This is a genomic window from Marinitoga piezophila KA3, from assembly GCF_000255135.1.
Taxonomy (GTDB): Bacteria; Thermotogota; Thermotogae; order Petrotogales; family Petrotogaceae; genus Marinitoga; species Marinitoga piezophila.
The window spans coordinates 922,744-980,414 of record NC_016751.1 but is presented as its reverse complement, the minus strand read 5'-3'; the positions used below and the strand labels follow the sequence as shown (position 1 = coordinate 980,414).

Annotated in this window: 55 protein-coding genes, 1 tRNA gene and 1 riboswitch (2 of these 57 only partly in view); of the genes, 32 read left to right on the top strand and 24 right to left on the bottom strand. The window is 28.6% G+C overall.

All coding sequences use genetic code 11. From position 1 onward, the window contains the following. The 5 genes in view from MARPI_RS04790 to MARPI_RS04770 are tightly spaced (at most 21 nt apart) and all read left to right on the top strand, a layout consistent with a single transcriptional unit that may run on beyond the window. A protein-coding gene (locus MARPI_RS04790) for an ATP-binding protein (protein ID WP_014296462.1) crosses the window boundary here: on the top strand, positions 1-493 show its 3' portion. Its footprint begins 380 nt before the window's first position; 493 of the gene's 873 nt are visible here — the last part of the coding sequence; the start codon falls outside the window, past its left edge; its stop codon occupies positions 491-493. Positions 494-508: 15 nt separating this feature from the next. Continuing rightward, positions 509-853 carry a NifB/NifX family molybdenum-iron cluster-binding protein gene (locus MARPI_RS04785; RefSeq protein ID WP_014296461.1) on the top strand — a complete coding sequence of 115 codons (345 nt, stop codon included), beginning with the start codon at positions 509-511 and terminating at the stop codon, positions 851-853. A 14-nt stretch (positions 854-867) separates the two neighbouring features. Beyond that, positions 868-1,203: a NifB/NifX family molybdenum-iron cluster-binding protein gene (locus tag MARPI_RS04780; protein WP_050899158.1), complete on the top strand. Its 336-nt coding sequence runs from the start codon at positions 868-870 to the stop codon at positions 1,201-1,203. 15 nt (positions 1,204-1,218) lie between these two features. Next, positions 1,219-1,509, top strand: coding sequence for a 4Fe-4S binding protein (locus MARPI_RS04775; protein WP_014296459.1), 291 nt, complete (start codon positions 1,219-1,221; stop codon positions 1,507-1,509). A gap of 21 nt (positions 1,510-1,530) precedes the next feature. Continuing rightward, on the top strand, positions 1,531-3,399 hold the full coding sequence (locus MARPI_RS04770) for an NAD(P)/FAD-dependent oxidoreductase (protein ID WP_014296458.1): 1,869 nt from the start codon (positions 1,531-1,533) through the stop codon (positions 3,397-3,399). Between the two features lie 24 nt (positions 3,400-3,423). Here the strand turns inward: MARPI_RS04770 and MARPI_RS04765 are convergent, their stop codons facing one another. Further along, positions 3,424-5,010: an Rqc2 family fibronectin-binding protein gene (locus tag MARPI_RS04765; RefSeq protein WP_014296457.1), complete on the bottom strand. Its 1,587-nt coding sequence runs from the start codon at positions 5,008-5,010 to the stop codon at positions 3,424-3,426. Positions 5,011-5,139: 129 nt separating this feature from the next. On the opposite strand from MARPI_RS04765, the gene MARPI_RS04760 reads away from it, so the two are divergent. The 5 genes from MARPI_RS04760 (at position 5,140) to MARPI_RS04740 (ending at position 10,644) form a co-directional block, all read left to right on the top strand. After that, positions 5,140-6,171, top strand: a complete 1,032-nt coding sequence (locus MARPI_RS04760; RefSeq protein ID WP_041638508.1) for an Rpn family recombination-promoting nuclease/putative transposase — start codon at positions 5,140-5,142, stop codon at positions 6,169-6,171. A 19-nt stretch (positions 6,172-6,190) separates the two neighbouring features. Beyond that, on the top strand, positions 6,191-8,491 hold the full coding sequence (gene dnaE / locus MARPI_RS04755) for a DNA polymerase III subunit alpha (RefSeq protein WP_014296455.1): 2,301 nt from the start codon (positions 6,191-6,193) through the stop codon (positions 8,489-8,491). Positions 8,492-8,605: 114 nt separating this feature from the next. Further along, positions 8,606-9,070, top strand: coding sequence for a ribosome maturation factor RimP (locus MARPI_RS04750; protein WP_014296454.1), 465 nt, complete (start codon positions 8,606-8,608; stop codon positions 9,068-9,070). A 15-nt stretch (positions 9,071-9,085) separates the two neighbouring features. Beyond that, positions 9,086-10,111, top strand: coding sequence for a transcription termination factor NusA (gene nusA / locus MARPI_RS04745; RefSeq protein WP_014296453.1), 1,026 nt, complete (start codon positions 9,086-9,088; stop codon positions 10,109-10,111). Between the two features lie 104 nt (positions 10,112-10,215). Beyond that, the gene (locus MARPI_RS04740; protein WP_014296452.1) at positions 10,216-10,644 is read left to right on the top strand and encodes a Fur family transcriptional regulator; all 429 of its coding nucleotides are present in this window, start codon (positions 10,216-10,218) and stop codon (positions 10,642-10,644) included. A 45-nt stretch (positions 10,645-10,689) separates the two neighbouring features. Here the strand turns inward: MARPI_RS04740 and MARPI_RS04735 are convergent, their stop codons facing one another. From MARPI_RS04735 to MARPI_RS04720, 4 genes are all read right to left on the bottom strand, one after another. After that, a complete protein-coding gene (locus MARPI_RS04735) occupies positions 10,690-11,385 on the bottom strand; it encodes a permease (RefSeq protein WP_014296451.1) in 696 nt (231 codons plus the stop codon). After that, positions 11,382-11,858 (bottom strand): permease, encoded by a 477-nt coding sequence (locus MARPI_RS04730; protein WP_014296450.1) that lies wholly within the window; start codon positions 11,856-11,858, stop codon positions 11,382-11,384. The genes MARPI_RS04735 and MARPI_RS04730 overlap by 4 nt, the downstream gene beginning before the upstream one ends. 86 nt (positions 11,859-11,944) lie before the next feature. Then, on the bottom strand, positions 11,945-12,577 hold the full coding sequence (locus MARPI_RS04725) for a Crp/Fnr family transcriptional regulator (RefSeq protein ID WP_014296449.1): 633 nt from the start codon (positions 12,575-12,577) through the stop codon (positions 11,945-11,947). A 23-nt stretch (positions 12,578-12,600) separates the two neighbouring features. Next, on the bottom strand, positions 12,601-13,182 hold the full coding sequence (locus MARPI_RS04720; RefSeq protein WP_014296448.1) for a hypothetical protein: 582 nt from the start codon (positions 13,180-13,182) through the stop codon (positions 12,601-12,603). A gap of 159 nt (positions 13,183-13,341) precedes the next feature. Here MARPI_RS04720 and MARPI_RS04715 point away from each other — a divergent pair, with 159 nt between their 5' ends. Continuing rightward, entirely contained in the window at positions 13,342-14,727 is a 1,386-nt protein-coding gene (locus MARPI_RS04715; RefSeq protein WP_014296447.1) for a pyruvate carboxylase subunit B, read from the top strand. A 38-nt stretch (positions 14,728-14,765) separates the two neighbouring features. Here MARPI_RS04715 and MARPI_RS04710 read toward each other — a convergent pair whose 3' ends face one another. Next, positions 14,766-15,611 (bottom strand): GNAT family N-acetyltransferase, encoded by an 846-nt coding sequence (locus MARPI_RS04710; protein WP_014296446.1) that lies wholly within the window; start codon positions 15,609-15,611, stop codon positions 14,766-14,768. A 146-nt stretch (positions 15,612-15,757) separates the two neighbouring features. On the opposite strand from MARPI_RS04710, the gene MARPI_RS04705 reads away from it, so the two are divergent. The 4 genes from MARPI_RS04705 (at position 15,758) to MARPI_RS04690 (ending at position 22,800) form a co-directional block, all read left to right on the top strand. Further along, the gene (locus MARPI_RS04705) at positions 15,758-17,482 is read left to right on the top strand and encodes a CehA/McbA family metallohydrolase (protein WP_014296445.1); all 1,725 of its coding nucleotides are present in this window, start codon (positions 15,758-15,760) and stop codon (positions 17,480-17,482) included. Positions 17,483-17,757: 275 nt separating this feature from the next. Further along, positions 17,758-20,013 carry a xanthine dehydrogenase family protein molybdopterin-binding subunit gene (locus MARPI_RS04700; RefSeq protein ID WP_014296444.1) on the top strand — a complete coding sequence of 752 codons (2,256 nt, stop codon included), beginning with the start codon at positions 17,758-17,760 and terminating at the stop codon, positions 20,011-20,013. 19 nt (positions 20,014-20,032) lie between these two features. Further along, positions 20,033-21,448 carry a pyridoxal-phosphate dependent enzyme gene (locus MARPI_RS04695; protein ID WP_014296443.1) on the top strand — a complete coding sequence of 472 codons (1,416 nt, stop codon included), beginning with the start codon at positions 20,033-20,035 and terminating at the stop codon, positions 21,446-21,448. After that, positions 21,445-22,800: an 8-oxoguanine deaminase gene (locus MARPI_RS04690; RefSeq protein WP_014296442.1), complete on the top strand. Its 1,356-nt coding sequence runs from the start codon at positions 21,445-21,447 to the stop codon at positions 22,798-22,800. Before MARPI_RS04695 ends, MARPI_RS04690 begins: the two co-directional genes overlap by 4 nt. A gap of 30 nt (positions 22,801-22,830) precedes the next feature. On the opposite strand, the gene MARPI_RS04685 is transcribed toward MARPI_RS04690, so the two are convergent. After that, positions 22,831-24,282, bottom strand: coding sequence for an aminoacyl-histidine dipeptidase (locus tag MARPI_RS04685; RefSeq protein WP_014296441.1), 1,452 nt, complete (start codon positions 24,280-24,282; stop codon positions 22,831-22,833). A gap of 16 nt (positions 24,283-24,298) precedes the next feature. Further along, positions 24,299-25,522 (bottom strand): M20 family metallo-hydrolase, encoded by a 1,224-nt coding sequence (locus MARPI_RS04680; RefSeq protein WP_014296440.1) that lies wholly within the window; start codon positions 25,520-25,522, stop codon positions 24,299-24,301. 382 nt (positions 25,523-25,904) lie between these two features. Here MARPI_RS04680 and MARPI_RS10710 point away from each other — a divergent pair, with 382 nt between their 5' ends. Continuing rightward, positions 25,905-27,191: a sensor domain-containing diguanylate cyclase gene (locus MARPI_RS10710; RefSeq protein ID WP_014296439.1), complete on the top strand. Its 1,287-nt coding sequence runs from the start codon at positions 25,905-25,907 to the stop codon at positions 27,189-27,191. Here MARPI_RS10710 and ispG read toward each other — a convergent pair. Both ispG and MARPI_RS04665 read right to left on the bottom strand, forming a co-directional pair. Continuing rightward, positions 27,188-28,234, bottom strand: coding sequence for a flavodoxin-dependent (E)-4-hydroxy-3-methylbut-2-enyl-diphosphate synthase (gene ispG / locus MARPI_RS04670; RefSeq protein ID WP_014296438.1), 1,047 nt, complete (start codon positions 28,232-28,234; stop codon positions 27,188-27,190). The two genes, MARPI_RS10710 and ispG, sit on opposite strands and share 4 nt — an antisense overlap. A 71-nt stretch (positions 28,235-28,305) precedes the next feature. Beyond that, positions 28,306-29,823: a site-2 protease family protein gene (locus MARPI_RS04665; RefSeq protein ID WP_050899156.1), complete on the bottom strand. Its 1,518-nt coding sequence runs from the start codon at positions 29,821-29,823 to the stop codon at positions 28,306-28,308. Positions 29,824-30,005: 182 nt separating this feature from the next. On the opposite strand from MARPI_RS04665, the gene ruvB reads away from it, so the two are divergent. The 8 genes from ruvB to MARPI_RS04625 are packed head-to-tail and all read left to right on the top strand — an operon-like array spanning position 30,006 to position 39,260. After that, the gene (ruvB, locus tag MARPI_RS04660; RefSeq protein WP_014296436.1) at positions 30,006-31,028 is read left to right on the top strand and encodes a Holliday junction branch migration DNA helicase RuvB; all 1,023 of its coding nucleotides are present in this window, start codon (positions 30,006-30,008) and stop codon (positions 31,026-31,028) included. A 1-nt stretch (position 31,029) separates the two neighbouring features. Then, the gene (locus tag MARPI_RS04655; protein WP_014296435.1) at positions 31,030-31,728 is read left to right on the top strand and encodes a YggS family pyridoxal phosphate-dependent enzyme; all 699 of its coding nucleotides are present in this window, start codon (positions 31,030-31,032) and stop codon (positions 31,726-31,728) included. A gap of 4 nt (positions 31,729-31,732) precedes the next feature. Further along, positions 31,733-32,038: a YggT family protein gene (locus tag MARPI_RS04650; RefSeq protein ID WP_014296434.1), complete on the top strand. Its 306-nt coding sequence runs from the start codon at positions 31,733-31,735 to the stop codon at positions 32,036-32,038. A 5-nt stretch (positions 32,039-32,043) separates the two neighbouring features. Beyond that, positions 32,044-32,871 carry an NAD(+)/NADH kinase gene (locus MARPI_RS04645; RefSeq protein WP_014296433.1) on the top strand — a complete coding sequence of 276 codons (828 nt, stop codon included), beginning with the start codon at positions 32,044-32,046 and terminating at the stop codon, positions 32,869-32,871. Next, the gene (locus MARPI_RS04640; protein WP_014296432.1) at positions 32,868-33,587 is read left to right on the top strand and encodes a phosphate signaling complex PhoU family protein; all 720 of its coding nucleotides are present in this window, start codon (positions 32,868-32,870) and stop codon (positions 33,585-33,587) included. The genes MARPI_RS04645 and MARPI_RS04640 overlap by 4 nt, the downstream gene beginning before the upstream one ends. A 4-nt stretch (positions 33,588-33,591) precedes the next feature. After that, positions 33,592-37,056: an LptF/LptG family permease gene (locus MARPI_RS04635; RefSeq protein ID WP_014296431.1), complete on the top strand. Its 3,465-nt coding sequence runs from the start codon at positions 33,592-33,594 to the stop codon at positions 37,054-37,056. Positions 37,057-37,072: 16 nt separating this feature from the next. Further along, positions 37,073-37,741: a uracil-DNA glycosylase gene (locus MARPI_RS04630; protein ID WP_014296430.1), complete on the top strand. Its 669-nt coding sequence runs from the start codon at positions 37,073-37,075 to the stop codon at positions 37,739-37,741. A 4-nt stretch (positions 37,742-37,745) separates the two neighbouring features. Continuing rightward, positions 37,746-39,260, top strand: coding sequence for an Eco57I restriction-modification methylase domain-containing protein (locus MARPI_RS04625; protein ID WP_014296429.1), 1,515 nt, complete (start codon positions 37,746-37,748; stop codon positions 39,258-39,260). 31 nt (positions 39,261-39,291) lie between these two features. Here the strand turns inward: MARPI_RS04625 and MARPI_RS04620 are convergent. Continuing rightward, positions 39,292-39,368, bottom strand: a tRNA-Asp gene (locus MARPI_RS04620). Positions 39,369-39,625: 257 nt separating this feature from the next. On the opposite strand from MARPI_RS04620, the gene MARPI_RS04610 reads away from it, so the two are divergent. The 7 genes from MARPI_RS04610 (at position 39,626) to MARPI_RS11105 (ending at position 44,596) form a co-directional block, all read left to right on the top strand. Next, entirely contained in the window at positions 39,626-39,898 is a 273-nt protein-coding gene (locus MARPI_RS04610) for an HU family DNA-binding protein (RefSeq protein ID WP_014296428.1), read from the top strand. A gap of 81 nt (positions 39,899-39,979) precedes the next feature. Then, positions 39,980-40,357: a fluoride efflux transporter CrcB gene (gene crcB, locus MARPI_RS04605; RefSeq protein WP_014296427.1), complete on the top strand. Its 378-nt coding sequence runs from the start codon at positions 39,980-39,982 to the stop codon at positions 40,355-40,357. Continuing rightward, entirely contained in the window at positions 40,354-40,671 is a 318-nt protein-coding gene (locus MARPI_RS04600; protein ID WP_014296426.1) for a DUF190 domain-containing protein, read from the top strand. Before crcB ends, MARPI_RS04600 begins: the two co-directional genes overlap by 4 nt. 33 nt (positions 40,672-40,704) lie before the next feature. Next, entirely contained in the window at positions 40,705-41,637 is a 933-nt protein-coding gene (locus MARPI_RS04595; RefSeq protein ID WP_014296425.1) for an AAA family ATPase, read from the top strand. 5 nt (positions 41,638-41,642) lie between these two features. Beyond that, the gene (locus MARPI_RS04590) at positions 41,643-42,887 is read left to right on the top strand and encodes a DUF58 domain-containing protein (RefSeq protein WP_014296424.1); all 1,245 of its coding nucleotides are present in this window, start codon (positions 41,643-41,645) and stop codon (positions 42,885-42,887) included. A gap of 10 nt (positions 42,888-42,897) precedes the next feature. Then, positions 42,898-44,319 (top strand): hypothetical protein, encoded by a 1,422-nt coding sequence (locus MARPI_RS04585; protein ID WP_014296423.1) that lies wholly within the window; start codon positions 42,898-42,900, stop codon positions 44,317-44,319. A gap of 136 nt (positions 44,320-44,455) precedes the next feature. Next, positions 44,456-44,596, top strand: a complete 141-nt coding sequence (locus MARPI_RS11105; protein WP_014296422.1) for a hypothetical protein — start codon at positions 44,456-44,458, stop codon at positions 44,594-44,596. Positions 44,597-44,633: 37 nt separating this feature from the next. On the opposite strand, the gene MARPI_RS04580 is transcribed toward MARPI_RS11105, so the two are convergent. From MARPI_RS04580 to MARPI_RS11300, 11 genes are all read right to left on the bottom strand, one after another. Beyond that, the gene (locus MARPI_RS04580; protein WP_238528150.1) at positions 44,634-45,587 is read right to left on the bottom strand and encodes an asparagine synthetase A; all 954 of its coding nucleotides are present in this window, start codon (positions 45,585-45,587) and stop codon (positions 44,634-44,636) included. A 281-nt stretch (positions 45,588-45,868) separates the two neighbouring features. After that, the gene (locus MARPI_RS04575; RefSeq protein ID WP_014296420.1) at positions 45,869-46,435 is read right to left on the bottom strand and encodes a riboflavin synthase; all 567 of its coding nucleotides are present in this window, start codon (positions 46,433-46,435) and stop codon (positions 45,869-45,871) included. Beyond that, positions 46,420-47,481, bottom strand: coding sequence for a bifunctional diaminohydroxyphosphoribosylaminopyrimidine deaminase/5-amino-6-(5-phosphoribosylamino)uracil reductase RibD (ribD, locus tag MARPI_RS04570; RefSeq protein WP_014296419.1), 1,062 nt, complete (start codon positions 47,479-47,481; stop codon positions 46,420-46,422). Before ribD ends, MARPI_RS04575 begins: the two co-directional genes overlap by 16 nt. 4 nt (positions 47,482-47,485) lie before the next feature. Next, complete coding sequence (ribH, locus tag MARPI_RS04565) at positions 47,486-47,950, bottom strand: 6,7-dimethyl-8-ribityllumazine synthase (RefSeq protein ID WP_014296418.1); 465 nt, start codon at positions 47,948-47,950, stop codon at positions 47,486-47,488. A gap of 2 nt (positions 47,951-47,952) precedes the next feature. Continuing rightward, a complete protein-coding gene (locus MARPI_RS04560) occupies positions 47,953-49,137 on the bottom strand; it encodes a bifunctional 3,4-dihydroxy-2-butanone-4-phosphate synthase/GTP cyclohydrolase II (RefSeq protein ID WP_014296417.1) in 1,185 nt (394 codons plus the stop codon). A 120-nt stretch (positions 49,138-49,257) separates the two neighbouring features. Next, a riboswitch (FMN riboswitch) is annotated at positions 49,258-49,373 on the bottom strand. A gap of 242 nt (positions 49,374-49,615) precedes the next feature. Beyond that, positions 49,616-49,741 (bottom strand): hypothetical protein, encoded by a 126-nt coding sequence (locus MARPI_RS11310; protein WP_014296416.1) that lies wholly within the window; start codon positions 49,739-49,741, stop codon positions 49,616-49,618. Between the two features lie 16 nt (positions 49,742-49,757). Next, positions 49,758-50,504, bottom strand: coding sequence for a hypothetical protein (locus tag MARPI_RS04555; protein ID WP_148265147.1), 747 nt, complete (start codon positions 50,502-50,504; stop codon positions 49,758-49,760). Then, positions 50,482-51,369 (bottom strand): ABC transporter ATP-binding protein, encoded by an 888-nt coding sequence (locus tag MARPI_RS04550; protein WP_014296414.1) that lies wholly within the window; start codon positions 51,367-51,369, stop codon positions 50,482-50,484. Before MARPI_RS04550 ends, MARPI_RS04555 begins: the two co-directional genes overlap by 23 nt. A gap of 3 nt (positions 51,370-51,372) precedes the next feature. After that, positions 51,373-52,029: an SPASM domain-containing protein gene (locus tag MARPI_RS04545; RefSeq protein WP_148265146.1), complete on the bottom strand. Its 657-nt coding sequence runs from the start codon at positions 52,027-52,029 to the stop codon at positions 51,373-51,375. Between the two features lie 209 nt (positions 52,030-52,238). Further along, positions 52,239-52,361, bottom strand: a complete 123-nt coding sequence (locus tag MARPI_RS11305) for a hypothetical protein (protein ID WP_014296413.1) — start codon at positions 52,359-52,361, stop codon at positions 52,239-52,241. 144 nt (positions 52,362-52,505) lie between these two features. After that, a complete protein-coding gene (locus MARPI_RS11300; RefSeq protein ID WP_014296412.1) occupies positions 52,506-52,631 on the bottom strand; it encodes a hypothetical protein in 126 nt (41 codons plus the stop codon). A 303-nt stretch (positions 52,632-52,934) separates the two neighbouring features. Between MARPI_RS11300 and MARPI_RS04540 the strand changes: the two genes are divergently transcribed. After that, a complete protein-coding gene (locus MARPI_RS04540) occupies positions 52,935-54,362 on the top strand; it encodes a hypothetical protein (protein WP_014296411.1) in 1,428 nt (475 codons plus the stop codon). Between the two features lie 42 nt (positions 54,363-54,404). Here MARPI_RS04540 and MARPI_RS04535 read toward each other — a convergent pair whose 3' ends face one another. Together MARPI_RS04535 and MARPI_RS04530 are read right to left on the bottom strand one after the other, a co-directional pair. Next, positions 54,405-55,928 (bottom strand): AAA-like domain-containing protein, encoded by a 1,524-nt coding sequence (locus tag MARPI_RS04535; protein WP_014296410.1) that lies wholly within the window; start codon positions 55,926-55,928, stop codon positions 54,405-54,407. A gap of 88 nt (positions 55,929-56,016) precedes the next feature. Further along, positions 56,017-57,671, bottom strand: the 3' portion of a protein-coding gene (locus MARPI_RS04530; protein WP_014296409.1) for an ABC transporter ATP-binding protein. The gene runs 1 nt beyond the window's last position; only the last 1,655 of its 1,656 coding nucleotides appear in the window; only part of the start codon is in view: it crosses the right edge, with 2 bases visible at positions 57,670-57,671; the stop codon is at positions 56,017-56,019.

Genomic DNA, 57,671 nt, shown 5'->3' with positions numbered 1-57,671 from the left:
ATCTGATGGAAAAGAAATTGTTCATGCTAATCTAAATCCTGGTGAAGAAACATCAGGAGGTTTAGTAGCAGAAGTTAGAAAACTCGCTTTGAAAAAGGCAGAAGAAAATAACAAAGATATTGTTTTAATTGATGGAGCACCTGGTATAGGTTGTCCTGCAACATCTTCAATTACAGCAACAGATTATGTTGTAATTGTAACAGAACCAACCTCATCAGGACTTCATGATTTAAAGAGAATAGTAGAAACAGTAAGATACTTTAAAAGGGATTTTGGTGTAGTTATTAATAAATACGACTTAAATCCAGATGTAAGTAAAGAAATAATCAATTATTGTATAAGCGATGGCATAGAAGTATTGGGAGAAATACCTTTTGATGAAACAGTATTAAAAGCAGTATTAGAAATTAATCCTGTAGTGAATTATGAAAACAGTAAAGCGGCTGAAGCAATAAAAGAAATCTTTGAAAAAGTAATGGAAAAATTAAAATAAACGGAGGTGTTAGTGATGAAATTAGCTATACCATCACAGGGAAGAGACTTAGAATCATTAAGTAATGACAGATTTGCGAGGGCAGAGTTATTTGTAATTTATGACCTCGATAATGATGAAATTGTAGAAGTTGTTGAAAATAATGCAAGCGAAGCACATGGAATGGGACCAAAGGTTTCACAAATGCTTGCTGAAAAAGGCGTTAATGTATTAATACTTGAAAGTGTTGGTAAAAATGCATTTGAAGTGTTAAATGCTGCAGGTATTGAAGTATATTTAACAAAAAAGGATAAACTTTCAAATATCATAGAAAATTATAAGAATGGAAAATTAGAAAAAGTAGAACACGCTACACATTAATTAGGGGTGAAATGATGAAAATAGCATTTGGTACAAAAGACGGAGTACACTTGAACGATGAACATTTTGGTCACTCAGAATTATATGTAGTATATGAATATGATGGAGAAAATTTTAAAAAAGTAGAAGAGATAAAAAATCCATATGCAGAAACGCATATGCACGCAAAAGTTGAAGAAATATTGGAGTTTTTGGGTCACTGTAAGGTATGGGTAGGATTAAGCATGGGAAAAGGTTCAATGATAAAACTTGATAAACTTGGTTATAAACCTATTATAGTGGAAAGTGAAACAGTTGAAGACGCTATGGAAGAATTGAGATTTATTCTTGCAGGAGAAGTGGAAGAGTAAAGGAGGGGATATTATATGCCCTGGGTAAAAGAAAGCGAATGTATAAAATGTAAGATATGTGTAAATGTATGTCCTGTGGAAGGCGCAATTGAATTAAAAGATGATGGATATCCATATATACATAATGATATATGTACAAGATGTGGTATTTGTATGGAAAAATGTCCTAAAGATGCTATAAGACCAAATTCTGAAAATCCAGCAATGAGAGGTATGGGTAGAGGTGCTGGAATGGGAAGAGGAATGGGTCGCGGCATGGGACATGGAATGGGAAGAGGTGCAGGATTAGGTAGAAGGGGATATTAAAATATAAAAGGGGTGATTTCTTTGAAATTCAGGGATTTTGAAGCAAAAAACCATATTTTTATGTCACCTGTAAAAACAGCATTAGCTACACCAAAGACAGGTTTTATTACAGAAGAATTGATTAAATATTATGAAAGAAAAGCAAAAGGTGGAGTCGGAGCAATTATTCTTGAGCCTATATCAGTGTTAAAATCAGGAAAAGAACATCCAAAACAGGTAATGTTGGATACTGATGAACACATTGAAGGATTAAAGAAACTTGTTGACACATTACACAAATACGACACCAAATTAATTGTACATCTTAATCATGCTGGAAGGGTAGCAAATCCAAAAGCATCTGAAGTTGTAAAATCATCTTCTGCTGTAAAATGCCCATCTACAGGAGTAACTCCTGAAGAATTAACTCTTGATGAAATAAAGGAATTAATACAGGCATTTAAAGAAAATGCTGAAAGAGCACAAAAAGCAGGTGCTGATGGAATAGAAATCCAGTTTGGTCATGGTTATATTGTTCATCAATTCTATTCTGAAAGATTGAATAAAAGAGATGACGAATATGGAAAAGATAAATTTAAATTTGCCAGGGAAGTTTTATCAGCTGTAAAGGAAGTTACAAATATACCTTTAATTTTAAGAATCTCAGGAAGCGAATTTGTTGAAGGTGGAATTACAGATGAACATTTAACAAAGATATTTGCTTTAGCAGAAGAGTTTGGTGTATCAATTATTCACGTTGGTTGGGGTAACGCATGTGATTCAGCACCATGGTATTATAATCACATGTCATTACCAACAGATATAATGGATAATAGATTGAAAGAAATTAGAAAATTAACAAAAATTCCTATTATTGCAGTAGGAAGAATGCAAATTGATGAAAGATATAAGAAACTTGTAGATGACGGAACAATTGATGGAGTTGTATTTGGAAGACAATTAATAATAGATCCAGATTTTCCTAATAAAATTTTATCTAACTCAGATGATTTTGTAAGATGTGGAGGTTGTTTGCAGGGCTGTCTTGCAAATGTTAAAGCAGGAAAACCAATTAATTGTATTGCAAATCCAGAAGTTCATAGTGAATTTGTTGTTGAAAAGATTCCTGAAAAGAAAAAGGTTGCTATTATTGGTGCAGGACCTGCAGGTTTATTTGCAGGAACATATTTATCTAAGAAAGGTTATGAAGTAACTATTTACGAAAAGAATGATTATGCTGGTGGTCAATGGGTATTAGCTTACAGAGCTCCAGGAAAGATTTATATGAAAGATACACTTGAAGATATTATAAGAAAAACAGAAAAATCAGTTGAAATAAAATATAATACAGAAGTAACGCCAGAAATGCTCAAAAAAGAAAATTATGATATTATAATCGTTGCTACTGGTGCAAAGCCATTTGTTCCACCAATTCCTGGTTTAACAGATTACATTACAGGATTTGACTTCTTTGACGGTAAAAAGGTTGAAGGTAAAAATGTATTGGTAATTGGCGGTGGATTAATTGGGTTAGAAGCAGCAGAAGCACTTGTTAATGAAGGTAAAAATGTAACTGTTGTTGAATTAATGGAAGAAGTTGGAAAGGGAATGGAAGTAGTTGCAAGTAAATTGTTCCAGAAAAATTATGCTCCAAAGATAAATATTTATACTAAAACAATGGTAAAAGAAATAAAAGGTAAAGAAGTTATTGTTGAAAAAATAGGAGAAGGAATAACTTCTTTAGGCGAATTTGATGATATTGTAGTTACAGCAGGAACAAAACCTGTAAATGAATTATATGAAAAACTCAAAGAAGAATTTAATAATGTATATGTAATAGGTGATGCAAACAAAGTTGGCCAAATAGTAGATGCAATATCTTCAGCGAAAGAACTTGCAGAACAATTGTAATTTTTAAACAATCCCCATCCTGATTCAGGATGGGGATTTTGGTTCTATGTATATGGTTTTGAAGTTTTTATATAAGACCATTCCTGGTTTTGCCCCTTTTGGTTTCCATACATGCTTTTTTTGAGTATAATCTACAGAAACCTTTGAAGACATTCGCCCTTTTGAATAATATGCAGCAAGAGATGCAGCATATTCAATAACTTCTTGTGGAATATCTTTTTTTCTTTCTGTTTTTATAATTACATGAGCTCCGGGAATCCCCTGTACATGAAGCCATATGTCTTCCTTATCAGCTTCTCTTGTAATCTGGTCATTTTGAATATTATTTTTCCCAACGAGGATTTTAAAACCGTTATAATTAAATTCAAGTGGTTTTGAAATGATTTTTTTTCTTTTCTTCTTTTTATTATTTTCATTAATAAATCTTTCTTGAATCATTTCTTCCCTGATTTCCATTAATGTTTCAATATCTTCTGCCATTTCTATGCTCTGCCATAGTTGATACAAATAGTCAATCATTTCAGATGTGATTTTTAGTCTTTCTTTTAAGTGAATTTCCTTTGATTTAAGTTTATGAACCTTTTTAAATATGGTTTGTAAATTTTCATTTGGTGTTTTTAATGGATTAAGCTTGATTCTCATTTTTTCACCAGTTTCCCAATCTTCTACTTCAACAAAATCAGTTTTCTGATTAAACATATACAGATAAGCCTGCAATAATCGTCCCTGTTTTTCAAGTTCGGGAATTTTTTGTATTTCTTTTTCTTCTAATTTTAGCTTTTTATGAAGTTTTTCATATTTTTCGATTTCTTTTATTACTATCTTTTCCAATCTTCTCTTCAATTCAGAAAACCTTGAATTTATACTTTGCTTTTCAAAGAAATTTAATAAGCCTTCTGAAGGCGATTTAAATTCATTATATTCATAATTTACAGGTCTAAAAGCGAGGATCTCCTTTTTATTTTCATAATCAAAGGTATAAACATTTAAATTATCCATGAATTCAGAAACAAAGGATATATAATCATATTTTTCAATATACTCAAAAAAGAATTTTTTGCTTAACTTTGAAAAACCCATTAATTGCCTGTCTATATCAAAATCAATTTTATCGTGTTTTAATATGTTGATATATTCTTCTTTATAAAATGGAATATATTCTGCGCCAGGCATTATACTTCTTGAAGGTGTAATCCCTTTTTTTAATGCATCTAAGATTTTATTATTTTCATCTACCAATAATATATTTGAATTTCTTCCCATTAATTCAAAATACAATTTGTAATTTCTCATTTCAAAGGTTTCATCTATTACTGAAAGTTCAATATATCCAACTCTATCAAGTCCAAGTTGCTCTATTTTCATAATTTTAGCATTCTTAATTCTTTTTCTTAGGAACATTGAAAAATTTTGTGGTGTATCAGGCATATTTGGTTTTGTTTCAAGTGAGATTATATACGAGGGATTCTTTAATACAAACAACAAAAAACCGTTTTGAAGTTGCAAAAGCACTTCATCATTTACCGGTTGATATATATTTCGGATTTTTTGACCTTCAAATTTTTTGGCTTCCCTTATTAATTTATTTAACAAAAGTCCATCTATGGGCATATTAACATTCCTCCATTGTTATGTAGAAATTTTCTAAACCAATTATATCATAGTTTTAAAGAGATTGATGATGTGAAAATAAAAATTATGATATAATAAAATATGAAAAAGTTAACAAGGGGTGAAACAATGGGGATATATGATCAACTATTTAAAGAGATATTATCCGATAAGGAAATGATCGTTGAGTTTATAGATATCTTTATTCCTAAATTAAAAAGTTATGGGATTTCAGCAGAAGATATAACAATAGAACATACAAAATTTACAGATATAAAATATGGAGATAAGGAAAGTGATTTACTATTTAAAGTAAAATATTTTGAAAATGAGGTATATCTATATTTATTGATAGAACATCAATCAACTGTAGATTATTTAATGCAATTTAGAATACTCGAATATATGGTGCGAATATGGAAAAATTATATAAATGAACATAAAAAAGAATCGAGAACAAAAGGATTTAAATTAATACCAATAATGCCAATAGTGTTTTATACAGGAAAAAGAAAATGGACGGCTGAAAATTGGTTTATGAAAAAAGTAGAAAATTGGGAAATGTTTGATGAATATACACCAAAGTTCAAATATGAGGTGATTGATTTAACTCAAATACCTGAAGAACAATTAATAAAAATAAAAAAGGCATTAGGGTTATTACTGGCATTAAATAAGGCAGAAAACAAAACAGTAACCAGAATAATAGAGGAAATAAAAATAGAATTAGAAAAATTACCTGAAAAAGAAAAGGAAAAATTTGGAAATTACGTGAACGGAGTGATAAAAACTCTCGTCAAAAGAAATAGAGATTTGAATTTAGATGAAGAGATATTTGAAGAGGAGGAGGTGGAAGAAATGTTTGAAAATTTTGTAAAAGCTGTAAATGGTGCATATAAAGATGCTATAGAGCAAGGAATGAAACAAGGGATAGAGCAGGGAATAGAACAGGGAATAGAACAGGGATTTAAAAGTGGAATGTTAGCTGGAGAAAGAAAATTAACGCGTTCATTATTAAGAAAAAAATTTGGTGAAAAAATAGAACCATATATTGATGCTCTTGATTATATGACTTTAAAAGAATTAACTGAAATTGCTGAAAATATATTAGATCTTTCTTTTGAAGAAACGATAGAGTTGTTAAAAAAGGTATCCAATTAATATAATGAGGTGAAGCTATTTGAAAAAATTTTTAGGACCTGTAGTCACATCAAAAAGTATAGGTAAATCTCTAATACAAATAAATGACCTTTTTCCTATGGCCAAGAGATTTGGATATGATTCAATTATTTTATGCGAATCACATCCGAAATCCTGGCCAACATTTATTAATTTAGCTAAAAAATATAAAATAGTACCATATATTTTATTTGAAATGAAGGGAAAAATTTATTTTCCTGTAAATTCAAAAGAGTTGTTGGAAATTATACAATTTTACAACGGAAAAAAAGAAAATATAAATGTAAGATATTTTGAAAAAAATGAGATAAAAGAGAAGATACTTTTCCCCACACAGACGGTTAAAGAATTATTGGATTCTGAAAATATTTCTGGTGGATGTTTAAAAGGAAATCTTAAAATAGAAGATTATTTGGGAAGTAATATATTAAAATATATAAACTCAACAACTCCCTCTTATAATGTAAAAGATTTTTATGTAAATTTGCCTCAAATGGGAGGATTTAAAAGATTATATGAATCGCTATTGCCCTATATGGCAAAATTGCCAGATGAATATATGCAAAGATTAAAAAAAGAATTATTGGTTATAAAGGATATGGAAGTTTCAGATTATATATTAACTGTAAAAAAAATAGTTGAAACAGCTAGAAATACAGGGGCATATGTTGGTCCAGGAAGAGGTTCTGCTGTTGGTTCGCTAATAGTTTATATGTTGGGAATAACGCTAATAGACCCTATAAAATATAATTTATATTTTGAAAGATTTCTTAATCCGTCTAGAAAAGAATTGCCAGATATAGATCTGGATATAGATTCTGAAAATAGAGATAATGTCATAAAAAAATTAAATGAAATTTTTAGTATTGCTCAGGTTAGAACATATGTAAGAATGAAAGAAAAAAGCGCTGTAAAAAAAGCAAAAGAAATTTTAGGATATGATATGTCTCAAAAGTTAAAATTTCCAATTAGGTCTTTAGAAAATATGAAAAGATATCCTAATATGGATGAAAAATTAAAAAAGTTTTATACTCTTGCATTTTATTTTGAAGGATTGGAAATAGCTGAATCTGTACATGCGGCTGGTGTGATATTATCAAAAGAAGATATGGGATTAAAAATCCCTCTTGATTATAGGCAAAACAATATTCCAATTACATTATGGGAAATGGATGAATTAAAGCTTTCAGGTATAGAAAAATTTGATATATTGTCTTTAGATACACTTGCCCTGTTAAAACGTTTTAATTTTAAATATGCTAAAGATAAATTTGTAAATTTAGAAGATAAAGAAGTATATAAGTTAATTTCTGCTGGTTTAACAGAAGGGATATTCCAGCTTGAATCCAGATTGGGTAAAAAACTATCCAGAAAATTAGCGCCTAAAAATTTTATGGAGTTAACAATTTTACTTGCAATGAATAGACCGGGACCTTTGAATTCTGGAATGTTTGATGAGTATCTTGAGGGTAGTTCCAGGGAATATCTAAAAAAACTCTTGCCTGAGACTAAGGGAGTTATTATTTTTCAGGAACAGGTGATGTATATTGCACAAAAATTGGGAGGATTATCCCCAGAAGAGTCAGACGATTTTAGAAAAGCAATGTCAAAAAAGGATATAGAAAAATTAAAAAAGTTGAAAGAAAAGTTTATTTTTAATGCAGCTAAAAAGATTGGAAATAAAGAATCACAGGAGCTCTACTCTAAAATAGAAAAATTTGCAGAATATGCGTTTAATAAATCACATAGTGTTGCATATGCTCATCTTAGTTATTGGCTGGCTGAAATAAAAACAAGAGAAAGATGTAAATTCTTTTTGGAATATATAAAGTTTAAAGGTTTGTCAGAAACTCTTTTTGAAGAAAGTAAGTATATGAATATTCAAATTAAAAATGCAAGTATTCTTTATCCACAAGGTATGTGCAAAGATAATGCATTATATTTACCTTTAAGGGTTATAAAAGGAGTAGGTATATTTGCAGAAGAGGTTTTAACTAAAGATATAAAAGAAAAAGGGAATTATAAGGATTTTGAAGATTTTATAAAGCGAACAAAGGAAAAACGCATAACAAGAAATATAATTGAACAGATGATAAAAGGTGGAGTTTTTGATATTTTTACAAAAAATCGAAGACAATTATTGAGAATGATTTCTGAAATTGAACATAATACAAGTAGAAAAGCAAAAAAAATATTAAGTGATGTTTTTGGAGAAAATATATCAACTGACAAAGAGGTTATTACAGATAAAGAAGATATAATTAAATTTGAAAAAGAAGTATACGGATTTAAAATCAACTAATTTAAACTACTTGATTTTACCTATATTTTATGGTATAATCAATTGCAGATATAGAAATAATCGTTCGAGGGCAGTAGCCCTCGAATTCTGTTTTATTATAAAAGGAGGTGCAAAATGAAAGATTTAAAAGACCTGATTTTAAAAGAATCGCAAGAAATTGCCAGGAATATGGATTTAGAAATTTTCGACGTATCGATTAAAAAAATTAGAAAAAAAGTAAAGCTTGAAATTATTATTGATAAAGAAGATGGATATGTTGGAATTGATGATTGTGAAAGATTTTCAAGAACAATAGAATCATATCTTGACGAAAAAGATCTTATAGATACATCATATGATTTAATAGTAAGTTCTCCGGGATTAGATAGACCTTTAAGAAGTTTAAAGGATTTTATTAGATTTAAAGGGAAGTTAGTAAAAGTAATTCTAAAAGAAAGGGTACAAAACAGAACAGCTATAAAGGGATATATTGAAGATATAAATGACGAAACTATTTATATAAAAGAAAAAGATGGTGGTAAAATAATAGAATTCCCGTATGATATAGTATTAAAAGCAAACTTAGAAATAGATTTGTAAATGGAGGTGATTATAATGAATCTTGCATTAAGAGAAGCATTAACAGAATTAGAAAGAGAAAAGGGAATAAAAAAAGAAGTATTACTTGAAATAATTGAAAAGGCTATAGAAAAGGCATATAAAAACAATTATGAAATGGAAAACGTGGAGGTTATTGTTGATAAAAATCATGGGGAAATCACAATATATCAGCTGTTGAAGGTTGTTGAAGAAGTAGAAAATGAAGGAGAAGAAATTACATTAGAAGAAGCTAAAAAGATATCTTCTAAAGCCCAAATTGGAGATATTATCAAGAAAAAAATAAACCCTAAAAAAGAATTTAAAAGAATAGCTGCACAAACCGCTAAACAGGTAATTAAACAAAGTATAAGGGAAATAGAAAAAGAAAAGTTATATCAGACATATTCTACATTAGAGGGAAAAATAACAACAGCTGAGGTGTTAAAAGTAACTCCAGAATATGCAGATATTAGAATAGGAAAACTTGAAACAAAGTTACCAGCAAAAGAATGGATTCCGGGAGAAAAAATGTACAATGGAGACATAATAAAAGTTTATATAAAAAGTGTTCAAAAAACAACTAAAGGTCCAAAAATTCTTGTTTCAAGAAGTGTTCCTGAATTTGTAGAAGAGTTATTTAAAATGAATATCCCAGAGATAGAAGATGGAATAGTAAAAATAAAAAAAATATATAGAGAACCAGGAGTTAGAAGTAAGGTTGCAGTATATTCAGAAGATCCTAAAGTTGATGCTATTGGGGCATGTATTGGAGAAAATGGCATGAGAATTGCGCAAATATTGGAAGATTTAAAAAATCTTGAAAAAATAGACGTAATAAAATGGTCTGATGATATTGAAGAACTAATAAGAAATGCACTTGCACCAGCTCAGGTAGTAGAAATAAAATTAGACAAAAAAGAAAAATTTGCATTAGTGCATGTTCCGGAAAATCAATTATCTCTTGCTATAGGTAAGGGTGGGCAAAATGCTCGTGCTGCCGCTAAAATAACAGGCTGGAAAATAGATATACATACTGTATAATTTAATTAAAAATGCACACAATTTTAATAGTGTTTAAATGAAATATTTTTCTTTCTGATGTAAAATTTAGTCGAACTAAAGAATGAGGAGGCGGATTTAATACTATGTCCCAACAAATGCTTAAAAAAGTTCTCAGAGAAAAAAAACAAAGAATGACAGCCCAAAGGGAATTAATTCTTAAGGTTTTTCTCGAATCCAATGGAAAATTAATGAGTCTTGATGATGTGTATATGCAAATTAGAAGAAGAAAAAATCACAAAACCAGTAAAATGACTATAAAACGTGGAATAGAACTTTTGGAAGAACTTGGAATAATAAGAAAAATAGATTTTGATGATGGTGTTGTTAGGTATGAATTAATTGATGATGTAACAGATGAAGTAAATGCAATTTTCATATGTGAAAATTGTGGGAAAGCAGTAAAAATGGAAGTAAGTAAAGAAGCAATAAAAAATCTTTTACCTAAAAAAGATATTGAAATCAAAGATTTTGAATTAAAGATTTATGGTATTTGTACAGAATGTCAGGTATAAAATAAAAGGAGGCCCGCGAAGGGCCTTTTATTTTTATGTTATTAATTAAGCGGATTTACGCATTTTTGCTCTAATTACACAATCATCTATTGTAACTTCGCCTTTTATAACTCCCTCTGCAAATAACTTACAATTTGCATAACCACAAGCACCACAATTCATATTTGGTAAATCATTTAATACTTCTTTTTCATTCCTATATACAATTTCTGTATTTTCAATTTCATTTAATATATCTTCACGTTTTACAAGTTTTTCCATTATATATCCCATAATAAATATTGCAGGAATTGTTAAAGCATATCTTGTTAAAGCGAAAGGCAATCCAAGGAAGCTTGATTCAACCATGAACATAACAACCTTAACTACTGCCCATGAACTAATAATTATAACTAAATTAGCAATACTTGCTCCTTTTAAGAATAAAGCCTGTGCAACTGGAAATGCTGCATATATAGGACCGGCTGAAATTGCACCTGTAAACATTGATAACAACTTTCCTTTAAATCCAGATTCTTCACCGAAATGTCTCATTATAACTTCTGATGGTACCCATACAGTAATCAATGAGGAGATTATAAGAATAGGTGGCATAACCTCAACCATTTCAATTAGAAATCCTTTTGTCATTTCTAACCCTTTAAAGAAAATTTCTGGTTTTACAAAAAATGCAATTCCATACAAAACGATACTTACAAAGATTAATTTATTATTTTTAATTAAATCCAATATCTTCTTCATAATATCACCGCCATTCCTGTAGCAATTAATATAGCAGCAACAAAACTAAGCCATAATCTATGCAATGTAAATTTCTTTCCAAAATATTTAATTTCAATTGGCATAGTAGCGAATCCAACCATAGTTAATGTTGTGATAAATGCTGCAATTGCTGTTAAATTTGCTCCACTTTGGTAGAGAGATTTAGAAAGCGGGAATGCAATAAATGCTGGTATTATAGTTAAAGCACCTATAACTGCACCATATATTGTGCTTAAAAACTCGTTTGAATTTCCCAATAACTGTTTAATTAATTCCGGTGGCAATATAGCCAATACTAAACCTACTAAAGCCATAACTCCAATAATTTCAATAAAAGTTTTTACCAACAAATTTTTTGATAATACTAAACTTTCCTTTGTTTTATCTTTACTCTTAAAAATAGACCAACCTAAAAATGAAACGGCTATTCCATATAATACAATGGTATTCACTGTATCAACCTCCTGATTCTTTATTTATTCTTCATACCCTATTATAGACAATATAAAAAAATAAAACCGTGATTTTAAACACGGTTTTATTTTAGAGATTTAATATTCAACAACTTGACATGATTTCTATCAATAATTTTAATATAACCTTCATTTTCTAATTCTTTTATCTTTTTTGATACCACTTCACGAACACTGCCGATATCATTTGCTATTTGCTGCTTTGATTTAAAATAAATAATATCAGATTTTTGCTGTTTATGTAATAATAGGAAATATCGAATTAAACGCTCCTTTATCGATTTTATAATTAGAATATCCACAATATTAGAAAGATTTAATAATTTCTTGGAGATTTCATTTAAATACAATATAAGAAAAGTCTCATTTTCTTTAAATAACTTCAAAACACCTTCTTTTGATATTTCAAAGACTTCAGAATCCTTTTCCGCAACAATATATGATGGATAATTTTCATCAGAAAAAATTAGTCCCTCACCAAAACTTTCATTCTCTTTCAAGTATTTTAAAACCTGTTCATTACCGTCTGGAGCATATTTTACAACTTTCAATTTACCGGATAATATAATACTAATTTGTTCTAATTTTTCATTTGGTGAATGTAAAACGTGATTTTTTTTGATTTTAAGAGTACGACCGTACTTTTTTAATATCTCACTGTTTTCACCAAAAACATTTTGAAAAAATTCACTTCTCACTTTTTTCCTCCTATATAAAAATTTTATGCTTTAGAATCAAGAATTTTTCCCCAGGTTACACCACCTGTATAAACCAGATGTCCATTTGGATCATATGAAGTAAAATAGCGAACATACACCTGAGCCATCTTTCCTTTAAACATAGCTTCCTTAATAATTTCTCGTGCATGTTCTGATTCATGAGATTTTATAAATAAAAAAGAAGCATTTTCACTAACCGGTGTTGGGTATTGAAATGAAACAGCTGAATCAGGCGAATCATCCTGAAGATAAACAACAGATTCCGAAGTTTCTGGAAAATTATTTTTTGATATTTTATTATTAATATTCCTATTAACAACATGCTCATTTGAATTGGAAATACCCTTTTTATTTTTTTGAGATTTTATACCCTGCTCATTGATATTTCTGTCTATGCGTTCCAATTCTTTTTCGGCTTCTGAAATATTACCTATTTTTATCATTGAACTGATTTTTCCAAGTTTAAACAACAAAGCATTATCCTTATTGTTTATAGCTTCAATAAGGATTTTTCTTAACTTACTCTCAAGATATTTCTCTTTAAATTCAGTAGGAGAATAATAATTATTAACATTAATACGCATAAAATCACCTACATATTCATTATACACCTTTTTAAATTATTGAAAATTCTATCATTATATTTTTCCATTAGAATAATAATTTTCCTACCAAACTAAATTCTTATATTCTTAACCCTTTTTTAAAAAAATAATGTTTTAATTTATAGTGGAGGTGAAACTATGACAAAATTTGTTGATACCACATTACGTGACGGCCAGCAATCAATAATTGCGACTCGAATGAAAACCTCTGAATTTGAGCCTGTTTTAAAAGATTTTGATACAGTAGGTTTTCATTCAATGGAGGTATGGGGCGGTGCAACATACGACTCATGTATAAGATATCTAAACGAAGATCCATGGGAAAGACTAAAAACAATAAGAAAAAAGTTAAAAAACACGCAAATACAGATGTTATTAAGAGGACAAAATATTGTTGGATATAGAAATTATGCTGATGATGTAGTTGAATTATTTATAAACAAAGTAGCGGATTATGGTATGGACATAATAAGAGTATTTGATGCTTTAAATGATATAAGAAACTTAAAAAAGAGTATAGAAGTTGCTAAAAAGAGGAATATACATGTTCAGGGTGCAATATCTTATACAATAAGTCCTGTTCATAATCTTGAATTTTATTTAAACTATGCAAAAGAATTAATAGATCACGGTGTTGATTCAATAGTTATAAAAGATATGGCTGGATTATTAACTCCTAAAATGGCGTATGATTTAGTAAAAGAATTAAAGAGAAAATACAATGTACCAATAGAATTGCATTCTCATAATACGGCAGGTATGGCTTCTATTGCATATCAAGCAGCAATTGATGCTGGTGTTGATTTAATAGATACAGCATTAAGCCCATTTGCAAATGCAAGTTCTCAACCGGCAGTTGAACCATTTAACTTTGCATTAGGAGAACCGCTTGATTCCGATAAACTTTATGATCTCGCGCATTATTTCTGGAAAGTAAGGGAAAATCATATAGAAGACGATATGCGAATGGTATCAATTGACTCAAGAATATTAAAGGCACAAATTCCAGGCGGAATGTTTTCAAACCTTGTATCCCAATTAAAAGCTCAAAAAATGTTGCATTTATTAGATGAAGTATTAGAAGAAGTTCCAAGAGTGCGAAAAGATCTTGGATATCCACCACTTGTAACTCCTACAAGTCAAATAGTTGGTGTTCAGGCAGTTTTAAATGTTATGTATAAAGAACGATATAAGTCAATTACAAAAGAGGTTAAAAATTACCTAAAAGGAATGTATGGAAGACCACCTGCACCAGTAGATGAAGAACTTTTAAAGAAAGCACTTGGAAACGAAAAACCAATAGACTGCAGACCAGCAGATTTATTAAAACCTGAAATAGAAAAAGCAAGAAATGAAATATGTGTTTTAGCTGAAACAGATGAAGATTTATTGACATATATCCTATTTGGTGAAGTAGGAAAGAAATATCTAAAAGACAAATATGAAAAAGAAATACAGGTTGATTTCGAACTTGTTGAAGAAACAGAAGATTTTGTTGAAGATGAAAGTATATATCCAGTATAATAATAAAAAAATGCTCTGGTTAAAACCAGAGCATTTTTTTAATGTATTCTTTTTTCCATTTCTACCTGTTTTAAAAATACATTGAAGTTGAATTTTTTTAGTATTTTGTTTAAAGGATCATCTTCTGGAAGAGATACCATAGTTACGTCTTTGAATTTTAAATCAGCGAATCTATTTAAAAGGTCTTTTACAATATCCTCATATTTTGTTTCATCAACCAAAGGTGCAACATCTACAATAAACGCCCCTTTTGATGTCATTCCCCAAACCACATAACCAATTGAAAAGCCTTTTGAAGTGATTTTTTCCATTTGGTATCTATCATAGGAAAGATCTAAAGTTTTAGGCTCTCTTTGCCAATTTGGTTTTCTTCCAATATAATGCAAAGCTTCAACTGCCCTATCATGAATCCATTTATGATCAACAATAGAATATCCAAATTTAATCTCATCAGTTTTTTCTAAATAACGTATGAAGCTTTCCAAAACGCGTTTTTCTTTAAAACCATGTTTAGCATAAAACTTTTTTGCGCTTGTTTCAGTATCTACAACCTCAAGTGTAACTTTAGAAATGCCTTTCCATTTCATTTTTTCAAGTGTATAGTATAAAAGCTCAGAACCGTAGCCTTTTAATCTGTATTCCTTTAAAAAACCAAAAGCATCGATTCTTCCCCTTGCTCCTCTAATTGAAACCAATGAAAATCCAATGGGTTTTTCGTCCTCAAATACTATATAAGAGTCATCAAGAGAAATTGAATTTTCTCTTATATCAAGCTCAAATGAGGTTAATGTCCAATTGACAGGTACTTCATAATCTGCAAAAGTTTTATTTACAAGATCGACAATTATTCCTTTTGAAACTTCACTGGCTTTTTTGAAATCCATAAAGATCCCTCCTTCCCCTACATTATAATTATAGCACAATTTTTTAATCTAAAAAAGTAAAGGTATTTTATTTTAAAAAAGGTATTTAAATTATGATATAATACAATGTTATTAAAACTAACTAATTTAAGGAAAGGGTGAGATAATTGAAAAAACTGTTTTTGTTTATTTTCATTTTAATGATAGTATCTTTGTTTTCTTTTCCACAAAAATATATATTACTTTTTGGTAATCCACATTCGCATACTGCATTTTCTGATGGTGCAGTAAACACTACACCAGCAGATGCATATAAATATGCAAGAGATATTGCCAAACTTGATTTTCATGCTGTTACAGACCATGCTTATTATTTTGAAGCATTATATAATGGTGAAGATAAATTTTTAGTAATGAAAAGAATGGCGGAAGAAAATACGACAAAAAATTTTATTGCACTTGCTGGATTTGAGTGGACTGCTGGTAGTGGGCATATTAATGTATATGGGTCAAAAGAGTGGACAAGTAGAAATATTGATACCACAATAGAAGAATTTTATAAGTGGCTAATAAATGAAAAAGCTTTGGCCCAATTTAATCACCCAATATCGATGTTTGGTACATTTAAAAATTTTGAATATTATCCTGAAGCAGATAATTATTTAAATCTTGTTGAAGTTGGAAATGGAAATTGGTCAAAAAACGATACAATTACACCTGAAATGTTTTCAAATTATATTGTAGCCTTGAAAAAAGGCTGGCATCTTGGCGCTACAATTGGACAGGACAATCATAAAGCAAATTGGGGAACTGCTAATGATTCAAGAACAGGAGTATGGGTATTATCCAGAAGTAAAGACGGTTTATTAAAAGCAATGTGGAATAGGAAAACATATGGAACTGAAGATAAGAATGCAAAAATATGGGTAGAAACAGATAATGCTGAAATGGGAGATATATATTATTATGATAAAATGCCCGGGGAAATATCCTTGAAAATTGAATATGAAGATGAAAATTCTCTTTCAGAATTAAAGGTATATACTCCAGATAAAATTTATGAGTTATCACCTAATGGAAATAAGATTAATGAAGTTGTAAAAATAAAGGTAACCTCACCATATTTCTGGCTTTTTGTATACTTTAAACAGATGGATGGTGATGAAATAGTATCATCGCCAATATGGTACGAACCAGAAAATAGAATTAGAATTTTCAATGTTCCTGATATAAAATTATATAGAAATTCGGAAAATACATTGAATCTTTATTTTTATAATACAGGAAATAATGTAGAAAATTCTCCGGTAAAAATAAAAATTAATGATAATATAGTTTTTGAAAAAGATTTAATTTTGAAACCATATGAAAAATCTTTGATTCCATTGTCTTTTAAAACACCTGATATATCAAATGCAAAAATGGAGATCTATATAAATAATTTATTATGGTACAGCAAGGAGGTAAATTTATTAAATCAAGATACAATTTCTGTAATAAATGTCGAGATAAGTAAGTTAGAAAATTCATATAAAGTAATAAACGAGATTAACGATACATCGAAAGCAATAATTATAAACGCTAAAAGTATAAATAGCGAAGAAATATTGAAAAGATTGTTAGAAATCGCTAAAAAGAAACGAATAGGTATTATTCTTGATGAAAAGAATAAATATGTTCTTTCATTAATTCCATCTCGTTTTACTGTAACTGATGAAAAAATAGAAAATATAAAAGTTAATAATATTTATTATAATGAAGCATGGAGAATTTTATATAAAAATAAAGAAAGAGGTTTTGTATTAAATAAAAATTTTGTGATATTTCCTGGTAATCCATTTTTAAATGATGAAAATCTAACTTTTGTAAAAAAGCTATTGAGAATCCAATAAAGAAAAACAACCCCGTTGTAAGGGGTTGTTTTTCTTTTATAATCGATATTTTAGAAACTTTTATATTATAATATTTTTATCCTGGACAAATCAATATAATAAAAAGAATATTTTTCTATATTCTCGAATAAAACGGATTTAACGACGTTATGTTTATTTAAGTTTAAAAAAGAAACTTTTTCTTTTTAAAACGAGTTATTAAAATAAGCCTAAAATAAGGTAAAATTTAATCTAGAGTTAAAAAATAATTCAATAGTATTTCGGGGGGATAATATATGAAAATAGTTGGAAAGGTTGCGAAAAGAATAGAAGCTCATGAAAAAGCATATGGCGAAGCCAAATATACACCTGATTTATATTTAGATAGAATGATTTATGCAGGTGTTGTTTATTCAAATGTTCCTCATGGTATCTTAAAAAGTATTGATATATCTGAGGCTGAAAACGTTTCCGGGATAATAAAAGTGGCAACATATAAAGATGTACCGGGAACAAACAAATTTGGAGTTTTAATAAAGGATATGTGGTTTTTGGTTCCTGTTGGGGAGAAAATACGTTTTGAACATGATGCTATTGCATTAATTGCAGGTGAGACAAAAGAAGCTGTAGAAGAAGCTATTAAAAAAGTAAAGTTTGAAATTGAAGAATTACAGCCGGTACTTACTATAGAAGAATCCATAAAAGATGAAATAAAAGTACATGATCCTGAATCCAATATAGCATTTCATAAGAAAATAAGACGTGGAGAAATAGATAAAGCATTTGAAAATGCTGATCTTGTAATTGAAAGAGAATTCAGAACAGATTATCAGGAACAGGCATATCTTGAAACACAGGGAGCGGTAGCATATTATGATGGTGAAATAATGAAAATATATGCCTCGATGCAATGTCCTTTCTATGTTCAGGAAGACGTTTCTGAAATACTCGACATTCCATTTAATAAAGTAGATGTAATTCAAATGGAAACTGGCGGCGGTTTTGGTGGAAAAGAAGATGTTCCATCATATATTGCTTCGAAGGCAGCTTTGCTTTCATATTTAACAAAAAGGCCTGTGAAGTTAATATATTCCAGAGAACACGATATAAAAGAAACAAGTAAAAGACATCCATCAAAATCTCATTATAAAGTAGCGTTTAAGAAAGATGGAACTTTACTTGGAGTAAAGGTTGAATCTTATCTTGATATGGGAGCATATTCAACATTATCGCCAATAGTAATGTATCGAACGCTTACACATGCAGCTGGAGCATACAATGTTCCAAATGTACATGTAGATGTTTATGGTGTATATACAAATAAAGTTCCATGTGGTGCATTTAGAGGATTTGGTTCACCACAGGTATTATTTGCTATAGAAAGAGTAATGGATGAAGCAGCGGAAAAATTAAATATAGATCCGTGGGAAATACGTTATAAAAATGCTCTTGAAGTTGGTGCGGAAACATCAACAGGTCATAAATTAGAATTTTCTGTTGGAGCTAAAAAAACACTGGAAAATATTAAAAAACTATCAAATTATGAAGAGCTAAAAAAGGAAGTTGAAGAATTTAATAAAACAAATAAAATAAAAAAACGTGGGTTGGGATGGTCTCATATTATATACGGGGTTAGTCTTGGTGCTGGCGGGCAACATCTTGATGCATCAAATTCAGAAGTTCATGTATTTCCAGACGGAACAATAAACATAATGTTTGGGGGTACTGAAATTGGTCAGGGTTCTAAAACGGCAATATCAATGATTGTTTCTGAGATATTAGGGCAAAAACTTGAAAAAATAAAAGTATTGCAGACAGATACATTTATTGTTCAGGATAGTGGTCCAACAGTTGCTTCAAGAACAACAATATTTAGTGGTAATGCAGCAAAAGATGCTGCAGAAAAGATTAAAAACAACATACTTGAGTTTTTATCTGATAAATTTGATGTTGAAAAATCTGATATAGAAATTAATCTTGGGTATTATAAAATAAAGGATAAAAACTTTACCTTTGATGAAATTGCTAAAATGGCCAATGATGCCAATGTAAAGCTCAATGAATCGGGCTGGTTTAAGTCACCTAAACTTCATTTTGATATGGAAAATGGAGTTGGCGAGGCATATGTTACTTATACTTATTCTACACAATTATCCCTTGTTGAAGTTGATACATTAACAGGAAAGATTGATGTAAAAAAGATGTGGATTTCCCACGATATAGGAAAAGCAATAAATTATGACGGAGTAATTGGACAGATTCAAGGCGGAGCTGTTCAGGGTATGGGGCATGCTATTATGGAAGAAATAATGCAAAAAGAAGGAAAAATTATAACAGATAACTTTAATAATTATATAATTCCAACAATAAAGGATATACCTGAAATTGTTGCTGATGTTGTAGAAGAAGAATTTCCATATGGGCCGTTTGGGGCTAAAGGTATAGGAGAGCCTTCATTGATGACAGCACCACCTTCAATAGCAAATGCGGTTGCGCATGCAACAGGTAAAAAAATAACAAAAATTCCAATATCTATGGAAGATATAATATAAAACTCAGGGGGGTAATAGTATGAAAAAAGTGCCTATAGTAGGACCTACATATGAAGAAATGCTACATCCAGAAAAAATCGATCCAGAGATTAGACAGAGAGCTATTGAAATGAAAGAAAAGGATCCGCTTCATCCAATTAACCTTTTTAATATATCCTGGAAGGATGAAAACAATGAAATTAGATATTTTGTTATGCCAAAAGAATTAACAGGTGTTGAAGCAAATATTATAGTGCTATATGCAAAAGATTTTCCATCAGGAAGTCATAAGGTTGGAGCAACATATTCTGTATTGATGGAAAAAACAATTACACATGAAGTTGATCCATCAATACATAAATTGGTATGGCCATCAACAGGAAATTATGGAATAGGTGGAGCATTTGTAAGTTCAAGAATGAACTATGATTCTCTTGTATTATTGCCTGAAGAAATGAGTCAGGAAAGATTTGATATTATCAGAAAGTATGGTTCAGACGTTATTCCAACACCAGGTTGTGAATCAAACGTTAAAGAGATATATGATAAATCCAAAGAACTATACGAACAGGATCCAGAACATATTAGAATATTGAACCAGTTTGAAGCATTTGGGAACTACAGATTTCATTACTATGTAACAGGTAATACAATGATAGAAACAGTTAGAAGATATCATATAGGTAATGAAAGAATTGCAGCAATTGTATTGGGAGTAGGTTCTGCGGGAACAATTGCCAGTGGAGATAGAGTAAAACAGGAATTTCCTGAAGTTAAGGTTGTAGCTATGGAACCTGTACAATGTCCAACAATTTCATTAAATGGATATGGCGGACATGATATTCAGGGAATTGGGGATAAACACGTTACATGGATTCATAATGTAATGAATAATGATGCGGTAGTACTTGTTGACGATATAGATAGTAAAAAAATGCTTCAGGTATTAACAGATGAAGAAGGTAAAAAATTCCTTAAGGAATTTGTAGATCCAGAAATGGTTGAATATATTTCAGATAAATTTGGTATATCAGGTGTTGCTAATGTTATCGGTGCAATAAAAATGGCTAAATTCTATAATTTAAAATCAGATGATAATATCTTTGTTGTTGCAACAGATAATATAGATAGATATCATTCAGTTATGGAACAGATGACAAAAACATATGGAAAATTGGATAGAGCTGAAGCAAAATCAAGAGTGGAAAGAATATTCCTTTATCAGGAAACATCAGGTATCTTCGAAGGAGACAAGTATAACAGAGAAAGATGGCATAATCTAAAATACTATACATGGATAGAACAACAGGGAAAAACGCTTGAAGAATTAAATGCACAAAAGGAACAGGCATATTGGGAAGAACATCAGAGAAAAGTAAAAGAAATGGATAAAATGCTTGAACAATATAGGGAAGAACATAAAGCAACTTTAAGAAAGGTGTGGCTTGACGAATGAGAAAGTTATTCAAAAATATTTCATATCTTGCCACTTTTGATAATAAAGATACTGAAATTGAAAACGCCTATATTCTTGTTGAAGATAATGTGATAAAAGATATAGGTAGCGGGAACTTCGATGAGGAAGTTGATGAAATTATTGATTGTAAAGACATGCTTATAATGCCAGGTTTTGTAAATACACATCATCACTTATATCAAACATTAACAAGAAATGTAAAAGGAGCACAAAATGCAAAACTTTTTGACTGGCTTGTATTTTTATATGAACGCTGGAAAAATATAGATAGAGAAGGATTCTACATCAGCTCAATAATTGGTAATTATGAAATGATGAAAACAGGTGTAACAACCACTACAGACCATTTATATCTTTATCCATACGGATTAAATGAGGCATTTGACGCTGAAGTAGAAGGAGCTATAAAAACTGGTATTAGGTTCCATCCTACAAGAGGAAGTATGTCAATGAGTAAAAAAGATGGAGGATTACCACCAGATAGCGTTGTTCAAACAGAAAAAGAAATCATAAAAGAAAGCATTAGGGTAATAGAAAAATATCATGATTCATCAAAATACTCAATGTTACGAGTAGCACTTGCTCCATGTTCTCCATTTTCAGTAACAGCAGATTTAATGAGAGAAACAGTAAAAATTGCCGATGAATATGACGTATTAATCCATACACATGTTGCAGAAACACTTGATGAAGAGAATTATTGTATAGAACGTTTTGGTAAAAGACCAGTAGATTACATGGAAGAACTTGGATGGTTAAATCCAAGAGCATGGTTTGCACATCTTGTATGGTTAAACGAAAGCGATATAGATAAATTGGCAAAAAATGATGTTGGAATGGCTCATTGTCCATCATCAAATATGAGATTGGGCTCAGGTATTGCACCAGTTACAGAAATGAAAGATAAAATACGCATAGGGATTGCAGTAGACGGGAGCGCAAGTAATGATACAAATAATATGATAGCAGAGGTTAGAAATGCATTGTTGCTTCAAAGAGTAAAATATGGTGCGGATGCTTTAACAGTAAGAGAAGCGTTAAAGATGGGAACAATGGGCGGAGCAAGAGTGTTAAGAATGGATGATTATATAGGAAGTCTTGAAATTGGAAAAGCTGCAGACTTTATAGGTTTTAACCTTAATAGACTTGAGTTTGCAGGAGGCCTTGATGATCCACTTGGTGCAGTGTTAATGTGCGATGGAAAACAGGTAGATCTTTCAGTAATCAATGGTAAAATTAGAATAAAAGATGGAGAAATATTAGATGAAGAACTTCCGAAAATTATAGAAAAACATAACGAAATATCTAAAAGAGTTATAAATAGTCTTTGATAAAGAAAACCCCCGTTAGACGGGGGTTTTTCAATAATTTTTCATTTCTTTTAATACGTTAAGAAGAAATTCCCATACCCTTTGTGTTGAAGAAATACTCAATTTTTCTTCAGGTGTATGAGCACCATAAATATTTGGTCCAAATGAAATCATGTCCACATCTTTCATTTTTCCGGATAAAATACCACATTCAAGTCCAGCATGAATAGCTGTTATTTCCGGTTCTTTTCCGTACATATCTTTATAAACCTTTTTCATTAATTCTCTAATTTTAGAATCTTTTTTATATTCCCATGCAGGATATGGAGCATTTGTTGTAATTTTAGCGCCATTTAACTTTGCTATAATTTCAGCTTTATTATGAATAAGATCTCTTAATGTCTCAACAGAACTTCTTGTGGCGCTTGTAAATTCAATTCTATTATCGAAAGTTTTAACAACGCCAAGATTACTTGAGCTTTCTACAAGACCTTCTATTGCTTTACTCATTGTTTGAATTCCGTCATGAACAAGCATTAAAATGTTTATAGCTTTCTCAAACGAATCTTTTGTCATAACTTTATTATAATGCTCAATTTCATTTACAGATAATTCAACATCAGGATCTGTAATAGAAAATTCATTTTTGAATACCTTTTTCCAATAATCTATAATTTCAATTAATTTTGCTTTATCTTTAGTAAGAATTTTTGCAGTAGCTTCCCTTGGGATGGCATTGCTCTTATCTCCACCATCAATTGAAATACCATAAACTTCTATTTTTTTATTTAAATCATATAAAACTCTTCCAAGAAGTTTATTTGCATTTCCTCTTTGTTTTATTATTTCCATTCCTGAATGGCCACCCTGAAGACCAAAAACTTTTATTTCATATGATTTAAAACCTGATGGTGCATCCATAAATTCAATAGGTAATGTAATTATATCCCTTAAACCACCAGCACAGCTTACGTAAAAGATTCCTTCTTCTTCAGAATCGATATTTAATAATACCTTTCCTTTTAATAATTCTGGATCTAAAGCATTAGCTCCGCCCATTCCTGTTTCTTCTTCAGTTGTCATCAACACTTCAATATACGGATGTTCAATGTCGTCAGAATCAAGTATTGCAAGCGCATAAGCTACAGCAATTCCATTATCAGCACCTAAAGTGGTATTTGTAGCTTTTATGAAATCACCATCTATTTGAAGTTTTAAAGGATCCTTTGAGAAATCATGATTACTATCAGAAGTTTTTTCACATACCATATCTATATGTCCCTGTATAATAACTCCAGGAACATTTTCATAGCCAGGGGTTGCAGGTTTTTTTATAATTACATTTAATGCATCATCCTGAATATATTCAAGATTTCTTTCTTTTGCAAATTTAACAAGATAATCGCTAATGGCTTTTTCATTACCAGAACATCTTGGAATCATACTTATTTCTTCAAAAAATTTAAAAACTTTTTCAGGTTTTAATCCGTCTAAAACGCCCATTGTAATTCCCTCCTGTTTAAAAATTTGCCATTAAATATGCATAGATTTTTGTATCTGCAATTAGATGTTCTATCTTTATATATTCATTTGGTTGATGTGCAGTGTGATCCATGGTTCCCCATACAAGAGCAGGTAATCCTGCTTCTCTTAAAATGGCAGCACATGTTCCGCCACCGATTCCGCCAACTGTTGCATCAATATTTCTTAATTCTTTAATAGCTTCTTTTAATTTCAATACAGATGGATGATCCGCTGGAGTTGGATCAGGAGCCTTTTCCATTTGTGGTGTTTCAATATGAATCTTTACACCGAATTTTTCTTCGTATTTTTTCTTTATATTTTCCACATCTGCAAGTATTTCATTTAAATCGTATTGAGGTAAAATTCTGCAATCAAAATACATTATATCTGTTCCTGGAATAGTATTTATATTATCCACATTATGTTCTTTTTTGGTAGGTTCAAATGTTGAAAACGGAATATTAAATAAAGGATCTTTTGCGACATATTTTTCATGTAAAAATTCATCTAATTCTTTTGCAAAGTATATTGCAGCTCTATGAGCGTTTTTAGCAACAGTTGGTGCAGAAGCATGAGCCTGTTTTCCTTCTGTAACTATTTTTAACCATAATATGGATTTTTCTGCAATTTCTATAAAAGAACCTTCAGGATTACCTGAATCGGGTACGTAATACCAGTCATTTTTATCAAAAATTCCCTGTTTGACAAGATATTTTATACCATAATCGCTACCTGTTTCTTCATCTGAAACAAAAACAAGAGCAATATTGTTTTTAGGTCTAATATTTAAATCCATTAATGTTTTTAAACCGTGAAGAGTTGCAACAAGTGAGCTTCCGTTATCTTCTGCACCTCTTCCGTATATTTTTCCATCTTTAATTACTGGATCAAATGGATCATGATCCCACAATGAAAGATCCCCTTCAGGCACTTTATCCATATGTGTAATAAACCATATAGTTCTTTCTGGTGAAGTTCCCTTATAAATAGCTACAATATTAGGTCTGAAACCATATTCCACAATATCATCTGGTGCGTCATAACGTTTTATTTCATCAAATTTCATTGTTTTTAAATATGATTCAAGCCATTCAGCAACTTCTTTTTCCCCGGGGCCACCTGCACGGGGATTTACGGAATTTATAGATATAAAACGTTTTGAAGTTTCAATAATTTCATCTTTATTTTTTTCTACATGTTCAAGAATTTTCTCTTTCATAATGCTAACCTCCTTTAAGGATATATATGATAATTAAATTATATCATAAAAAATCAGGAAGTTAGCACACCGAATTTTATTATCTACTTGCACCAAAAAACATTCCACTTAAAAAGGGGATTAACTATTTTTGTTAAAATAATATTACATAATTAATATGATTACTGGATTTAGAAAATTATTCGGATTTTGGAATGTGTTTTTATTATATTGTCATTTATAAAAGTAATATTTATGTTATAATTCTTAGTGAGCTCATAATTAAGGAGGGAAAAATATAAACAAAGAATTACTTGGTGGATTATTTGAAAAATTTTTAAATAAAAGTGATGTTGGAATTGCAATTTTAAAAGATAAAAAGTACATATATGTAAATGAAAAAATGACGGAATTAGCAAAAAGATTCCAGGTAGATTTGCAGCAAATCCCTCCCATTTGCTCTCAAAATGCGTTTGATATGTTTATAGAAAAATTTCCTAATTTCAAAAAATTTATGCCGATTTTTCAGGTTTTAACATATTTTAAGGATAATAAGAACGAAATGGATTTTTCATATCTTGAAGAGATAGAGAATACTTTATATGAAATAGGTTTTCGTGGAATTATATATAATAATGAGGCCTATTCTGTTATATATGTTGCTGATATTACACGTGATATCATTTTGTATAATAAAAAATATCTTGAAGTTGCTGAGAAATTAAGACGAGAAACTTTATCGCTTTTTTCTCCACAAAGTTTTGATAGTATGAAATTATACAATAAGATTTTTGAAACATTAAGAGAAGAAGGAATTATTGATTCTCTTGTAATTGCAACATTAAAAGATAATAAAATATATATTGATTTTGGTTATATTGAAAATATTGAATATAGCAATAAAATATTTCCACGAGATAATAAGAGTTTGACTAATTTTGTAATTGATAAAGCCCAGAAGATATACATACCAAATTCTGTGAAATTTAAACTTCCTGAAGGATATGAAATTTATCATGTAACAGACCCAAAGGTATATAGCGTATATGGGGTTCCATTAAAAAAAGAAAATAAGGTTTTTGGAGCTATATTGTATGAAAAAGTGGGTGAAGATTCATTTACAAAAAATGAAATTCGTTTAATGGATGAAATAACTAATATAATAGATGCTATTATAATCTTTAAAGATTTATACAATCAATTAAATGAAGAGAGAAAAAAATATTATGAGGCATCTATCAGGGATTACTTAACAGGAGCATATAATAGAGCATTTTTTGAAGGGTATTTTAAAAAACTTTGTGAAAAATCAAAAAGATATAATGAAATATTTTCTATAGCATTTATTGATATAAATGATTTTAAATTGATTAATGATAGATATGGGCATAATGTTGGAGATTTAATATTAAAAGAATTTGCCAGAATTGTTCATGAAACCATTAGAGGATCTGATATTTTTGCAAGATATGGTGGTGATGAATTTGTAATAATATTTCCAAATACAAATAAAAAAGATGCCACTTTAATTATGAAAAGAATCGAAATGAAAACGTTAAAAATAAAAGAAAATATAAGTTTTTCGTATGGAATAATTGAAGTATCACATGAATTAAGTCCTGAGGAAAATTTGAAGCTGGTTGATGATTTAATGTATAAAATGAAAAGAAATAAAAAATCCTGCGATTAATTCGCAGGATTCATTTTTTCAATATATCTTTTGAATGTTTCTTCTAATTTTTCATGTGAAACACTTTCGACAATTTCACCGTTCACAAAAATTGCTCCACCTGTTTTTGTTCCGGCAATTCCTATATCAGCGTGTTTAGCTTCTCCCGGGCCATTTACTACACATCCCATTACAGCTATATTTATTTCTTTGTCTATATCTTTGGTCCATTCTTTAACTTTCAAAGCAAGTTCTTCAACGTTGATTTCTGTTCTTGCACATGTTGGACATGCAATTACTCTTGGTCCTTTTTTAAATCCCAATAATGTTAATAATTTTCTTGCAACACCGACTTCTTTTTCCGGATCGCCTGCAATTGAAATTCTTATTGTATCGCCAATATAATTTAATAACAAAGCACCAAGTCCAGCTGAAGAAAGAATTACAGCATCCTCATAAATTCCAGCTTCTGTAATACCTATATGAATAGGATATTGAACCTTTTCAGCAAGACATTTATTTGCTAAGAAATTTTCTTTTGCATCAGTAGATTTGATGGAAATAACAATATCATCAAAACCTATTTTTTCCAGTATTCTTACTTCTTCAAGAGCACTTTCTGCTAATGCCCTATATCTTGGGACAAGGTTTTCATATTTTTTCTTTATAGAACCTGAATTTGCACCAACTCTTATAGGAATTCCATATTCTTTTGCAACTTTTGCAACCTCTTTTACTTTCCATTCTGCGCCAATATTACCCGGGTTAATCCTTACTTTTGAAGCACCAGCTTTTATAGCTTCAATTGCTACTTTGTAATCGAAGTGAATATCTGCTACCAGAGGTACATTGGAATTTTCGCATAATTTTTTAAATGAAGGTATATCATCAAGTGTTCTTACAGAAACTCTTACTATTTCAGCTCCTGCATTTGATAATCTAATTATTTGTCTTAATGTGGATTCGAAATCTAAAGTGTCTGTATTTGTCATTGATTGTATAACAATGGGATTATCTCCACCTATTTTAACATTTCCAACAGTTACTACTTTTTTTGAAAACATAAAAACACCTCTCGTATTCAAAGATTCTTGTTTAATTTCACCATATTATGGCTAAAAATTAATTTATAAGTTTATTTGAAAAATCTTGATATGTCATTAAAAGTAATAAAAATAAATAATATCATTAAGAGTATAAAACCAATAGTGTGAATTGTAGCTTCCACCTTTGGATTTGTTCTTTTTCCGGTAATCATTTCATATATAGAAAATACTATCCTTCCGCCATCTAAGGCAGGTATAGGCAATAAATTAACAATACCAAGGTTCAAGGTGATTAATGCAATTAGAGAAATCAAAGCTTCAGGACCGGCTTTGGCAGCTTGACCAACAACTCCAGCTATTCCGACAGGCCCCATAACTTCACTGGTTTTAACCTTGCCAGTAAATAATTGTCCAATCATATCAACCATAGCCTTTAACAATGTATTTGCCCATTGAATTGAAGTAGTAATAACCTCAAAACCTTTTGGTCTCCATTTATCAAAATCAAATTTTAAAACCATTGGCTCCTGTAAAATCTGTATAAATGCATCTTTAGAAATTTTTATATTTGTTTTTTGATTGTTTCTTAATACAGTTATATTCAGGTCTTTATTTTCTTTTCCTGTGTAATTTTCTACTATTTTCCCATTTTTTATTCTGATTAATTCAGTTCCAGGTTCAAGAGTTATTTTAGAAAGTGCATCTATAAGATTAATACCATTTTTTATTTCAATGCCGTTTATACTTGTAATTCTATCTCCTGCTCTAAAAGGTTCAATATCTTTATTTATTTCATTTGAAAATGAGGCAAAGTATACACCTATAGCATATCTTTCAGGAATAATAGAATAAGTTACTATTTTTCCTTCTATAGTATTTCCATCATCTAATTTCAAAATTAAACGGTCATTTTTTTCCAGATTAGGCAAAATGTCCTTTATTTCATTTGCAGAATGTGTATTGAATTCCAGAATTTTTTTATTAGTTAATTCGATATTGTTTGTATCAGGTTTAAATGCGATAACATATTCAGGTATTGTTTTTTCAGGTTTTACAGTAATTTCTACAGGTATATTATTTCTCAAAACTTCAAGTTTTACAGGTTTTCCTTCTTTTATGGTAAAGCTTAAAATAGAACTGTCAAAAACAAGATTTCCATTTACTTTATGAATTACATCACCAGCTTCAAGACCGCTATAAAATGCCGGAGAATCAGGTATTACTTCTGCAATTTTAACTTCGTTAAATCCATATATCATTCCAGAAAAGGCTAAGATTATATATCCAAGTAATATTGAAAATGCCGGGCCAGCAAAAGCAATGAGAAATTTCTGCCATGGTTTTTTATTATAAAATAAAGATGGATCGTCAGAAATTTTATCAGTATCTTCCATTTCTTCACCGGCAATTTTTACATATCCGCCAAGAGGAATTAGATTAAATTTAAATTCTGTTTCTTTACCTTTTATACTAAATAACTTTGGTCCCATTCCTATTGCAAATTCTTCTACTTTGGTTTTGAACAATTTTGCAAATAAAAAATGTCCTAATTCATGAAAAAAGACTACAATTGTTATTACCACTAAAAACCAGAAAATAGTTGCCATTGAAACACCTCCGTCAATAAATCCTTTTATAAATATTTTACCATATGTATGTGTTAAATTATGAAGGTATATTGTTTCTAATATGTTATATTGTTTTTTTATAATTTTTGTCAATAATTATATATTTTTTGTATATCATAATATGATATAATAATAAAAGCGAAGTTTTTTGGAGGGAATATATGGACGAAAGAATTTTTGACCCACAGGAAAAGCCAGAAGAAAGTACAATAATAAATTTAAGACCACAATTTTTAAATGAATATATTGGTCAGGAAAAAGTAAAAGAAAAATTAAAAATAACCATTGATGCGGCTAAAGAAAGAAAAGAGCCGTTAGATCATATTTTACTTGCAGGGCCACCTGGTCTTGGTAAAACAACTCTTGCAAATGTAATAGCAAATGAAATGGGAGCTAATATACAGATAACAAGTGGTCCTGTTCTTGAACGCGCTGGCGATTTAGCAGCTATTTTAACCAATTTACAAAATGGAGATGTGTTATTTATAGATGAAATTCATAGAATAAACAGATCAGTTGAAGAAATCTTATATTCTGCTATGGAAGATTTTCAGCTTGATATTGTTATAGGCAAAGGACCAGGTGCCAGGTCAATAAGAATAGATTTAAATCATTTCACACTTATTGGTGCAACAACTCGAACAGGATTAATTGCTGCGCCATTAAGAAGTAGATTTGGAATAATTATGGAAATGAATTTTTATCCACCGCATGAATTAAAGGAAATAATCATAAGAAGTGCGAATTTATTAAATGTAAAGATTACCGATGATGCCGCCTTATTAATTGCGGAACGTTCGAGAGGAACACCAAGGATTGCAAATAGATTATTAAAGCGTGTTAGAGATTATGCTCAAATTAATAATGGTGGATTAATAGATGTCGATACTGCAGAAAAAACAATGACACTTCTTGAAATTGACAAAGAAGGTCTTGACGAAATGGATAGAAAGATATTAAATACCATTATTGATTTTTATAATGGTGGTCCGGTTGGATTGAAGGCGCTTGCAGCCTCGTTAGGAATAGAAGCTGATAGTATCAGTGAGGTATATGAGCCATATTTATTACAAAAAGGATTTTTGGTAAGAACACATAGAGGCAGGATGATAACAGAAAAAGCTTTAAAACATTTAGGAATTGAAAAGTCAAATAAAAATTTATATTCGTTATGGGGGAATTAATATGGAATTTATAAAATCAAATCTTGATTTTGTAAATGAAAAGATAAAAGAATCAGCTGAAAGATCAAATAGACAATTTGACGAAATTAGATTGGTGGCAGTTTCTAAAACATTTCCAGTTGATTATATTAAAGCAGCATATGAATATGGAATAAAGAATTTTGGAGAAAACAAAGCTCAGGAATTAAGAGCAAAACATCAGGAATTAGAGGGTTATGATATAACATGGCATTTTATAGGAAGAATTCAAACAAATAAAGTTAAATATATAGTTCCAATTGCTGAATATATACATTCTGTGTATCGTGAGAAGGAATTAAAGGAAATTGATAAAATAGCTAAAAAACACAATAAAATTCAAAAGATATTGATAGAGGTAAACGTTTCTGGAGAAGAAACAAAAGGTGGTATTGTTCCAGAAGAAGTTGAAGAATTTATAAAAATGGCGATGCATTATGAAAATTTAGAAGTTGTGGGTTTAATGACAATGGCACCATATACAGATGATAAAGGGCTCATAAAAAATATCTTCGATAAATTGAGAGAATTAAGAGATAAATTAAATGTAAAATATAAAAAAATTACTGAATTATCAATGGGTATGAGCAATGATTATGAAATTGCTGTAGAAAGTGGCACAACAATGGTGAGAATTGGATCTCTTATATTTGGAAAACGAAATTATACAACAGGAGGTTGATAAAATGTTCATATTAGGGAATCTTTTTTATGGTATAGCAAATGTTTTAAGAATAGTAATAAACTTTTTTGAAATATCTATAGTTATATCTTCTATTTTTTCATTTATATCCTTTAATTATCATAATCCTATTAGAAATTTTTTCGATCAGGTTTCTGAACTTATAAATAGACCTGTAAGAAGGTTATTTGGTGGGAGATTGGTTGTTGGAATGTTTGATTTTACACCATTTGTGTCAATATTAATTTTAATATTACTCGATAGCTTTTTGGTTAATACGCTTTTTGACCTTGCTCGAGTTTTGAGGTGATAATCTTGAAAGGAATTTTATTTTTTAATCCTATAAAAGCAAAAAAACAGGAAATAATAGACAATTATCTTCATGTTTTTGAAGAAAATGATATTGAAATTTTAAAGGTAATGCCAGCAGGTTCTGCACTTCCTGATAATACTCTTTATCAGGAATCTGATGTTTTTATTGTCTTGGGAGGAGATGGAACTGTTTTAAGAGTTGCAGAATTATCTGCTGAATATTCTGTACCTATAGTTGGGATAAATCTTGGAACATTGGGATTTTTAACTGCATATGATAGCACAGAAATGGAACAGGCTGCTAAAGACATAGCTTCTAACAATTTGCATTATTCAGATAGATTTTTGCTTGAATGCTATGTTGGAGGAAAGAAAATATTATCTTTAAACGATATAACCATTCAGAAAAGTCAGCCTATTGGAACAGTTGATCTTGAAATATTAATAAAAGGAGAAAGCGTTTTAAATTATTCTGGAGATGGAGTTATTATTTCAACTCCAACAGGTTCTACGGGTTATGCTTTGTCCATGGGCGGACCGGTAATTGAGCACTCATTAAATCTTATAACTATAAATCCTTTAGCTTCACATTCTTTAAATATAAGACCGTTGGTAATTTCTCCTGATAATTATGTTGAAATAATGATTCATCATATTGATGCGGGTAATGCATATGTAACTGTTGATGGCGATATAGTTCATAGAATTGAAAGTGGAATGGCTGTATTAGTTTCATCATCTGATAAGAAAGTAACTCTTGCACAGAAAAATGATTATTCATTTTTTAAAGTATTAATAAATAAATTAGGCTTTGGTAGGAGATTGATATGATAGATTTATTACCAGAAGAAACAAAGAATATAATAATTTCATATCATAACGAAATTTTAAAAATGGGCAGAATTGTCCAGGGAATGTTTTTAAAGTTCAAAGATGCTTTTTTTGAAAAAAATATGAAGTTATCAAAAGAAATTATAGAACAGGATGCGCGTGTTGATTTTGTAGAAGCACGCCTTGAATATAAGGCTATGGAGATTATAGCAACCAATAATCTTTATGGAAAATCATTAAAAATTGTTTTTTTAGGCAATAAAATAATAGGAATCCTTGAAAGCATGGCAGATATGTGTGAAACAATGGCTAAAAATAATGTGGATCTTTTAAAATTACCGAATTCTATAAATCCATATCAATTTGAAGATCTCTTTGAAATTTCTCAGGGAATGTTAGGTGATGCGTTAAAATTATTTTCAAATGTTATAGAAGACGGGAATGTTCTTGGAGAGTCATTTGAACTTGCTAAAGAAATTTGTAATACCGATAATGAAATAGATAGTTTGTATGAAGCGTTTAAAAGAAATTTAATGTTGAAAGTTTCAAAAGATAATTTTAGATCTATTATGGCACATATTGAAATACTTTCAAATATAGAAAAGTTTTCTGATTTAAGTGCTAACATTGCAGAGTATACAATATTTATATTGACCGGGGATAGATATAAATGTACAAAAGAAGGATTTGATATATTTTATTCAATGGGGGAATAGATAAATGACAAAATTGCTGAAATACATATCCAAAGAGTTTATATCCCCTTTTTTAATGGGACTTGTTGGATTTATCGTATTTGTAAGTGTTGAATTATTGTATCAATTATCAGATATAATTGTAAGAAATAAAGTTGGAATTGATAAATTATTTATATTAATCTCTTTCCATATTCCATATTTTCTTGTGATGGGTATTCCCGTGGGAATACTTTTTTCTATATTCTGGGTTTTATCAAGGTTATCTAATGATAATGAAATTATAGCTTTACAGTCCTTGGGTATCCCATCAAAAAAGATAATATTACCTTTTCTGGTGTTATCGTTTATTCTTTCAATTTTTACTTTTGCGTTATACGATACAATAGTTCCAAAATCAAATATGAAAGCAAAAGAAGCTATTTCAAAGTATGTGTATAAAAGTGCTCAAGCAAACATAGAGATGAATAAATTCGTTGAGGTTGAAAGAAATAAAAAGTATTTATACGTAAGGAAAATAGATAAAGATAAGGGTATTTTGTATGGAATATTATTATATGAGGTGGATTATTCTAAAACAACGGTTTTTCATGCAGAAAAGGCATTTAAGGATAAAGATACCTGGTATATGGAAAATGGAAGAATTTTTAGATTAACAGATGATGGACTTTTAAAACTTGATATTACATTTAAAAAATTAAAATTGGATATATCAAAGGATGTTGAAGAATATCTGAGATTTTCAAAAAGTCCAAATGATATGACAACAAAAGAATTAAAGCACAAAATTGAAATAACCCAAAGACTTGGTGGAGATCCATCAGCTTTAATTGTTGGTTATCAGGAAAAATTTTCTAATTCAGTTGCGCCAATGGTTATAGCGCTTCTTGGAGTAGCGCTTTCATTATTTATAAACCTGAAAAGTAAATCGTGGAGTGTTATTTCAACATTTATACTTGTTGTATTATATCAGGGGTCTGGTGCATGGTTAAGTGCTTTGGGAAAGGAGAAGATTATAAATCCATATCTTGCACCGTGGCTGCCTAATATATTTTTTGGTATAGTTGGAATTGTATTATTTATATTACTTGATACAAGAGCAGCATATAAATTAATTGAACCTTTAAAAAGAATAATTGGTGTTGGTATTGTAGTGGTATTTCTTGCAAATTACGGATATTCTGAAAAGGTATTTATTGATTCCGAGAATATCACTATAGATGGAACAAAGATTACATTTGAAGGAAGTACAACTATAAAATACAAAGATTCAATTATTAAAGCTCCAAGAGGATATGGGTTTCTTAATGATAAAAATCAAATTCAAAACGCATATTTATTGGATAATGTTACATATATTCAGGGCAAAAGAACCATAGAAGCGTCTCAAATGGAAGTTAATTTTGAAAGTAAAGATGTAATTTTAAATCATACATATTCAATAGAATCATTTAAAAATGAAAAAAAAAAGAATGTAAAAATACGCGTATGGTCTGAAATTTCAAAAAAGAAAACAGATGATGATGTTGTATTTTCCGAAAGAGTAAAGATGACAACATGTAAGGAATGTATTACATATTACTTTAAATCTTCTCATGTAACAATCTATCCTGATCAATTTCTTATTGCGCGTGACGTTACACTTGAATTTTTTGGTATTCCAGTTTTTTATTTTCCTTTCTATTTTCAAAGTTTAGCTGAAGAACAGAAAGCTCCATTTTTGGCTGCTTTTGCATTTAAAAATGATTCAATTACTATTACAGTAAAAATTAATCACACATTTCCAGACAAATCTATACTATCTTATTCACAGGAATATTCAAGAAATACAAAAGAAAATACAGTTTCACAAAAAATGAGTTATACATATTCAATTCCTATGATTCTTGGAACACTTGCGTTTTCAAATAGTATTTCAAATTCAAGCATTTCAGATTTGAAATTTTCATTAACAAAAAAATTGGAAAACCTTACTTATTCTGCACAGGTTATTCATAGTTTTTCAAACAATTCAGATGCATTTTCTCTGTCTTTAAAGGATATAAAAACAGATTTAGGTAAGTTTTCATTATATTCAGCGTATTCATGGAGAAATAGAAATTTAAGTTCTGTAACTTTTTTAAAACTTACAACACCTTCACTGGAAAAAAAATATAAAAAAAGTTATTTTAAGTTAAATTCTACTCGTCTATATATTACTGGACCTGCAACTAAATTATCGGATTCGTGGGATAAAAAGAAAATAAGTATAAATACATCTACAAATTCAAAAATATACAATGGTTCTCTAAAAAATGAAATAAAAACATCTTTTTCAGCTCTATATGAAAGAGATAATTTAAGAAGTTTGAATTTATATTTAAAAGATGCAATATACAATAAAATTACACCTATAAAATATTCAAATGATTTTTTTTATAATAATTGGTTTTCAATAGACTCATCTCTTTCTCCTGAGATGAGAATGTCATTTAAACATATATATCCTGATAGAATATACAATTATTTTACCTATGGGACAAAAGGTAACTTTAAAATTAGAGCTTTTGTTTTTCAATATGGTGTTTCAGATTATCAATATTATAGAGTTTTAGTTAATGAACCGAAATGGATTTCCACTCCCGCTACGCATACAAACAAATTAACCGATTTTGTTGGTATCGATGCATCGTGGGATATATTAGATGTAAAAAACTCTTTTGATGGAAGATATAATAGAACTTTTGATTTTATGAAAGAAAATAGAGAAGATAGATTTATTGCGCATTTTTTTACAACAAAATATAATTTAAAATATAGTATTTTAGAATTTGAAAATAATACAAAAACATCTCTGGAAAAAGAAAATTTTGAATTTATTACGACAAATTTCAATGGTTTTTTAAAGATTGCAATTTTAAAGCATAAATATGAATTTGAATACAATCACAAAGATGAAGAATTACCTATAATAAAGATAGAAAATAACGATATAATAACCTTTGGTAAAAATAAAATAGAAATATTTTATGATTATTATTTTAAAAAAGAAGATTGGAAAGAAACAATTCCTCAAATAAAATCAAAATATCTTTTTTACGATAAATATGGTGGAAAATATAAAGGGAATTTAAATTTATTTAATGATTATAACAATATTCATTACGATTTGAGCTACAAAGCCAAAGATGCGTCTAAAAGTCTTACGACTTCAATAGATTATGATATTGAAAATCAATATTTAAAAACTGGAATAGGTTATGATACAGCGACTAAATATGATTGGGCGAAGATTTCGTTTACATATGATATAAAAAATAACGAATGGACATTTTCGCAGTTTGAAATTAATAAAAAGATCATATGTTGGTCAATATACTTAAAGGGAGATTTACAATTATTGCCAGAATTTTCATTTAAACAATTTGAATTAAAGTTCTTTATTGCAGATATACCTGAGAAATCATTTGGATATACCGAAGAAAAAGGTGTAGATATAAATATGTTCTAATTCTGGAGGGAAAACAATGGGAAAAATGGAAGATATGGATATAATTAGCGAAAAAATAAAAAAATGTAAAGGGTGTTCTTTAAGTTTATCAAGAAATAATGTAGTAGTAGGTGAAGGGAGTTTAGATACACCTATAATGTTTGTTGGTGAAGGTCCTGGTGCAAATGAAGATTTACAGGGAAGACCATTTGTAGGAAGAGCAGGGAATTTACTTGATAAATTGTTAAAAGAAGTGGCAAAGATAAATAGAGAAGATTTATATATTACCAATGTGGTAAAATGTAGGCCGCCTAAAAACAGAGTGCCCACAGGCGAAGAAATGGAAAAATGCAGTCATTTTCTCCTTGCGCAGGTTATGACAATAAAACCAAAAATTATAGTTGCGTTAGGTTCTACAGCATTAAATTATTTTTTGAAGCAAACAGTTCCCATTACAAAACATAGAGGAAGATTCAAAGAATGGTATGGCGATATATATATATTCCCAACATTTCACCCAAGCTATCTTCTTAGAAATAGGAGTGAAAAAGAAGGATCTCCATTGTTTTATGCAAAAATTGATATGCAGGCGATAGGTTATATGTACAAACAGTTGAAAAATAATCCAGATTTAGATATAAAAAAGCTGGTAACAACGGTTGAAAAAGGCGTAATTGCAGCAGAAAATAAAATAAACAAAGGATGATAAAATGTATAAAAAACCAATAGGTTTTGTAGAAACACCTGAATTAATAGCAGAATTAATGGTTAAATTAACCGGCAAAAATAAAAACTCCCTTACCCTGGATACTGGATGCGGAAGGGGAGTTTTTTTAAAAAAATTACAGGAGTATGGATTTAATAATGTATATGGAATAGAGATGAATAAAGAATTTTATAAATTATGCAAAGAAAAATATCCACAATATGAAATATTAGCAGAAAATTTTCTTACAAAAAACTTTAAAGAAAGATTTGATCTTATTATGGGTAATCCACCTTATGTACATTATAGTGATTTACCAAAGAGATTATCCAAACAAATAAAAAAGATTGCAAAAAATGCTGAAGCGGATATTTATTATGCATTTATTATAAAATCAATAGAGTTATTAAAAGAAGAAGGAGAACTTATATATATAGTTCCATACCATTTCTTTTTTAACACACATGCGGCATATTTAAGAAATTTTATGATAAAAAACGGATCTTTTGAGATTATAATAGATCTTGGAGAAATAAGGTTATTTTCAAAAAATCCTGAAACAATTATATTTAAGTATAAAAAAGGAATATTTGAAAAAAAAATAAAAGTATTAAATATCAAAAACCAGCAAATAAATGATATAAATAAAATTAGATCAGATATTGAAAAAGTTCTGGAAGAAAAAAAAAGCAGTGAGCTTTTTGAATATTATGAATTACCGCCATTTAAAAAAAATACTGTATGGTCAACATCAGAAATGCGAAAATGGGATATTCAAGAATATAAATTATTAAAAGATATAGCAAAAATAGGTGTAGGATTTGTATCTGGATATAAAAAAGCTTTCTATATTTCTGAAAATGAGTATCAAAAAATGGATAACTCATCAAAAGAACTCATAAAACCGTTTATAAAAGCTAAAAATTGCGATAGATATATAGTAAATGGTTTTCATAGATATATATTTATAGATAAAAGCATTGAAGAAAAAATTTTGAAAGAAAAGTATCCAGAAATATACATAAGATTATTAAAACACAAAAAAGAAATGTCAGAAAGGTTTTTGCCAGGGAGAACAAAATGGTATCAATGGCAGGCGGCAAGAAACTATAAATTTTTAATGGAAAATCCAGGTAAAAGAATATATGTTCCAGCATTAGATAGAAAACCATATAATCGTTTTAGTTTTTCAGAAGAAAGTTATTTCCCTTCAGGAGATGTATTGTTTATTCAACCGTATTTAGAAAAAGATATATATTTTCTTTTAGGATATTTAAATTCGCTATTTTTTAGAGAGTATTATATATCCTATGGCGGGAAGCGTGGCGGAAGAATGTCTTTTACACAAAAATTGCTTGAAAATATAAAAATACCTGAATTTGATTTAACAATACAAGATGAAATTTCTCATATTACTAAAGAAATAATAAGATTGAAAAAACAGAAAAAGGAAACAAAAATATATGAAGAACAAATAGAAGAAGTTATAAAGAAGAATATAAAAAAGATATATGTATAAAAAAAATCCGGATCATAAGATCCGGATTTTTTGGCGGGGACGACGGGACTCGAACCCGCGGCCACCGGTGTGACAGACCGGCATGCTAACCAACTGCACCACGTCCCCAAGCTTTCCGGATATATTATACCGAAAGAAATATTACAAATCCAGTCCTGATTGGTTTCTAAATAGTGACATGTTTTTTAGTAATATTTTAATGATGAAAACCTTGAAAATAAATAATATTCATATAATAAGAAGAGAACTTTTAAAAATAAAGTCTTTTGTAATGTTTAAAATTAACATAGATGCTTGATTTTAACAAAAAAATGTGGTAAAATTGCCTTGAAATACGTTTATATCAATACATAGGGGGTGCATGTATGAACAAAAAGGAACTCGTTAGTGCATTAGCTGAAAAATTATCCGTTACAAAGAAAGAAGCAGCTTTATTTGTTGATTCATTTGTAGACGTTGTGTCAGAAGCTTTATCAAAAGGCGACAACGTAAAAATCGTTGGGTTCGGTACTTTTGAAGTTGTAGAAAGAAAACCAAGAAAAGGTGTTAACCCACAAACAAAGGAAACTATTGAAATTCCTGGTGGAAAAGTACCTAAATTCAAAGCTGGTAAAGAATTAAAAGCAAAAGTAAAATAATTTAAACGGAGCCCATTCTGGCTCCGTTTAAATTTATGATAATAATCCATATTTATAAAATTAAGATACTGGAGGAATTGTATGAACTTGATTTATATTGGTATTGGAGGATTTTTAGGAGCAATATCGAGGTATCTTGTATCAAAATATGTAAATACAGCATTTCCATTTTCAAATATGCCTTATGGAACATTAATGGTAAATTTAATAGGTGCATTTGTTTTGAGTTTTTTAATGTCGCTGAGTATATACAGACTTGAACTACCTAAAAATTTTATGTTATTTTTCACCACAGGGTTTATAGGCTCTTTTACCACATTCTCAACATTTATGTATGAAACAATAGTTTTAAGTGAAGAAGGGTTTAATGTATATTCATTATTGTATCTATCAATAAGCGTGTTTTTAGGTCTTTTATTTGCATTTCTTGGCTATGCATTGGGGAGGTTGGGAACATGAAATTTTTAAGAATTTATCTTGGTGAAGGTGATCATTGCGATGGAACCCCTGTATATAAACATATAGTAAAATTATGTTATGACCATGGAATTAAAGGAGTTACTGTTTTAAAAGGGATAATGGGTTTTGGAGAAAAACATCATGTACATAGAGTTGATTTTTTTACATTAAGTGAAGATTTGCCAATAGTAGTTGAAATAGTAGATTCCAGCGATAAAATAGAAAAGATAATTGAAGAAGTAAAAAAATGTAATTTTGATGGGTTAGTTGTATATTGGGATGTTGAAAGCATAAGAATAGAAAAAAACAAGTAATAATATAAAATCAAAGCAGGAAGGGGATTTTAAATGTTAGCAGAAAAACTAACTAATAAAATAATATCAAATGTGAATGAAGTAATAAAAGGAAAAGATGAAAAAATAAAATATGTATTAGCAACGTTTTTTAGTGAAGGACATGTTTTATTAGAAGATGTTCCAGGAACAGGAAAAACAATACTTGCAAGAGCAATTGCAAAATCATTTAATCTTGATTTTAAAAGGGTTCAATTTACACCGGACTTACTTCCAAACGATTTAATAGGTTTATATATATTCGATAAAAATAAAAATGAATTTGTCTTAAAAAAAGGTCCTATTTTTACCAATATATTACTTGGTGATGAAATAAACAGAGCAACGCCAAGAACACAATCAGCATTGCTTGAATCACTTGCTGAAAATCAGGTGTCTATAGATGGAATAACCCACAAACTTGAAAAACATTTTTTTGTAATTGCCACGCAAAACCCAATTGAGTTCGAAGGAACATTTCCATTACCAGAAGCACAGGTAGATAGATTTATGATTAGATTATCCTTAGGATATCCTGATCCTCAATATGAAGTTGAAATGTTAAATTCGCAGGAAAAAGAACATCCTATAAATCATATAGAAAGTGTATCTTCTGCTGAAGAATTATCAGAAGTGAAAAAAGAAGTAAATAATGTACTTGTTTCCGATGAAATAAAAGAATATATTATTGAAATAGTTAATAGAACAAGAAATCACAAAGATATAAAGGTAGGTGCCAGTCCAAGAGGTTCTATTGCTTTAATGAAATTATCAAAAAGCGTTGCTGCAATAGAAGGAAGGGATTTTGTTATTCCAGATGATGTAAAAAACATAGCAAAATATGTTTTGGCACATAGAATAATTCTCAAAGCAGAAGCAAAAATAAAAAAAGTATCACCATATGACTTAATAAGCGATATATTAGAAGAAGTAAGAGTTATAAGGTGATATAAGTGAGATATAAAATAAAAGGTCTCGTCTGGTACTCTGTTATAGGGGTAACAATAAATATATTTTATTTTAGCAATTATACATTGCTATTATTGGCATTATTGGGATATATCTGGTATGATTTTTTTAGAAAAAAAGCAATTATTGAGAATATAGAAATAGAATATAAATTAGAATATGAAAAGGCATTTATTGATGAAATCTTTGAATACAGAATATATTTAAAAAACAATTCTAATGATGGTATTTTATTACTTGTCTCACCATCGAACTTACTTCAGAGAATTCGACCATTAAATCAAAAGGTTTATCTTGAACCAGGTGAAAGAAAAAAACTGATTTTTAATATATCCTTTGGGACAAGAGGAATTAAAGATATAGGAAGAATTAGCATTAAATACAATACTTCATTGGGTTTTGAATTCTGGAAAACAAAAATCGTTGAAAAAAAGGTTGAAGTTTTGCCGGAATTTATATATTCTGAGTTTAACAAAGAAAGTTTGAAAAAGTTATTGCCAGCTCAAAAATCTAATATAAGAGTATTGGAAGACGTTACTTATGTTGAAAATATTGATGAATACAATAATGAACCATTAAACAGAATAAATTGGAAAATTTCAGCGAAATATGACAGGTTAATGGTAAAAAAATATGCACATACTTCAACAGGGCAGGTATATATGTTTGTTGACTTAAATTTGCCAGATGGTATTCCGAAAGAAAATATCTTCTGGAAAAATGAAAGAAAAGTATATGAAGAATATGCGTTAAAGGCGACCGCAAGTATTGTAAAATATCAAAAAGAAAAATATCAGGATCTTAACCTTGTTATATTGGGAAAAGAAATAAAAAAAATATCTTCAAACGATTGGGTTGAATATTTTGATACAATAGCTTCAGCATATGGGGATAATAATAGTGATATAAACCTTGAAAAAGTACTTGAATCAGAAATTCCGTATCTCACATTTGAAGATACAGTAATAATAATATCAATACATTTAACCGATGAAATAATTCCATATTTAATAAAAATGCGTTCAAAAGTTTCAAAAGTCATTGTGCTGGTTATGCCATATGGTTTTAGAGTTGAAACCGAAGGGAAACTGGATGTAAATAATCAGGAGATTTTCAGGGTTGAAGCTATTGAATTGGAGAAAAAAGCAGTATTACTTGAAGAAAATCATATAATTGTTAGGTTAGTTTCGCCAGATGATTCATTAACAGAAGTCTTTTCAAGTATTTGAGGTGATGGGGTTGGATAAAAAAGTTCGCAATTTATTTGAGCAATTAGTTATAATTTCTCTTTTGCCGCTTAATGTAATAGACTTTATAGCCCTTTTTATAGTTACTCAAATTTATACATTATTATTTAAAAAGTTTAAAAAGATGAATATGCCGTATTACATAGCCTTTCTCGCATTATTTCTGGTATTTGGAACTGCATTTTCCATTGAAATGGCTTTAGATAGGAGCCCTTTTTTTGCATATAATGTTACATTGATAATTATAGTGAATTATTTTCTTCCAGAAGAAAGAAAGGATTTATTTAGATATATTTATGTATACATAATAGCAGCAGTAATTCTAAGAAATACAATTAATCATATTCTTGTGGGAGCTGTATTGTTGTATTTCTTATATGAACTATTAAAAGAAGAAAAAAACAAGAAATTATATATAACACTTTTTGCTATATTTTTTGTATTTTCATTTGTGTCCTTTCAAACAAGTATAAATCCATTTAAAGATTTTAGTCTCTTTATGGATAAAAAATATTATAAAACATATGAAAATGAGAATAATATAGAAAATAATAAAATAAATGTTGAAGATGAAAATACTGAAAAAAAAGAAAGGGTCAAAAGATTATTTAAAGAATCAGAAACAAATCCAATATACACAAGGGTATATAAACCACAGGAAACCATGACACAAAAGGAAAAATTATTTTTAGGAGTATTAGTGTTAGGGGTAATATCAAGTTTGGTAATTGCATATTATTCTTATAAATATATGACAAAAAAAGATAAAAAACGTTTATACATTTCTCTTGCTTTATTTTTTATTATTACATTTATGGGATTAAATACAATAGCACATCTTAAACCTTTACAATATAAATTAGAAACACCGGAATTCTTTACATCAAATATTGAAAAACAAATTTCAAAAGAACCAACTACAATAAATCATGAAGCTAATGGGATGACTGCAAATTCAACACAAATTACATATAATGGGAAAGCAGAAATTTTAATATTAAAAATTGCAGAACTAATAATAAAATTCTCGAGGTATATTTACTTAGTAAATATTTTAATATTGGCATATTTTATTTATAAAATACTTAAAAAGGATAAAGATAGTAAGAAAGAGGATCTTGAATTTAAAGAATTAAAGAATGAGAAATTTAAGGAAGATGAATTTGATGGGAAGGATATACCATATTTAATTGACAAAGGATATATATACATAAGAAAAAGGTTTTTTAAAAAATTCCAACATCTTACTCCGTATGAACTACTAAAAAAAGTAGATTCACCAGAAGAGTTCAAAAGATTAACAGATTTATTTATATTAAAAGAATATGGTAACAAAGGTTATAATCTGTCTAAAAAAGAAATTATAAATCTTATAAATAGCTCTATAGAACACTTTAAAACCCAGGAGATTTAATCCTGGGTTTTAATTTATCATAATGCAATACAATATTACAATAACATAATAGTTCGGAAACCGAATTGCATAGATTTAGGAATAGAATAAAATTGAAAATAGATTTAATACATTCTTTTTAAAGGAGAGGGAGAGTATGAAAATTATAAAAGGTTATATTGACAGAAGATTAAACAACATGTTTGAAAGGATTTCTGAAAACAGCGTTGATAACTTAGTAGAAAACTTTAAAGAAGAAGCTTTAGAGGTTTATACGAGAAACAATTATATAATTTAAAAAAGAAGACCGGAAATTCCGGTCTTCTTTTTTAAATTTAGATAGAGTGCTTTCCAGGAGTTTTTGCAAAAAGTCTGGTTTTTTCAACATGATCGAGCGCTAAAATCCATCTTGTAAATCTTTCTATTCCAATTCCACATCCGGCAGAATGTTTTAACAAACCAGCTTTTGCAACTTCCAGATAATCCTGGAAAGCCTCTGGTGGAGTTCCCTTTAACTCCATTCTTTTTAGAATCTGTTCGTATTCATGCTCCCTCTCCCCACCGGATATAGCTTCTTCATAACCTTCAGGGTAAATCAAATCAAAATCCAATAAAACATCAGGTCTTTCAGGATCCTGTTTATCATAGAATTCTCTTTCTAAAAGTGGAATATCGATCATCCAGAATGGTTCAGTTGCTTCAAGAGAAGCTCTTTTCTCATAGTCCTCGCCATATTTTTCCTTTAATTCCTTTACGGTATAGCATTTAAAAGGTTTTTCAGGAACTTTCAAAGAAGGATGATACTTTTCAATAATCTCAGGATATTTTTCTTTTATTGTTTTTATTGTATGGATAATGGCATCTTCCATTACATCAAATACAACCTCTCTTGGTGATTCTAACATTTCCATATCTATTTGAACAAAATCAAATAAATGTCTTCCTGAATGCATTTTGTCCTCTGTTTCCAATCTAACGTTTGGTGAAACAATATAAATCTTTTTATGAACAAGAACAGCAACCTGCTTGTGTAAAATCATAGATTTTGTAACTGAATACTTTTGTCCATAATATTCAAATTCAGCTTCAAAATGTGGATGGTTTAGTGGATCAGTAATAGGTGAAACAGTTACAGGCAATAATTCCACAAATCCTTTTTCATCCAATACATGTCTAATTCCTTTTAAAATTTCGCTTTGAATAAGTGTAGCGTCTTTAAATACAGGATTTTCCATATATTCCTTTACCAATGGTACCGTGTCAACCTTTCTTTCCATACTTTCTTTCATCATAATACCCTCTCCCTTCAAATATAATTTTATAAAAATCTCTCCCTCTCATTGAATTTAAATAGATAAATAAAAAACCGGCGCTGGTAAAATCCAGCGCCGGTGAATTGATAGTAAACGACAGCTTACCTCGCGTTCCACCAACGCTGGTTGATATTATTATTGAAATTATTAACTTTTATTATTATTGTTCTTATCTTCATACCTAACACCACCTGAAAAAATATATATTAAATTTTTTCTTATTATACTACATTTTTTTTACAATGTCAACTACTTGGTTAATAAATATATTCAGATTGTTCTTTTAAATAACGAGCAATTATATCTATTTCATAATTAACAAAATCACTTATTTTTAGAAATTTTAAGTTTGTATTTTGATATGTATGCTCTATTATTTGTATTTCAAAGGTATCTAATTCTTTTTTTGCAATTGTCAAACTTATTCCATTTATTGTAATAGCCCCTTTTGTTGCAATGGCCCATTTTTCTTGAGGAATTTTAAATTTCATCCAAAATGTATTTGAAGATTTTCTTAAACCTAAAAATTTTGTTATTCCATCAACGTGACCGGTAACAATATGTCCTCCAACAAAATCAGATAATCTTAAAGACCTTTCGAGATTGACAATTTTATTATTATAATACCTTAAATTTGTCTTTCTGTATGTTTCTTCTCCTATTGAAAAATAAAGCTTGCTATTTTCTATTTTTTCAACAGTTAAACATACACCGTTAATTGAAATGCTTTCCCCTAATTGAATATTTTTGAAAGGATTATTTATAATAAGTTTATTATTTATAATATTCATTTTCGCTAAATGCTGTATTATTCCTGTAAACATGGTATCAACTCCCAATAAAGGTTATTCTCAAAAATTTTATTTTCTACGGGTTTAAACCTGATGGAATTTTCTATTTTATCAATTTTTAAATTATTAAAAGGAGATATACCCTTTCCAATAATTTTGGGTGCATAAAAAACATGAATTTTATCAACAAGATTATATTTTAGAAATAAAGATAAAATTGTTGCACCGCCTTCAACTAAAATACTATCAATTTTTCTTTCAAATAATATTTTTAGAATTTGATGTATGTTTGTTTCATTTACTATTTCTGTATTTTTGTATTTTATTTCTTTTTTTGAATTTGAGAATATTATATTTTGCCCTTTTTCCATAAAAATATTTAATTTTTTATTATAAAATTTCCCGTCTTTATCCAGAATAATTCTTATGGGATTTCTTCCATTTTTTATTCTACAGGTTAAATTTGGATTGTCCTTTATTAAAGTATTAGCTCCAATTAAAATTGATGAATAGTAATTTCTTAATTTATGTACAAAATTTCTTGACATATTATTTGATATCCATTTTGAATCAAATTTTTCTGAAGCAATGAAACCATCCATTGTCATAGCAAATTTTAAAGCAATAAAAGGTCTTTTTTTAGTTATATATGTAATAAAAATTTCATTTAATTTTTTGATTTCACTTTCTAAAATGTTGTATTTTACTTTTATGCCGTGTTCTTTTAATATTTTTATTCCATTTCCATTTACCATTGGATTTGGATCAAGCATACCTATATAAACCTCTTTAAATCCTTCCTTTACCAGTCTGTTTGCACATGGAGGAGTTTTTCCAAAATGAGAACATGGTTCAAGAGTTACATACATTGTAGCTCCTTTTAAATCTATATTTCTTTTTTTGGCATTTTCAATAGCTACAACTTCTGCATGTCTCCCACCATAATATTCATGATAACCTTTCGATATAATTTTTCCGTTTTTTACTATAATAGCTCCTACCAAGGGATTTGGATTCACCTTTCCTATTCCTTTTTTTGCTTCATTTATAGCAAGTTGCATAAAATATTCATGATTCATATTTTTACACCTTCAATTGCTTATTGAGATTTGCCATTTCTAAAGCAGCCATTGCAGCTTCAAAACCTTTATTTCCAGCTTTTGCACCTGATCTATCCATACTCTGTTCCAGAGTTTCTGAAGTTATTATTCCAAAGGTAATTGGTATATCTGATATTAAATTTAAATGAGCAATTCCTTTTGAAACTTCATTGGCAACAACTTCGAAATGATATGTTTCTCCTCTAATTACAACCCCTAAAGCTATAATAGCATCATAATTTTTATTTATTAGTTTTTTTGTAATAAATGGAATTTCAAAAGAACCTGGAGTTTTGAAAATATCTATATTGCTTTCTTTTACATTATGCCTTTTTAATGCGTCCAGAGCACCCTCTAATAATCTTTCAGAAAAAAATGAGTTAAACCTTGAAATTACAATAGCAATTTTTAAATCTTTTCCATCAAAAATACCTTCAAAAATTTTCATAGTTATATTACCTCCTCAATTGAAAGATTATGATTCATTTTTATTTTCTTGATTTTTAAATAGAATTTATTTTCTGGCGTTACTTCGCCTATATGCTGTATTGTATTTATCACATTGATACCATATTTTTTTAATTGATTGACTTTATCAGGATTATTTGTCATTAAAATAATGTTTTTAATGTTTAATGATTTTAAAATTTGTGCTGCTATTGCATAATCTCTATTATCTGCTGGCATACCAATTTTTTCATTTGCTTCTACTGTATCCATACCCTTATCCTGTAATTCATAAGCTTTTATTTTATTTGTAATTCCTATATCTCTACCTTCCTGTCTTAAATAAATTATTAAACCTGAGCCGTTTTCCTGTATTTTTTTCATTGCAAGATGCAATTGACTTCCGCAATCGCATTTTCTTGAAGTTAACACATCACCAGTAACGCATTCGGAATGTATTCTGACTAATAAAGGTGTGTTTTTTAAATTACCTGTATATATTGCAAAATGTTCTTTTTCATCAAAATTATTTTTAAAACCTATAATTTTAAAAGAACCAAATTGTGTAGGAAGATTTGCTTCAGAAATTGGAGTTACATATAGATTGCTTTTAAATACTTCAACAGCTATATCTTCTACAGAAATTATGGGGATTTTAAACTTTTGAGATAATGATTTTATATAATTAAAATTATGGGAATTTCCATTTTCATCTAAAATTTCAATTAATATAGAAAAAGGTTTAAAACCCAATAATTTCATTAATTCAATAGAACTTTCTGTATGTCCTTTTCTCTTATTTAATCCGATACTTCCTAATAATTGAATATGGCCCGGATATTTATAATCGTTTATTGTGGTATTTTCAGAGATAGATTTTATAGTTTTTGCACGTTCTTTTGAAGAAATACCGGTTATTGTTTTTTTATGATCAATACTAATAAAATAATTGGTATTAAGTATATCAGCATTATTAGAAGGAAGTTTAAAAAACCCTCTTTGTAAAAGATTTTTTTCTTCAGATGCTAAACATAATAATCCTTTACCATTGGATATTAAAAAATTAATAATATCCTTGTTTGCCATTTCTGCTGGAAACACAAAATCAGCTTCATTTTCCTTTTTTTTATCCCATAGGATTATAGGTTTGTTTGAAAAAAATGTTTTTGTAAGAATTTCCTTATCCATGTGAAAACCTCCTTATAAATAAAAATAAAAGCCCTGGATATCTCCAGGGCCTGATTTAATATATATTACATATATAAACACAAACGCAAATTTATGCATTTATGTCTATATAAATTATATTGTTCTCTCCTCCCATCCAGACTTTCACTGTCGGCTCCGGAATTTCACCGGATCAGTCCGAAGACTCGCGGGCTTTAACCGCCGGTCGGGAATTTCACCCTGCCCCGGAGAGTATTAACTTTTCTTAATTATATCACATTTTTATAAAAAAATAACAAAAAAATAAAAACGTATTCCCAACAAATGAATCATTGATAATAAAAGCAATATATTTTGCAGCAATGAGAATAACAGAAAAATGAACTACTAATAGCTTATAACCAACTATAATTATTTTAAGCTCAGTGATGAGGAAACGAGACTTTTTGATGTGTTTTTAAGAAATTGCGTTCAATCGATATTAATTAATATATTTTCTTTAGGGGACTAAAACTATTTTTCCACCAATTGGACTACAAAATTTACAAAACTTACAGAAGTTTGGTTCTTCAATATTATAACTACCGATTTCTAATATTTTAATTTTTTTATTCTTATTTTTCATCAATTTCACCTCCTTATCAAAATATTTTTTCTAAAATATATATATCTTTTAATTTTTTATTTATATAAAATATTAGCCATAATGAAATAATAATTATTATTCCATAAGAATACTTTGAGGAGAAAATTATATAGCTTTCATTTAATCCCACTCTTAATATATTCAATATATGAGTAATTGGATTCAAAAATAGTAAACTTTTTACTATTATATTTTGAGTTTTTATTTGGTAATAAATAGGGGAAATTATTATTAAAATATAACTCACAAGAGGCATTATCCCCATTAATGTATAATAATTTCTCACTTTTAATCCAATTGTTATGGAGATTAGAATTAAAAAGATATTTCCTATTAATAACGGTACCAAGGTACTTAAAAATTTTTCTGTATTATTTGATATCATGAAAATATAAGATATTCCAAAAATTGGTAGCGTTAACAAAAAATATGTTATCCCCATCGATATTACTATTACAGTCTTTGAAACAGAAAAAATTGTATATAATTCAATAACTTCAGTTTGCATTAAGTTTGAAACTCTCAAAGAAAGTATTCCAAAATATGTTCCTATCATCATTGAAACCATAAATCCGCTAATTAAATAATCTATATTTGAATTCTTATTTAATAAAACAATTATTAAATAAGAAAAAGGTATTAATATCATACTTACAAATATTTGAAATTTAAACATTCTCATTCCTTTAAATTCTAATTCTATTCCTGTTTTTATTTGATTAAATATTTTTAACAAGTTCATACACTCCTTTTTCAAAGGATGGGTATTCAATTTTTAAATATTTTATATAATTATCTTTTTTTATTTTTTCAAGAAAACTCAAAGCTTCTGATAACTCAGAAAAGAATAAAGAATAATTATGTTCATTTGAATTATATACAATATTTTCTCTTCTAATAAGATTTTCTATTTTTTCTATATTTTTAACTGATATATTTAATTCAACAGGTGTTTTTACTTTTGTATTTATTTCTTCAATCTTACCTTTATATATAATTTCACCATTTGTGATTATAATTACTTTATCAGCCAAATTTTTTATTTCATTCATATCATGACTTGCTAGTAATATTCCTTTTCCCTTTCTGTATTTTTTTATTAAATCCCATATTTTTTCTTTGTTTATTATATCAACCATTGAAGTGGGTTCATCCAATATTACCACATCAGGTTCCTGTGAAAAAGCTAATGCAATCATAATTAGTTTTTTTTGACCACCTGAAAGTGTATAATTGTATTCTTTTTTTATTTTATCTAATCCTGTTTCATAAAGTATTTTTTCTACTTTATAACTTACTTCATGCGAATTTAACCCTTCTAATTTTAAAGGTATTTTTATACTTTCTTCAACTGTAAGTGATGGAAAGAAAATCGGTAATTGCGGTACATATGCAATTTTTTTCACTCTATCATTTATAATAATGTTTCCTGAAGTTGGTTTCAATAATTTTAAAATCTGTCTTATTAATGTTGTTTTTCCTGCTCCATTTGGACCAATTAATCCAATAATTTCATTTGTTTTTAAACTAAAATTTATATTATTATTTGCTCTTACTCCATTTGGATATGTTTTGCTTATTTTTTCTACTTTTAATAATTCTTCCATTTGTTATACCTCCAGAGGATAATTGCTTATAACATAAGCTTTTATCAGCGTTTGAATATTTTTATCTAGATAGGCTTTTTTACAAACACCTTTTTTATTATTTCCACCCATCCATCTACATCCTCCATAACAAATTGGTGCATAATTGCAATTTTCTATGCATTCAGGTTCATAACTTATATTTTCATACCACTTAGAATTATTAATTTTTAAATTACTATTTTCATCTATATATCCTTCTTTAACTTCGTAAAAAGTTCCAGGACATGAATATATATTTAAATTTTCATCAACAGCGAAAGATAAATCAAGAGACACAGAACATGGGCCTCCAACAAATTCTTTATCTATTTTAAAGCCGAATTTTGCCGCTTGAAGATATAAATTCGCAATTTTGCTTTCTAATTCTAAATTTATTTTTCTTTCATGTCCATACCTTCTTATTTCTTTTTGGGATGAAAATATAGGTGAAAATGATAAACTTGATATTTTTTTATTGATTTTTTCTTTTTTTAAATATTTTAAAAATTCTTTTGCATTATTTATATTATTTTCATTTATATTCATTCTAAGAGTTATTTCACCTTCAAAGTATTTAGTTAATAATACAAAATTATTAAAAACAATATCAAAACTTCCCGTATCATTTAATAATCTCAACTTATCATGAGATTTTTTGTTGCCATAGAAATCAAATTTCTTGTTAATGTATTAAAAATGACTATATTATCATTTATTGGAGTATATATATTATAAAATGATGTGTAATATTTTATTATAATCACCTCCTAATATTTTTATCTTTTTTAAACAATTAAAATCTATATATTTTGGGGATATCTTTTAAACCTGGATCCAGGTAAAAGAAATTATTTAGTTAATACTTTTTTACCCCATATTGGACTACAAAATGAACAAAATCCACAAAAATTAGGTTCTTCAACATTGTATGTTCCTATTTCTAAAATTTTAAATTTTTTAATGGTTTTCATTTTATAACCTCCTTGCTCTTTTATATTTAATAAGTTATAATAGTAATTAAGTTTCTGGCACCAGAATAATCCAGCCGGCTGAAAAGATTTAAAGTTTTGATATAATATCTATGCAGATATAAAAAGAGAAAAATAGATTGTTTATTATTTAAAAAATTCAATTTGAGGATTTAAAGAACGAGTTGAATATTTTTTATCCACCTCATCTCCAGAAAAGATTATTGAATTTAAAATTATCATTATGCCTATTATTAAAATGATTTTTTTCACTATTTCACCTCCGGTGAAAAATTATACCAGTTTCCATTTGACTTTCAAGTGTTTTTTTTAAAATAAAAATCCGCTATTTATCAGTGTTTCAGAAGTTGATTTTCGTTACAGTTTAATTAATTCATGTAACACACGATTTTCTCACAAACTTACCAAATTTTTTTAAAATTTTTTATATTCAGGATTCTGGCGATTTTTTATTTATGTGTTTATGTTACAAACAAATGTTAAGAACAAAGTCCCCGGGTTTTAAAAATTCGATAGTAACAACATAATTAAAACACAGTGTCCTGGAGGTTAAAAATGGATTTTTCTATAAAAGATATTCTGAATATAGTTGAATATGGTTATTTTTCAAGAACGGTTATTAATTACATTTATCCATATATTATTGATGAATCTTTGAAATTCTATCTGCTATTATTAAAATCAATATGGAATGAAGATTTAGACAAAGCTTTATTTTATGCAAATAAAGTTATTTCAACAACAACAACAACAATGTTAAAAGAATTAGCAAGATTTGAAAAAATAGATATATTATTAAAACAAAATAAATTTGAGGAATCAAAAAAAGAATATATGAAATTAAAAAAAGGTATTAAAAATCTTTCTGAAAATGCAAGAAATATAATTTTTCCAGGATTAAAATATCTTGTTTCAATATATGAAGAAAATTATGATTGTATACGATTATGGAGTAAAAATTACGAAGAAAGTTACGTTGAAAAATCAATAATAAAATATTCAAAAGCGCGAAAAGAAATAAAAAAAGAAAATTATAATAAAGCATATAAATTATTTATAGAAGGATATAATCTTGCAAAGAAATTTCCACATCCAACTATGATATGTTCTGGTTTAAATAATGCTGCATGGTGGATAATGAATGAAGGTAAAGAGAAAGATTTGATTGCAGCTAATTTACTTGAATATTATATTGGCTATTATTTCGAAGATTTAAATTATACCTATAACTGGTTTGATACTATTTTTGAAGTAAAAAAGATTAATAATGATATGCGTATTTCTGAAATATGTAATATAGTAAATGAACTAAAAAAGATTTTTCCTGAAGTAAATCTCGATAAGAAATTTAATAGAAGCTTTTATTCAAAAGAATTTGAAAAAGAAATAAAGAAGAATTTTAAAGAAAATACTATTAAATTTAGAAAACAAAAAGAAGTAAATATTCCAATATTATTCTTTTCAACATATACAGCATTAATAGAAAAACCATTTTTTACAAAGAGTCATATTTTAAAATTGATTTTTGAAGGTAATAAAGATAAAATCATTAAATTCTTCTCTGCTAATTATGAAAAGATGTATTTCTTTAACGTCATGATGAGTGATTTTGATTTGAAGAAAGCTGAAAGAAGATTATTGAATTCTGAAGATGTTGAAGATTCGGAATATAATATTTCACCATTTTATTTAGCAAGAAAAAAACTCATCACTGAGCTTTTTAAGAAACCAAAGAACTTTAAGGAATTTGTTTTTAATTATTTTAAGCTCAGAGATGAGGAAATGAAAGTTTTTGATGTGTTTTTAAGAAATTGCGTTCGATACGATATTAAATGGCCCGTTACTCCTTATCCAAAAGGTAAAGTTCGTGATTTTGCTCTTAAATATGGTTTAGGTTATAAGCGTGTTGCTCTTGGTTATTACTCTTTTGAAGATGATGAAAGAGTTTTGATTGATGATATTATTGAGGGATTTTTAAAATAGTTCTTCCAGAATTTCTGGAAGAACTATTTTAATAGAATTATCTTAATTCACTTTCGATGGACTTTCAAAATTCGTTTTTATAAACCATACATTGATTTTTACTCCATCTATTTCTTCTATTTCATGTTTGAAATCCTCTATTGCTTCTGAATATATCACAAGCCAGCCTTCTTTTAAGCCACTTCTTTTTAAATATTCTACTAATTGTTTTTTTGCCAGTTGAAATTTTCTCGGACCAGGATTCCTTTTTATTTCTATTAAATATTTTTCTTCTTTATATCTTACCAATAAGTCTATTCTTCCTCCTCCTACTTCTACCTCCGTTAATACTTCTCCTCCCAATTCTTCCATATATGTGCTCAAGAATATATCAAGATTATATTGATATACTCCTTCATATAGTTTCTTTCCTTTGAACATTACCGCTCCTCTTTTGTTTATGTATTCTATGTATTTTTTCATTAATTCGTTTATTTTTAATTTTCCTTCTTTTGTAAAGTATTTTGATAGATTTTCATATATGTTTATTATGTAATCTTTTTCTCCGTTTATTTTTGGCTTAAAATGATTATATAATTTTTTGTAGTATAACGGTACTTTTACACAACATTTCCCTTCACAATCATCTATTACTCCATGTAAATACAGAAATTTTATTCTTTCATCACTTATATCAAATTCAACGCTTTCTGGTTCAAATAGTATCTGCATTACTATTTCTTTTTCTTCGTGTGCTTTTGATATTATATTTTCCATATTTTTGTCTATGTATTTTTTTATATAGTCATATAATGTTTTTTCAAAATGCTTTTCTGTTATTATCTTTTTTCCTTTTGCTTTTTTTGCTACTAAATCATATGCAAGACCATTGGTTAGTCCAGGTTGCCCTGCTGCGTTATGCCATATTAATTCTTTTACTTTTTCATCGAATAATTGTCCTGTTTCTTTTTCGTGTTGTGAGAGTAAGTCATATACCTGTTCTTTTGTAAAGTATGGTACTTCCATATGTTCTGCTATATTAAATGGACTTGCGTTGTCTTCTAATATCCCGCTTAAATAGCTTACACTGATTAATACTACACTTCGGAGTTTATATATTTCCTTTTTATGATATACACTTCTTATTACATGTAAAAATTCATTTATTATCTCCTCATTTAATCTTTCAAATTCATCTATCATTAAAATTATCTCTCTTCCAAATTTTTTATATAATTCTTTTAGTAATATTCTTATATTATCTATATTTTTGGGGATTTGTAATTCTATTTTTTCATTATATCTATATTCAATATCATCAATTATATCCATCACTAATGTTTCAATAAAATCTTCTTTATCTTTTTCTCCATAACTTTCAAATGAGATAAATATTGTTAAATACTTATCTTTTATTTTTTCTACAATATCTCTTAATAATGTGGTTTTCCCGCTCTGTCTCGGTGCAGACACTGTAAAATATCTCCAGTTTTCTATATGATCAAGCGCTTCTTCCATTATATCCGGTCTTTCCACATAATAACATGTTTTCTTATCAACAGGTCCTGATGTACAAAACATTCTCATCACTTCCACCTCCTATTCTTCAATTATACCATATCAAAATAAAATGAGGCTTTCGCCTCATTTGATTAATTCCAGCAATTTTCTTTACTTATTCAAACATAGAAACTTCTTCAATGTTTTTTAATTTTATTATTTTATCTCCTATCTCATCAAAACTATCTTCGTGAGTTATTATAAAACATATTTTATCTTTTAATTCCTCTTTTATTATCCTTTTTATTGTTTCTTTTGTTTCTTTATCTATATGCACTGTTGCTTCATCGAATATGAATATATCTGCTCCTTTTGCCAGTGCTCGAGCTATTGCAATTAATTGTTTCTGTCCTCCTGATAAATTTTGCCCATTATTTGTTATCATATGATTATCCTTCAATGGAAATTTTTCTATTAATTTTTCCAAATTGCTTTTCTTCAATATTTCTTTGTATTTTTCTTCTTTTATCTCTTTTGATGAATACATTATGTTATTCTTTATTGTATCGTTAAATAGGAATATTTTCTGCGATACTATTCCAAACCTTTCTCTCAATGATTTTATATCTATTTCTTTTTGATTTTTTTCATTTATTATTATTCTTCCTTTATATCCATCATATATCCCCAATAGCAATTTCATCAATGTTGTTTTTCCTGACCCATTTGGTCCTTTTATTATTATTTTTTCCCCTTTTTTTACTTCCAGATTTATACCTTTCAATACTTTTGTTTTTCCATCATATGAAAATTCTATATCTTCCATCTTTATTTTTTTTATCTCTTCTGTCAATTCTTCACCATTTATATTTTTTTCTTCTTCTGTTAATTCCTCCATTATTTCCTTTACTCTTTTTAATGAATTCACTGCTGGCTGTATTGTTAATGTTGTTGTTCCTAGCTGTATTACAGGTGCATATAATTTTCCTATATAGTTTGCAAAGGCTATATATCCTCCTATTGTAAATCCTGAAAAAATTATGTCTTTTCCAGCATATAATAGTACTATTACACCTGCTATTGCACTTATTAATGTTAACAATTCCATTCCTATTGAGTATAATATTCCCTGTTTTATCGCTGTTTTTACAAATTCTTTGTTATAATCTATATTCTTTTTGGTTTCTTTCTCTTCTATATTTAAATTTTTAACTTCTTCTATTCCACTTATACTTTCCTCTAATTTCCCACTCATTTTTGCGCCTTTTTCCATCAATTCCATTGAAATTTTTGATATATTTCCCATAAATTTACTTGTTACTATATAATATAACGGCATTATTGCCAGCGCGATTAATGTCAGTTTTATATTATATTTCATCAATATATATAACACTATTATAAATTCTATTATACTTATCAATATTTTAAATGTTTGTTGTGAAAATAATATCTGTAATTTATCAGTTTCTCCAACTCTTGCCATTATATATCCCGTTTCTTTTCCTTCAAAAAAAGTCATTGGTAATTTTAATACCCTTTTTAATAGATCCTTTTTTATTTCAAATATTATACTCTGACTGCTGATTATAAATATTTTTGAGGTTATATAATTCAATATACTTTTTAATACGTATATCACTATTAATGTCATACAAACCTTTTTTAAATATTCATAATCACCTGTCAGTATCCCATTATCCATCGCTTCTTTGTAGTATTTTGCTGGCATTATTGATACATACGATAATATTATCATCATTATCATCGATATCGTCAATCTTCCTCTATGTCCTTTTGTGTATTTATAGAGAAATTTTATGTTTTCCA

Excerpts from the sequence above, each read along its gene's own strand:
- MARPI_RS04785 (WP_014296461.1), top strand. The coding sequence starts at position 509 with ATGAAATTAGCTATACCATCACAGGGAAGAGACTTAGAATCATTAAGT.
- MARPI_RS04780 (WP_050899158.1), top strand. The coding sequence starts at position 868 with ATGAAAATAGCATTTGGTACAAAAGACGGAGTACACTTGAACGATGAA.
- MARPI_RS04775 (WP_014296459.1), top strand. The coding sequence starts at position 1,219 with ATGCCCTGGGTAAAAGAAAGCGAATGTATAAAATGTAAGATATGTGTA.
- MARPI_RS04765 (WP_014296457.1), bottom strand. The coding sequence starts at position 5,010 with ATGCCCATAGATGGACTTTTGTTAAATAAATTAATAAGGGAAGCCAAA.
- MARPI_RS04760 (WP_041638508.1), top strand. The coding sequence starts at position 5,140 with ATGGGGATATATGATCAACTATTTAAAGAGATATTATCCGATAAGGAA.
- MARPI_RS04750 (WP_014296454.1), top strand. The coding sequence starts at position 8,606 with ATGAAAGATTTAAAAGACCTGATTTTAAAAGAATCGCAAGAAATTGCC.
- nusA (WP_014296453.1), top strand. The coding sequence starts at position 9,086 with ATGAATCTTGCATTAAGAGAAGCATTAACAGAATTAGAAAGAGAAAAG.
- MARPI_RS04740 (WP_014296452.1), top strand. The coding sequence starts at position 10,216 with ATGTCCCAACAAATGCTTAAAAAAGTTCTCAGAGAAAAAAAACAAAGA.
- MARPI_RS04735 (WP_014296451.1), bottom strand. The coding sequence starts at position 11,385 with ATGAAGAAGATATTGGATTTAATTAAAAATAATAAATTAATCTTTGTA.
- MARPI_RS04720 (WP_014296448.1), bottom strand. The coding sequence starts at position 13,182 with ATGCGTATTAATGTTAATAATTATTATTCTCCTACTGAATTTAAAGAG.
- MARPI_RS04715 (WP_014296447.1), top strand. The coding sequence starts at position 13,342 with ATGACAAAATTTGTTGATACCACATTACGTGACGGCCAGCAATCAATA.
- MARPI_RS04710 (WP_014296446.1), bottom strand. The coding sequence starts at position 15,611 with ATGGATTTCAAAAAAGCCAGTGAAGTTTCAAAAGGAATAATTGTCGAT.
- MARPI_RS04700 (WP_014296444.1), top strand. The coding sequence starts at position 17,758 with ATGAAAATAGTTGGAAAGGTTGCGAAAAGAATAGAAGCTCATGAAAAA.
- MARPI_RS04695 (WP_014296443.1), top strand. The coding sequence starts at position 20,033 with ATGAAAAAAGTGCCTATAGTAGGACCTACATATGAAGAAATGCTACAT.
- MARPI_RS04690 (WP_014296442.1), top strand. The coding sequence starts at position 21,445 with ATGAGAAAGTTATTCAAAAATATTTCATATCTTGCCACTTTTGATAAT.
- MARPI_RS04685 (WP_014296441.1), bottom strand. The coding sequence starts at position 24,282 with ATGGGCGTTTTAGACGGATTAAAACCTGAAAAAGTTTTTAAATTTTTT.
- MARPI_RS04680 (WP_014296440.1), bottom strand. The coding sequence starts at position 25,522 with ATGAAAGAGAAAATTCTTGAACATGTAGAAAAAAATAAAGATGAAATT.
- MARPI_RS10710 (WP_014296439.1), top strand. The coding sequence starts at position 25,905 with ATGACGGAATTAGCAAAAAGATTCCAGGTAGATTTGCAGCAAATCCCT.
- ispG (WP_014296438.1), bottom strand. The coding sequence starts at position 28,234 with ATGTTTTCAAAAAAAGTAGTAACTGTTGGAAATGTTAAAATAGGTGGA.
- MARPI_RS04665 (WP_050899156.1), bottom strand. The coding sequence starts at position 29,823 with ATGGCAACTATTTTCTGGTTTTTAGTGGTAATAACAATTGTAGTCTTT.
- ruvB (WP_014296436.1), top strand. The coding sequence starts at position 30,006 with ATGGACGAAAGAATTTTTGACCCACAGGAAAAGCCAGAAGAAAGTACA.
- MARPI_RS04655 (WP_014296435.1), top strand. The coding sequence starts at position 31,030 with ATGGAATTTATAAAATCAAATCTTGATTTTGTAAATGAAAAGATAAAA.
- MARPI_RS04650 (WP_014296434.1), top strand. The coding sequence starts at position 31,733 with ATGTTCATATTAGGGAATCTTTTTTATGGTATAGCAAATGTTTTAAGA.
- MARPI_RS04640 (WP_014296432.1), top strand. The coding sequence starts at position 32,868 with ATGATAGATTTATTACCAGAAGAAACAAAGAATATAATAATTTCATAT.
- MARPI_RS04635 (WP_014296431.1), top strand. The coding sequence starts at position 33,592 with ATGACAAAATTGCTGAAATACATATCCAAAGAGTTTATATCCCCTTTT.
- MARPI_RS04630 (WP_014296430.1), top strand. The coding sequence starts at position 37,073 with ATGGGAAAAATGGAAGATATGGATATAATTAGCGAAAAAATAAAAAAA.
- MARPI_RS04625 (WP_014296429.1), top strand. The coding sequence starts at position 37,746 with ATGTATAAAAAACCAATAGGTTTTGTAGAAACACCTGAATTAATAGCA.
- MARPI_RS04610 (WP_014296428.1), top strand. The coding sequence starts at position 39,626 with ATGAACAAAAAGGAACTCGTTAGTGCATTAGCTGAAAAATTATCCGTT.
- crcB (WP_014296427.1), top strand. The coding sequence starts at position 39,980 with ATGAACTTGATTTATATTGGTATTGGAGGATTTTTAGGAGCAATATCG.
- MARPI_RS04600 (WP_014296426.1), top strand. The coding sequence starts at position 40,354 with ATGAAATTTTTAAGAATTTATCTTGGTGAAGGTGATCATTGCGATGGA.
- MARPI_RS04595 (WP_014296425.1), top strand. The coding sequence starts at position 40,705 with ATGTTAGCAGAAAAACTAACTAATAAAATAATATCAAATGTGAATGAA.
- MARPI_RS11105 (WP_014296422.1), top strand. The coding sequence starts at position 44,456 with ATGAAAATTATAAAAGGTTATATTGACAGAAGATTAAACAACATGTTT.
- MARPI_RS04580 (WP_238528150.1), bottom strand. The coding sequence starts at position 45,587 with ATGAAAGAAAGTATGGAAAGAAAGGTTGACACGGTACCATTGGTAAAG.
- MARPI_RS04575 (WP_014296420.1), bottom strand. The coding sequence starts at position 46,435 with ATGTTTACAGGAATAATACAGCATTTAGCGAAAATGAATATTATAAAT.
- ribD (WP_014296419.1), bottom strand. The coding sequence starts at position 47,481 with ATGAATCATGAATATTTTATGCAACTTGCTATAAATGAAGCAAAAAAA.
- ribH (WP_014296418.1), bottom strand. The coding sequence starts at position 47,950 with ATGAAAATTTTTGAAGGTATTTTTGATGGAAAAGATTTAAAAATTGCT.
- MARPI_RS04560 (WP_014296417.1), bottom strand. The coding sequence starts at position 49,137 with ATGGATAAGGAAATTCTTACAAAAACATTTTTTTCAAACAAACCTATA.
- MARPI_RS11310 (WP_014296416.1), bottom strand. The coding sequence starts at position 49,741 with ATGAAAAATAAGAATAAAAAAATTAAAATATTAGAAATCGGTAGTTAT.
- MARPI_RS04555 (WP_148265147.1), bottom strand. The coding sequence starts at position 50,504 with ATGAACTTGTTAAAAATATTTAATCAAATAAAAACAGGAATAGAATTA.
- MARPI_RS04550 (WP_014296414.1), bottom strand. The coding sequence starts at position 51,369 with ATGGAAGAATTATTAAAAGTAGAAAAAATAAGCAAAACATATCCAAAT.
- MARPI_RS11305 (WP_014296413.1), bottom strand. The coding sequence starts at position 52,361 with ATGAAAACCATTAAAAAATTTAAAATTTTAGAAATAGGAACATACAAT.
- MARPI_RS04540 (WP_014296411.1), top strand. The coding sequence starts at position 52,935 with ATGGATTTTTCTATAAAAGATATTCTGAATATAGTTGAATATGGTTAT.
- MARPI_RS04535 (WP_014296410.1), bottom strand. The coding sequence starts at position 55,928 with ATGAGAATGTTTTGTACATCAGGACCTGTTGATAAGAAAACATGTTAT.